The sequence below is a fragment of the Streptomyces sp. NPDC050121 genome (genome assembly GCF_044460385.1).
GTDB classification, from domain to species: Bacteria; Actinomycetota; Actinomycetes; order Streptomycetales; family Streptomycetaceae; genus Streptomyces; species Streptomyces soliscabiei.
Map to the genome: position 1 here is coordinate 1 of NZ_JBITJV010000054.1, position 52,201 is coordinate 52,201.

A 52,201-nucleotide genomic window follows, 5' to 3' on the forward strand; every position below is an offset into this window, starting at 1 on the left:
ATCAGACGAAGGCCGCCCCCACGTCCGGCGAACCCCCAGGTGAGCGACTCAGTACGAGACACCGTTCGAGGCCGGAAGAAAAAGAACAAGCTCAGATCTCGTCTCGGATCTCGTCGCCTCAGATCTCGTCTCAGATCCGCACTTCCACCGTGCGGGCCAGTCGGTCGTGCAGGCCACGGCCGTCGCGGTCCCAGACCAGGGCGGGGACGGCCAGGCAGAGCAGGACCGTGCGCACCACGGAGCGCAGGGGGCTGACGGCGCCGGTGTCGGCGGAGACCACGCGCAGACCGAAGAGGCGCTTGCCCGGGGTGAAGCCGACCGTGCCGACCGTCAGGACGCTCATCACGAGGAAGAGGAGCAGGGCCCAGTTGCTGGTGGCGGGCCGATAGCCGTCCGTGATCAAGCTGTATGCGATCAAGACACTGAGGCCCCAGTCCACGGCCAGGGCGCCGAGCCGCCGCCCGGGGCGGGCGATCGAGCCCGGCCCCTCCTCCGGCAGACCGAGCTGCTCGCCCCGGTATCCGAAGTCGGCACCGGCGTCTTCCATGGCCGCGCGGGGTCCGGAGAGCCACGAGCCGATTGCGTCCCTGTTGTCCACGCGTCCACGGTACTGCGCCCGTTTCGCGATACGGACAGGTGGGGTACACCGGGCACGGTCCGGTTAACTTGTGCGAAACAAATGGGTCACGCCCGAGAAATCACGCGTCCCTAGGGTCGACGACAGCGTGTGCCACCGCACTGGCCGCACGAACGAACTACCACCCCGGCTCGACGGCCGGGAGTAGGAGGAGCTGGATGTTCCAGAACGCCGACGAGGCCAAGAAGTTCATCGCGGACGAGGACGTCAAGTTCGTCGACGTCCGCTTCTGCGACCTGCCGGGCGTCATGCAGCACTTCACGCTGCCCGTCGAGGCGTTCGACCCGGACGAGGAGCTCGCGTTCGACGGCTCGTCGATCCGTGGTTTCCAGGCCATCCACGAGTCCGACATGGCGCTGCGCGCCGACCTGTCGACCGCGCGCGTCGACTCGTTCCGCCGTGACAAGACGCTGAACATCAACTTCTTCATCCACGACCCGATCACGGGCGAGCAGTACTCCCGTGACCCGCGCAACGTGGCGAAGAAGGCGGAGGCCTACCTGGCGTCGACCGGCATCGCCGACACCGCGTACTTCGGTCCCGAGGCCGAGTTCTACGTCTTCGACTCCGTGCGCTTCGCGACCGGCGCGAACGAGTCCTTTTACCACATCGACTCCGAGGCCGGCGCCTGGAACACCGGCGCCCTGGAGAACAACCGCGGCTACAAGGTCCGCTACAAGGGCGGCTACTTCCCGACCCCGCCGGTCGACCACTTCGCCGACCTGCGCGCGGAGATCTCCCTGGAGCTGGCCGCGTCCGGCCTCCAGGTCGAGCGCCAGCACCACGAGGTGGGCACCGCCGGCCAGGCCGAGATCAACTACAAGTTCAACACGCTGCTCGCCGCGGCCGACGACCTCCAGCTCTTCAAGTACATCGTGAAGAACGTCGCCTGGCGCAACGGCAAGACCGCGACCTTCATGCCGAAGCCGATCTTCGGCGACAACGGCTCGGGCATGCACGTCCACCAGTCGCTGTGGAGCAACGGCACCCCGCTGTTCTACGACGAGGCCGGTTACGCGGGCCTGTCGGACACCGCCCGCTACTACATCGGCGGCATCCTCAAGCACGCCCCGTCGCTGCTGGCCTTCACCAACCCGACGGTGAACTCCTACCACCGTCTGGTCCCGGGCTTCGAGGCGCCGATCAACCTGGTCTACTCGCAGCGCAACCGCTCCGCGGCCATGCGTATCCCGATCACGGGCTCCAACCCGAAGGCCAAGCGCGTCGAGTTCCGCGCGCCCGACTCCTCCGGCAACCCCTACCTCGCCTTCTCGGCCCTGCTGCTCGCGGGTCTCGACGGCATCAAGAACAAGATCGAGCCGGCCGAGCCGATCGACAAGGACCTCTACGAGCTGGCTCCCGAGGAGCACGCGAACGTCGCGCAGGTTCCGACCTCGCTCCCGGCCGTCCTCGACTCCCTCGAGCGCGACCACGAGTTCCTGCTCGCCGGTGACGTCTTCACGTCCGACCTGATCGAGACGTGGATCGACTTCAAGCGCGCGAACGAGATCGCCCCGCTGCAGCTGCGTCCGCACCCGCACGAGTTCGAGCTCTACTTCGACGTGTGATCGGACCGCGCGTGCACCACGCGTGAGCCGTCCGGCGCCCCCGCTCTGTTTCACAGGGCGGGGGCGCCGTCGTATGGTTTCTGGCACTGCTGTTCGAGAACGGGGTACGGGGAGATACGGGGATGCCCGAACACGACGACGCGGAGCGGGAGTTCGACCTCCGGTGGGCGGACGACGCGACGCACAAGGAACCTTCGGCGCGGGCCCGGATGCTGGCCGCCCGCTGGAAGGAGAACCCGCCCGAGCCGGTCCCGTTCCGCGGCGACCCCGGGCCGGTCACACCGCGCCGGTCCTCCTGGGCGTCGACGGCGCTCGTGCTGGGCTGCGTGATCGCGGCGATCCTGCTGCTCGGGTACCTGCGGTTCCGGGCGCCGTATTAGAACGGGGGCGTGTACGGGAGCAGGGGCAATTGGTCTTACTGCCAGGGCTGTTGGGCCGCGCGGTGCTAGTTTTGTATCTCTTGGCTCACCGTCGGTATTCAGGTCGGCATCAAGAACGGTTGGTCCGGTGACAACAGCCCGCCCTTCGCGTACCGCCGTCGTCGTGACAGCGCTTCCCGTCGAGTTCTCCCCGTTGCTGGACTGTCTGCGGTCCGAGCACGCCCGGCCCAAGGGGCAGCGGAGAGTCAACGCCACGGTCGTACAGACGTTCGAGCTCGACGGCGTCTACGCCTCATGGACCGTGCACCTGGCCCAGGTGGGCGTGACGAACGTGGTCGCCGCGCTGGGCACGCACGGTCTGCTGGAGGTGCTGCGGCCGGACGTCGCGCTCCTGGTCGGGATCGCGGGCGGCCTCAAGGACGACATCCCGCCGGGGGACGTCGTGGTCGCCACCAAGGTGTACGAGATCCACGGGGCCAAGGTGTCGGCCCAGGGGCGCGGCGCCCGTCCCGACGCCGTGGACACCTCGCTCTCCCTGTGGCAGACGGCGCTGTACGCGGACGTCCGCATCAAGTGCCACTTCAAGCCGATCGCCTCCGGCGACGTCGTGCTCGACGCCAAGTCCGGCGACATCCGGCGCCGGCTCAGCAGCACCTACCAGGATGCGGCCGCCCTGGAGATGGAGGGCTTCGGCTTCTGCAAGGCGGCGCAGCGCCACCGTACGGAAGCCCTTGTCGTGCGCGGGATCAGCGACCGCGCGGACGGCGGGAAGGGCGCGGCCGAGGCCGAAGGCGGCCAGCAGCGGGCGGCCGCCAACGCGGCGGAGGTCGCCGTCGCCGTGCTCCTGCAACACCAGCCCGAAAGCACCGGCCCCGACACGCCGACACCGGGAACTTCCGGAACATCGGGGGCTTGGGAAACGCCGGGGTCCGCGGGGACGGCAGGCGCTTCGGGGCCCGCAGGGGCTTCGGAGACCTCGGGGCCAGTGGGGACGTGGGGGTCGGCGGGGGCTTCGGGGATCTCGGGGTTGGCGGGCGCTCCAGGAGCTCCGGGGTCGGCGGGGTCCTCAGGGGCTTCAGAGACGTTGGCGTCCGCTGGAGCGTCGGGGACAGCGGGGGCCCCGCAGTCGTCGGAGTCGGCGGGGATCACTGGGGCTCCGGGATCCGCGGGGGCCGCAGGAACTCCGGGGACAACAGGGACCGCAGGAACCCCGGGGTCGTCGGTGTCCGCAGGGGCTTCGCGGACAACGGGGGCGTCGGAAACGGCAGGGATCATGGGGGCTCTGGGGTCGGCGGGGACCGTAGGAGCTCCGGGGGCGGCGGGGGCCGCAGAGACGTCGGGGGCCGCAGGCGCGTCGGGGACGGCGGGGGCACCGCAGTCGTCGGAGACGGCGGGGACCGCAGAGGCTTCGGGGGCGGCGGGGGCCGCAGGAACTCCGGGGGCGGCTGAGACGTCGCAGGTCTCGGGGGTGACCTCTGTGGGGGCTGCGGGGGGATCGGGGTCGCCAGGGGGGTCGGGCGGCCGCCCCCCGCGTCGGTCGTTCGCGGCGCAGCTGCGTTCGGGCCGTGGGAAGGGCACCGGGACAGGTACCGGGAAGAACGGCGGGAAGCGTGGCTGGAAGGGCCGGGTGGTGGTCTGGGTGCCGCTCACCGCGACGGCGGTCGCCCTCGGGGTCGTTCTGCAGTCGTGCGGGAGCGGGGAGACCGAAGGCAAGGACGCCAAGCCGCTCTCCGGCTCCGTCTCCCCCAGCCTGGCGGCCTGTGAGCAGGCGAACGCCGCACCCCTGACCATCGCCGCCTCCGTGGACAAGTCGGAGCCCCTGCGTCTGGCGGCCGAGGCCTACGGCACCCGGGCCGCGGGCGGGAAGTGCCTGGCGATCAAGGTCGAGGACAAGAACTCGGGTGACGGGATGCGCGCCCTGGTCGCGGGCTGGGGCGAGTCCGACGGGGCGAAGCCGGACGTGTGGGCCCCGGCCGGCAGCACCTGGCTCTCGCTGGCCAGGGCCGAGGCCAAGGGGGCGAACGCGCAGCAGTTCCCCGAGCAGGCAGAATCGATCGTACAGAGCCCGCTGACCATCGCCATGCCGAAACCGATGGCCGAGGCTCTGAACTGGCCCGAGCGACGGTTCACCTGGAAACAGCTGGCCGAATGGGCGAAGAACGCGAACGGCTTCTGGGCGGATCACAAGAAGCCCGAGTGGGGCGCCTTCAAACTCGGCAAGACCAACCCGCGCTACTCCACGTCCGGGCTGAACGCGACCGTCGCCGCCTTCTACGCCAAGACGGGTACCAGCGGTGAGCTGGGCATCCCGCACATCGACAATCCCGACAACCGCGCGTTCGTCAAGAGCATCGAACAGGCCGCGGTCCACTACGGCGACACCACCCTGACCTTCCTCTCGAACCTCCGCGAGGCGGACCGGAGCAGCCCCCAGAAGGCCATGTCGTACATCTCCGCGGTCACGCTGGAGGAGAGCAGCGTGGTGGCCTACAACGCGGGCTACCCGTGCGGCGCGCTCAGCTCGGACCCCGACTGCAAGAAGACCGCCCTGCCGGACACCCCGCTGGTGTCGTTCTATCCGAAGGACGGCGTCCCGTTCTCCGACCACCCCTACATCGAGCTGAACGGGATGAGCTCCGCCAAGAAGGCGGTGGCCGACGACTTCCTCCGATACCTGCAGAGCCCCCAGGTCTACGGCAAGCAGTTCGCCCCTTACGGCTTCCGCACCCACGAGGGCAAGATCCCCAAGGGGTCCACACAGCTCGTGCAGGCCGCCGGAGTCCTGCCCGAGGCACAGTTCACCCGCATGCCGATGCCCAGGGGCGACGTCCTCGGCCATCTGCTGGAGATCTGGCCCGCGCTGCGCCGACGCGCCAACGTGCGCATCGTCATCGACACGTCGGAGTCGATGAACGACGTGATCCCCGGCGTCGGCGACACCAAGATGGAGCGGCTGAAGCAGGCCGAGTCCAAGCTGTTCGGCGAGTTCGTCGGCACCGACCGGGTCGGTCTGTGGAAGTTCTCCGACGCCTCCACCCTCCAGAGCGAACACGACTACAAGGAACTCGTGCCGCTCGGCCCGTACGACCAGAAGCTGGCCGGGGGCACCCGGGCCGGCCTGCTGGCCGACAACGTGAAGAACCTGGTGGCGGAGGGCGCGACCGGGCTGAACGACACCCTGGACGCCGCGACCGAGTCCATGCGGCACGACTACGACCCCCAGGCGATCAACGCGATCGTGCTGCTCACCGACGGCCACAACGAGGACAGCGGGAGCATCACGGACGCGGAGCTGCTGAAACGGATCGGGGACCCGGGCCGGCCCCAGATCCGGGTCTTCACCATCGCCTACGGGAGCGAGGCCGACCCGGACGACGCGCACGGCAGGAGCGCGCTCGAGGGCATCGCGGACGCCAGCGGCGGCAAGGACTACGACGCCAAGAAGGCCGAGACGATCGAACAGGTCATCACCAGCGTGATCTCCAACTTCTGACCGTTCCTGGAGACTGAGCGGGAGTGAGTCCTGTTGCCAGGGCTCGTTGCTCAGCCGGACGCCCCGAACGGTGTTGGGCGTCCTGGTCTGCCGCGTTCGCTCCGCGTCCGGCGCGCATGGATCGTGTCCGTGGTCCGGGGATGCGGGTGCGGCCCGCGGCCGGAGGCCGCTGTTGGGCAGCGCCTCACGCCCCGGGGCCTCCGGTCGGGCCTGGACGCTCCGATGCCCCACAGCATCGCTGCGGTGTTGTGGGGACGGTGTCGTCCTCCCCCAGTGCCTTAAAGGCCTGGGAGGTACCCCCATCCGGATCGGGTGTCCCAGGGCGCGTCTTATCGCCACGGCGGCCGCCTCGTGACACACCCGTGCGCACTCCATCGCCAGCAGCTCACAACCCTCTTGTTCCCCGTTCCTTTACTCTCCGCAGGGCCGATCTCGATCTGTCCATGGGCGGGGCGGGCGCACAATGGGCAGTGGGACGAGTGCCTGACTGCGGGGTGATGCAGATGCAGAGCCGTTTCCGGAGCGATCGGCAGCTGACCGTGCGGATGACGGTCACGATGTTCCTGCTCGGGTTGCTGTACGTGGCGTTCGTCGCCGCGCTGATCGTGTTGTTGAAGTCATGGCTGCTGGTCGTCGTGCTGGTGGCGGCGATGTTCGTCGCACAGTTCTGGTTCTCCGACCGGATCGCGATGTTCGCGATGCGCGGGCGGGTCGTGGAGCGCGAGGAGTATCCCGAGCTGCATGCCGTGATCGACCGGCTGTGTGCGATCGCCGACATGCCGAAGCCGGTGGTCGCCGTCTCCGAGATGGGCATGCCGAACGCGTTCGCGACCGGGCGCGACCCCGGCCACGCGGTGGTGTGCGTGACGACGGGCCTGCTGGGGCGGCTAAAGCCGGCCGAGCTGGAGGGTGTGCTCGCGCACGAGCTGTCGCACGTGGCGCACAAGGACGTGGCCGTGATCACGATCGCGTCGTTCCTCGGTGTGATCGCGGGGCTGATCGTGCGGTTCGCGTTCTACTCGCAGCTGTTCGGCGGCGGGCGCAGGGACCAGAACACCGCCGCCGTCTTCGCCGTCGTGATGGGTGTCTCCGCGGCCGTGTACGCGCTCAGCTTCCTGCTCATCCGGGCGCTGTCCCGGTACCGGGAACTCGCGGCGGACCGGGCGGCGGCGCAGCTGACCGGCCGTCCCTCGGCACTGGCCTCCGCGCTGACGAAGGTCTCCGGCGACATCGCCCGGATCCCGACGAAGGACCTGCGGACGGCCCAGGCCTTCAACGCCTTCTACTTCACCCCGGCGACGGGGCGGGAGCCCGGCATCGAGCGGTACTTCTCCACCCACCCGAGCCTGGAGCAGCGGCTCGAACAGCTCGGGCGGATCTCCGCCGAGCTGGGCGAGGCGGCCACTCCTGGGAAGGCGGGCTGAGGCGCATGGGGCTGCTGGACATCCTGCTCGGCAGGACGAAGCCGGTCGTGCCCGACCTCGATCAGCTGTTCGCGCTGCCGTCCGCGGCGGTGACGCTGGAGGCGGCGACCGGTTTCACCCCGACCGGGCAGGGTGCCGTGTGCTTCGCGACCGTCGAGGGCTCGGCCTTCGAGCAGACGCACCGCGAGGTACAGGCGCTCCTCGACGCGGACACCGAGCGCACCGGCCCCCCGGTGCGGCTGGTGCGCGACGACTACGGCTACTCCTGGCTGGTCTCACAGCGCTCCCCCGACGAGCTGTCGCTCCTGGTCAACGACCTGCACGCGGTGAACAGCGCGATGGAGGTCAACGGCTTCGGCCCACAACTGCTGTGCTCCCTAGCCGGGTTCGAGGAACGGACGGAGGGGACGGACGGGACGGGCGGGACGGCGGCCGGGGGCGGGCGTCGGCTGGCGCTCGTGTATCTGTACAAACGGGGTTCGTTCTACCCGTTCGCGCCGCTGCCCGGTGGTGGGCGGCGGCGCGACAACCCGTTGGAGCTTCAGGTGAAGGCCGCCCTCGCGAACGACCTGCGGATCGAGCAGGACCTGAGCCGCTGGTTCCCGGTGTGGGGAGCCCCCGGTCTCTGAGCCGGCCGTGCCGCTTCTTCTCTACCGGTCCGTGCCGAAGTACCGGGCGCCGAAGTCTCCGATGCCGGGGACCATGTACGCGTTCTCGTTGAGGCGCTCCTCGATCGCGGAGGTCACGATCCGCACCACGGGGTAGCGCTCGCACACGGCGGTGATGCCCTCCGGCACGGTGATGAAGTTGACCAAGACGATGTGCTCCTCCGGCACGCCGAGTTCCCGCAGGACCTCGATGGCGGCGAGCGCGGTGCCGCCCGTCGCGAGCATCGGGTCGAGCAGGAGGACGTGGCGGTCGGCGATGTCGTCGGGGAGCGCCGTGTAGTGCAGGTGGGGCTGCTTGGTCGTCTTGTCCCGCTGGATGAGGATCTTGCCGATCCTGATGCCGGGGACCACCGCGCGCAGTTCGGCCTCCATGCTCTCGCCGGCGCGGATGATCGGCACGCCGCACAGTTTCCGCGTGAAGCGCAGGCCCCGGTAGGTGCTGCCGACGGGGGTGGTGACGTCGTACGGCTCGAAGGGCAGGAGGTCCAGGGCCGCCTCGGTCAGCAGGCGGATGATGCGGCCGGCGTGGAAGACGAAGTCGTCGCGGCGGGCGTTCCGGTCGCGGACGACGGTGTGCAGGGCGCGGAGCTGGTCGGTCTGCGGGAGCAGGTGGACGTTGCGGTCGAGGTACGTCGCGAGCGTCGGCGCGGTCGTCGGTGCGGTGGTGGTCGCGGTGGTGGTCGCGGTGGTGGTCGCGGTGGTGGGCGCGGTGGTCATGCGGGGCTCCTCGTGTCAGGTGGGGGTGGTCAGTCGACGGGGGGCTGTTCGAACGTGGAGGGGAGTTCCGGCGTCGCGGTGAACTGGCCGGCGGCGACGCGGTAGATCGACCTGCCTCCCGTGCGGCGCCACATCTCACGCATGACGTAGACGAGCTTGGGGTTGTGCTCTTCTTCCTCCTCCACGGCCCGGGCGACGAGCCACTCCCACTCCCGGGCCCAGCGCGGATCGGCGACGTCGTCCAGGGCGGTGTCGAAGAGGCGGTGGAGCGCGGTCAGCTTCGCGGGCCGGGAGAAGTGGCCGCGGGAGAACAGCACGCCGAGGATGCCGGTCCAATAGCACCGGACCGCTTCGGGGCGCTGTTCGGCGGGGAGGGCGTCCGCGATGTGCCGCATCGCGTGCAGCGCGGTCATCAGGTGCAGCAGCAGGAAGTCGCCCGGTTCCGCCAGGTACAGCAGGGTGACCAGGTAGGTGAGCTGGTCCCAACTGGCGTCCGGGTCCTGCTCGGTGACCCAGGCGGGGGTGTCGTGGATCAGCGGGTGGCCCTCGCCGAGCATCCGGGCGATCCGGTACTGCAGTCCGGACCTGAGGAGCTCGGGGTGGATGTCGGCCGTCGTGTCGTCGACCAGGTTCTCCACCCAGGCGCCGAGTTGGCGCCGGTTGTCCTCCCAGAAGCCGGCGATGCGCAGCAGCGAGTCCATCGGCAGCTCGGCGCCGTGCGCGCCGGAGGGGACACCGCGCTCGGGGTGGCAGTCGACGTAGGCGAAGGCCAGGTAGGAGATGCCCTCGGCAGTCCGCAGTCGGTGAGGATCCGGTTGAGCCGCTTGGCCGAGGGCAGGTCGTTGCCGGTCCGGGAGCTGTAGCCGGAGGACATGAAGCCGAGGTTCAGGTCGTTCATCTGCAGGCGTTGCAGGGTGCGGCCCAGGTCGAGGTAGCGCCGCCAGGCGTCGGGGCTGGTCGCGACGAGGCTGACGGCGAAGCCGGAGCGCTCGTAGACCCGCTGGTTGATGGCGATGACGTGCTTCTTGAGGACGACGTCGTCGCTGATGCGGACGAGAGAGCCGTCGGCGTACTGGTACTGGCCGGCCGGGAGGCCGTCGACGCGGCCGGAGTGGGCCTGCACGTAGATGTCGAAGGCGTCCGGGTCGCCGACGGCGTCCCCGGACCGGAGCTCGAACGTGCCCAGGTAGTGGTCCTCCTCGGCGCAGTCGAGGCGGTCCTTGACGGCCGTACGGTACTCCGCGGCCCTGAGGCCGAGGCCGTGGGCCGGCAGTACCTGGTCGAACAGGCCGACCATGTGCCCGGCCTCGATCTCGAGGACCTCGCGGATGTTGTTGCGGTAGACCGGTTCGATCGCCCGGTGCTTGCCGAGGAAGTGGATCCGCGCCCCGGGCTCCGGCGAGGCCGGCCCGACGAGCACCAGGTGGTGGTGGAGGGGGTGGTAGTAGTACAGCCCCGGGGGCACCTCGCCCACGACGCCGTCGAGTTCGAGGTACAGCTGGGTGGCGTAGAGGGAGCCGGGTGAGGCGTAGGCGTACTTGGGCAGCAGCCGCTCGTCGCTGAGGTGCCGGCCGAAGTTGCGCAGGACGGCGCCGAGTTCGGCCCGGGTCAGGTCGGCGGGGGTGCGCGCCGGGGGCTGCGGCCGGGTGCGCGGGGCCAGCAGTCGCAGGATGTCGTCCCGGCCGACGGGTCCGCCCTCGTAGAAGCGGTACGTCTTGCGGGCGAAGGCCAGGGCGCGCTGTTCGGGGGTGGCTTCGGCGCCGGGGAGTTCGACCACGGGCCGGCCGTCGAGTTCGGCGGTGTCGCGGCAGCCGGGGTGCGACAGCTGGGCCCTGACCTGGAGCCTGCTGCGCTTGGACTGGTGGTGGGAGCCGTGGTTGCCCTGGTCCATCAGGGCGGCTTCCTTGGGGTTGAGTTCCACGAAGGCGACGAGGTTCTGGAAGCCGGTGGTGGTGTCGTCCCGGAGCAGGACGGCGGAGCTGCGGACCCAGTCGTGCGTCTCGATCGTCTGACGGATCTCGTCCAGCTCGACCCGGTAGCCGCGCAGTTTGACCTGGTTGTCCGCGCGTCCGACGAACTGCACGGTGCCGTCGGCGTTGAAGTGGGCCAGGTCGCCGGTCCGGTACAGGCGGGAGCCGACGGCGGCCGAGAAGGGGTCGTCCACGAACCGGTCGGCCGTGAGGTCGGGGCGTCCGAGGTAGCCCCGGGCCACCTGGGTTCCGCCGATGTGCAGTTCGCCGACCTCGCCGATCGCGGCGGGCTGCCCGAGCGGGTCCAGCACGTGGAAGGAGGTCCCGTCGACGGGGGTGCCGATCGGCATGGTCCGGGGCCCGTCCGCGACGGCCGCACGGTCCACCGCGAAGGCCGAGGCGTTGATGGTGCACTCGGTGGGGCCGTAGAGGTTGACGAGTGTGCAGGACGGCATAGTGTCCAGGCACTGCTGGGCGAGGCTGCGGGAGAGCGCCTCACCGCCGCTGAAGATCTGGCGCAGGGAGCGGCCGGCGGGCAGGTTCTCGGTGTCGAGGAGCGCCTGCAGGAGGGTGGGCACGCACTGCAGGGTCGTCACCTCGTGTCGTACGACGGTGGCGATGATGGCCTCGGGGTCGCGGTAGATCCCGGGGGCGCCCATCACCACCTTGCTGCCGCAGGCGGGGGCGAGGATCTCCCATTGTGCGGCGTCGAAACTCATCGGGGTCTTCTGAAGAATCGTTTTGCTGTCGTCGATCCCGCAGGCCTCGCGCAGCCAGCGCATCTGGTTCACGATGCTGCGATGCTCGATCATCACCCCCTTCGGCTTTCCCGTGCTGCCGGAGGTGTATATGACGTAGGCGAGGTCTTCGGGCCGTATATCGGGGTCGGAATCCGGTTCCGCGGCCGGATCACCGGCCTTCGTCGAATGCAAGGCCTCTTCGAGGGTGACGGCGCGGACGCCGGCCGGTGACAGTTCATGGAGCCGGGGCCGGAGTAATTCCTGAGTGAGGACGATGTCCACGCCGGCGTCCGCCATCATGTAGGCGATGCGTTCTTCGGGGTATTCCGGGGAGAGCGGCACATAGGATCCGCCGGCCCAGAGGATTCCCCAGATGTTCGTCACCAGGTCGAGCGAGGGCTCCATGAACACGCCGACCCTGCTGTCCCCGGTCACCCCGGCGTCTCTCAGAAAGCGGCCCAGTGCCTGGCTGTGGTGCAGCAGTTGGGCGAAGGTCAGGCTCTGGTCCTCGTGGACGACGGCGGTCCGGTGGGGCGCGATCCGCGCCTGTTCGACGAGCAGGTCGGTCATCACGTGAGTGCTCATGGACCTCTCTTTTCCGCATGACAGGAGAACGGTGGTATTTCCTCGTCCGATGTTCGGAATTCCTCGCCGGCCGGTGCGGGTGGCGGCTGCAGCAGCAGTGCCGGGTTCCTGCCGTTCGTCGATATTTGCGTGACGAACTCATGTGCTGGTGGCGCCTTCTGCTACTTGCTGATCAAAAGCCTAGGACGATCTTCACCGTGCGGTCAATGGGGCCCATGAACATTTCCGAGGAATGCGAATTCCGGGCATGACGGAATTCAATAGGGCCGGATGGTGTGAATTTCGCCGCAAAAGGGAAGCGAAATGTGAAGTCGACGCGAAGGCACGAAGAACGAAGGCACGAAGGCACGAAGGCACGAAGGCACGAAGGCACGAGGGGGGCGGGAAGGGTGGGAGTACGGGAGAGCCGGAGAGAAGAGAAGGGTGCCGGGTCAGCCGATCTGGCGGTTGCGGCCCGCGAGCAGGCCGGCGCCGATCTGGACCAGGGTCAGCACCATGATGAAGACCAGCGGCACCCGCCAGCCGTCGCTGCGGTCGTAGAGGACGCCCACGACGACGGGTCCCGGCATCGACAGCAGATAGCCGAAGCTCTGCACGAACCCGGAGAGCCGGACCACGGTGGCGCTGTCCCGGCCGCGCATGCTGATCATCGTCAGGGCCAGCGGGAAGGAACAGTTGGCGACGCCCAGCAGGAACGCCCACAGCCAGGGCGCGTCGGCGGGCGCGGCCCACAGTCCCGCGTAGCCGGCCAGTCCGCACAGACCGATGGCCGCCGCGATCCCGCTCTGGTCGCGCAGTTTCCCGGCCGCGGCGGACAGCGCGAAGGACAGCGGCACCCCGAGCAGTGAAGTCCCGGAGAACAGCAGGCCCGCGGTCCCGGCGGACAGTCCGGCGTCCCGGAACATCTGGGGCAGCCAGCCGATGATGATGTAGGCGGAGCTCGCCTGGAGCCCGAAGTAGGCCGTGAGCGCCCAGGCGGTGGGGTCACGCGAGATCCGGCTTCCGGGGCGCGGCGGCGACTCGCCACCGCCGGCGGCCGCGCCCACGGCCGCCGCCGCACTCCCCGCCGCGCCCCTCGCCCCGGCCGCCTCCGCGGACCGCCGCGCCGCGTCCCCTGCCGGTCCGTGGTGGCGGGCGAGGGCTGTGCGGGCGACCAGCGAACTCGCCGGCATGATGCGGACGCGGTTCGCGAAGGCCGACACCGATGACGTCGCCGAGGTGCGCGGTGCCCTGGAGATCCGGGCGGCGCGGCTGGCCTCCGCGCGCCGGACGCCGGAGGACCTGGAGCGGCTCGACGCGCTGCTGGTCCAGCGGGAACAGGCCTGGTCGGCCGGTGACCGGGTCGGCTTCGTCAACGCGGACGTGGCGTTCCACCTGGCCGTCGTCTCGGCGTCCCACAACACGGTCCTGGCCGAGTTGCACGCGGACCTCGGCGAGGTGATCCGGGACTCGCTCCTGGACCACTTCGGCGACGCGTTGCGCCCCGAGCAGTTCCAGGACCACGCCCGTCTCGTCGACGCCATCCGCGCCCGCGACAGCGACAAGGCGGCGTACGAGTCCGGCTCCTACATGGACTGCGCTCCCACCCAGGCCGGCGAATAGACGCGGCCTACCCTCGGCACATGAGCGAACTGACCCATTTCACACACGAGTTCGACGGTGAACGGCTCAGCGGCGTCCACGGCGGAGGTCGCGGTGACGGAAAGGCCGATGGCGGTGAGGCCGACGGCGGTGGTCCGCACGGCGCCACCGCCGTTGTGCTGCACGGCGCGGGCAACGGCAGCAAGGAGCGACTGCTGCCGCTGCTCCGGGAGTTCACGGCCCAGGGCTGCCGCGTCCTCGCCTTCGACTTCTCCGGGCACGGCGAAAGCACCGGCCAACTCGGGGAGTTGAGCCTGCGCCGACGCTTCGAGCAGGCGTCCTCCGTGATCGACGCCCACGTTCCGGCACACGCGCCGCTGGCGCTCGTCGGGTTCAGCATGAGCGGACAGACGGTGGCCGACCTCGCCGCCGAGTACGGCCCCCGGGTGACGGCCCTGGGACTGTGCTCGCCCGCCGTCTACTCGGCGCAGGCGTGGGAGGTGCCGTTCGGGGAGGGCGACGGGGAGTTCAGCGCGATCATCCGGCGGCCCGGGAGCTGGCGGGAGGCGCCCGCCCTCGACGTGCTGCGGGCGTACGAGGGCCGGGCGGTGCTCGCCGTGCCGGGCACGGACGCGGTGATCCCGCCGGAGGTGACCGCGGCCGTCCAGGACGCGCTGGCCGCCCGCGCCCGGTACACGAGGTTCGAACTCCCCGATGCGGGACACCGTCTGGGGCTCTGGTTCCACGACCACGCCGACGACCGACGGGAGTTCGTGACGTCCCTGCTGAACCCGCCTCTGCTGAACTCCCCGCATTCGTTGCGGAGTTGACCTCAGACCCCTGGCGTGGCCGTCACCACCCGCGCGTCGATCGCCGCGGCCAGCGCGGCCTGGTCGGCGGCGGTCTGGATGGCGTAGGCGAGGGCGAAGTCGGCGACGGCGCGTTCGAAGGTGTCGGAGCCGCCCAGGTAGCCGGCGATGGCGAGACGGTCACCGGAGCGGGCGTGCGCGCGGGCCAGGGCGGTGCCGCACAGCCGGGCGTAGCCCAGGAGGTCGGCCGGGGACATCCCGGCGACGGCGGCGGAGCCCTTCATGTCGCGCAGTTGGCGCCAGTAGAAGGCGCGGCCCTGCGGCCCGGTCATCCAGCCGAGGAAGATGTCGCCGGCGGCCTGCAGCAGCCGCTGCCCGGCGACGACCCGGTGGCCGGGATGGACGTAGGGGCCGGTCGGCAGGTGTTCCTCCAGGACGGACGCGCGGGCCTCCTTGACCTGCAGGAACAGCGGATCGTCGGTGTCGCGGCCGGTGAGCAGCACGATGAAGCAGCGCATGCCGACGCTGCCGACCCCGACGACCTTGCGGGCGGCGTCGACGAAGTGGTAGCGGTCCAGCAGCGCGCGGCGCTCCCCGGCGAGGGTGGAGCGGTAGTCGCTGAAGATCTTCCGCAGGGAGGCGCCGTCGGAGGCGCCGGCGGGTTCGAGCAGCGGCGGGTCCTGGATGATGCGGCGGTGTCCGTCGACGACCTCGGTGAGCTTGTCGAGGGCCTGCAGGCCGGTGCGGCGGCGGGCCCTGGTGAGGCTCGCCTCGACCCGTTTGCGCCGTCGGGCGGAGCGCAGCAGGGGCACCAGCTGGTCGGCCTCGATGTGTTCGTACCAGACGGCGAGTTCGCCGAGCCGGGACAGCCGCCGTATGCCGGTGCGGTAGGCGGCCACGGACTCCAGGGCGGCGCGGTGCACCTTGGTCTCGGGGTGGCCGTTCTCGCGGGCGGCCACGGCGACGGAGACGGCGAGCCGTTTGACGTCCCACTCGAAGGGGCCGGGGAACGTCTCGTCGAAGTCGTTGAGGTCGAAGAGCAGGGCCCGTTCCGGGGAGGCGTACACCCCGAAGTTGAGCAGGTGCGCGTCCCCGCACAGCTGGACGGTCAGGCCGGTGTGCGGCTGTGCCGCGAGATCGGCGGCCATGACGGCGGCCGAGCCGCGCAGGAAGGCGAAGGGCGAGTCGGCCATCCGCCCGTAGCGGACCGGCAGCAGCTCGGGCAGCCGGTCCCGGCCCTGCCGCTCCAGCACGGCTACCGGGTCGGGCCGGTCGACGGGCGGGAGCCAGGCGGCGTGGGCGGAGCGGGAGACGCGTCTGCGGGCGTCCCTGCCGCGCCGGGCACGCTCGTCGGGGGCGGTCATCCGTGTCTCCTGCACATCACGCCTGCCTCCCGGTCGTCACAGTGCCTGCGGCTTCCTGTTCGCAGTGAAGGCCGGGAGCGGGGCCCCCGCATGCCGGGTACGGCGAACGGGTGACGACGGCGCCGGGCCCGACTGTCAGTGGCGTCGGGCAGGATGCGGACAGGGACGAGTGCCGGAAGCGGACAGCGACGAGGGGTGGAGGCCGGATGGGTGACGGGCTGCGGTACATCGGGGTGGCGGAGCGGCGGGCCAGACTGGCTCTACGGCACCGGCTGGCCCCCGGGGCGCGGGTCGCGACCCCCGAGGCGGTGGCCGACGCGCTCGTCGCCCTGCACGGTTCGGACCCGGCGACGGTGTATCTGGCGGTCGGCGCCCGCCTCGCCGACGCGGCGGCGACCGTGCCGGACACCGACCGGGCGCTGTACGTGGACCGGAGCCTGGTGCGCATGCACGGGATGCGGCACACGGTCTTCGTGTTCCCGACGGAGTTGACGGCCGTCGTGCACGCCTCGACGGGTCTCGCGGTCGCGGCCCGGGAGCGGGCCGCCCTGGTGAAGGACATGGCGAAGGCGGGCGCGCCGGACGCGGCCTGGCTGAAGGAGGTCGAGGAGTCGGCGCTGGCCGCCCTGGCCCGGCTCGGCCAGGCGACGGCGGCCGAGCTGTCCCGTGAGGAGCCGCGCCTGCGCGAGCAGTTCGTGTACGCGGCGGGGAAGAGCTACGAGGGCGTCCACACCGTGGTGACACGGCTGCTGAGGGTGCTGGGCGTCGAGGGCAAGGTGGTCAGGGGCCGCCCCCTGGGCTCGTGGACGTCGAGCCAGTTCCGCTGGGCCGTGGCCCCCGAGCACCCCGAACTCCCGGTGGCGGACGCCCAGTCGGAGCTGCTCAGACACTGGCTGACGGCGTGCGGCCCGGCCACCGAGGCGGACCTCAAGTGGTGGACGGGCTGGCGGGTCACGGACGTCCGCCGGGCGCTGACGGCGATCGGGGCGCGGGCGGTGACGTTGGACGAGGGCACGGGGTACGTCGTCGAGGGGGACGAGGAGCCGGTGACCGGCGCCGGGGAACCGTGGGCGGCCCTGCTGCCCGCCCTCGACCCGACCGCGATGGGCTGGCAGGGCCGGGACTGGTACCTCGCCCCGGAGCTGCGCCCCGCCCTGTTCGACTACAGCGGGAACGTCGGGCCGACGGTGTGGTGGAACGGCCGGGTGGTGGGGGCTTGGGCCCAGCGCTCCGACGGGCAGATCGTGTGGCGGATCCTGGACGAGGAGGGCGTGGGCGGCGAGGCGAAGGCGGCGATCGGGACAGAGGCGGAGCGGTTGGGGGCGTGGCTGGGGGCGACCCGGGTGACGCCGAGGTTCCGGACGCCGGTGGAGAAGGAGTTGGCGGGGCAGTCGGCGGGGCAGGTGGCGAGGTAGGTCCGGGTCGGCTCACTGGGCCGCGCCGGGACCGGGCGCCGATGGGGGTCCCCCCGGTTCGAGCGAAGCCGAGAACCGGGGGAGAGCGGCGGCGCCCGGCGCCCGTCTCACCGCGAGTAACGCAACAACGCCCGCACCATGTGGCACGTCGTGTCCGACGGCGGGTGAACGCCGATCAGCTGCGCCGTGCTGCGGATCTTCTCGTTGCGGGCCTGGTTGGGCAGGTAGACGCCGAGGTCGAGCAGGGCGATGGCGAGGCGCATCGCCTTGAGGCGGCGGTTGTGCATGACGTACCAGTCGCGCGGACGCCCCGGCGGCAACGGCCGCTTCTCGACGGGCACATAGGGCAGATCGAGCTGGACGGGACGCTTCGCGGTGGACTGGGTCGGCAACGGCTTCGGCTTCAGTGCGGCAGCGGGCACAGGCATCCTCCTGTCGCGGTCAGGGTCCGGCCGGCACCTCCGGCGAACCCTCGAACACTGCTTCTATTCTACTGCCCACCACTGACAAACGCCCCTGATCACAAGGGCTTTCGGTGACCTGGACCGCTACCGTGTGACTCATGGAAATCTGGATCAACCCCGCCTGTTCCAAGTGCCGCAGCGCCCTCACGCTCCTCGACGCCGAGGGCGCCGACTACACCGTCCGCCGCTACCTGGAGGACGTGCCGAGCGAGGACGAGATCAGGGACGTGCTCGACCGCCTCGGCCTGGAACCCTGGGACATCACCCGCACCCAGGAGGCCGCCGCCGAGGAACTCGGCCTGAAGGACTGGCCGCGGGACGCGAGCGCACGCGGACGCTGGATCAGTGCGCTCGCCACACACCCCAAGCTCATCCAGCGCCCGATCATCACGGCCGACGACGGCACCGCGCTGGTGGCCCGCACGGACGAGGCCGTTCGGGACGCCCTGTCCCGTTAGCCGGTCAGGCAACGGTGCGCCTGTTGGTCGGCGGATCGTCGGATAGCCAACGGTTTGTCGGTTGGTCAACGGTTTGTCGTGCGGCGGGAGTCGAGGCCGTACACGCTGTTACTCTCCGCCGCCATGACCTTCGGTGATCAAGGATTCCCGTACGGGCCGCCGGACCCGTACGCCCAGTTCATGGCCGAGCAGGAGCGGATACGCAGGCGTCGGCGGACCCGGCGCACGGCGGTCGCGGGGACCGGCGTCGTCCTCGTCGCCGCCATCGCCGCCGGCGCCGCACTGATCGCGGACGAAGACGGCCGCGGGGGCAGGGACGGGGACCGCAACGACGTGAGCCGGGCCGTTTCCGCTCCCCCGGCGGCCGGCGCCCCTTCCGTGGACGTCACCCTTCCCTCCGACGCCCCGAGCTCGCTCCCCTCCCTGCTCGCCCGCCCGATCATCCGGCCGGAGCAGGCGTTCCCCTCGACGGGCGTCCGGCTGAAGGACGGCTCCCGGTTCACGCGCGTCGATCTGGCCACCACCACCGACTGCGCCCGGGGCATGTCGCCCGAGCTGGCCCAGCTGATCGAACAGGGCAAGCCCTGCTCCCGGCTGACGGCGGCCCTGTTCACGGACGCCGGCCGGCGCTCACAGGTGACGGTCACCGTGCTCAGCTTCGCGCGGGTCGAGGACGCCTCGCGGGTGTTCGCGATGGCCTCGATGGACCCGGTGACGTACCAGGTCGTCTCGCTCGATCCGCCCCCGGAGGCCGGTCTGCCGACGGTGCCGCCGGGCTCGGCGGGGGTCTTCCGACGGGTGATGACCGTTCGCTCGGTGATCTTCGCGAACGGACAGTGGGGCGACGGCGCGGAGAGCGGGGAGGCCGAACTCACCGCACAGACCGAGGGGTTGCTCCGGCACGTCAACGACACGGTCGTGGCATACGAGGAGGGCAAGGGCGGCCGGGGCGACATCGGCGGGACGGGCGGCCAGGGGTGACCATGGCACGTGACGCACGTCACTTCCGCTGACTCCTGTAACCGCTGAGTCACCGCGTTCGGTATCTCGTACATAGCGGCGTACGCTCCCCAACCTCTCAGGAGGCGCGCATGCCGCGTAGGAGAAGTCTCGGTACGAAGAAGAAGATCGCGCTGCTGGTGAGCGCGGCGGCGGTGGCGGGAGGCGGCGCCTTCGTCATGGCGAGCACCTCGAACGCCGCGCAGACACCGCAGAACGCCAAGCCCCTGGCCGCCGCGGACTCCAACGTCTGCCAGGGGCTCGCCACCGCCCTCGGCAACAACCAGAGGTTCATCGACGGGCAACGGGCCGATCCCGACGCCCAGTCGACGGCCCGGATCGCCAACCGCGAGGCGGTCATCGCACAGATCAAGGTCCAGCAGCAGGCGTCCGGTTGCACGGTTGGGGAGTCGGCTCAGGACTCCCAGACGACGCAGCCTTCGCAGGCAGCCTCCACCCCCGCGGGAAACACCGGAAACACCGGCACTGCCGGTAACACCGGAAACACCGGTAACGCGGGAAACGGCGGTGCCGCCGCCTCGGGCCGGCAGGTCTGCAACGGGTCCACGGTCACCCTCTCCGGAGAGGGCGGTGCCCCGGCCGCGTCGAGTAACCAGTTCCCGGCGGGGACCAGGCTGAAGGTCACCAACCTGGACAACAACAAGTCCACGACCGTCGAGGTGACCTCGGTCTCCGGCAGCTGCGCCCTGCTCAACAACGCGGCCTTCGAACAGGTCCGTGAGCCCGGCAAGTTCCTCATCCGCCGGGCCGTGATCGAGAAGGTGGGGTGAGCCTCAGGAGCGAAGAATCCCGCTGAGGCGCCGACCCCTACCGGAGGGCCCCGCACCGGAGGGCCCGCCCGGGCCGTCGCCTCGTACGTGTCACCGGTCCTGCTGTTCGCGGCCACGAGCAGCAGGACCTGCACGTGCGGGGGCCGAGAGGTGAGCCGCACCACAGAACCATCCAGGTAACACGGGGTTCACATTCGAGCAATGATCGGGAAATCGCCTGTTGACAAGCTGCCGGTCAAACAGGCGGCGCCTCAGTGCCGCAGCGCCGCAGCACCCGCAAGTGCGTCAGACACACCCCCGAAGGAAGTGGCCCGTGACCTTCAAGGCTGAGTACATCTGGATCGACGGCACCCAGCCGACCGCCAAGCTCCGCTCCAAGACCAAGATCATCGCGGGTGAGCCCGCCGGTCTGGACGCGCTGCCGATCTGGGGCTTCGACGGGTCCTCCACGAACCAGGCCGAGGGCCACTCCTCGGACCGTGTCCTCAAGCCGGTCTTCACCTGCCCCGACCCGATCCGCGGCGGCGACGACGTCCTCGTCCTGTGCGAGGTCCTCAACATCGACATGACGCCGCACGAGTCCAACACCCGTGCCGCGCTGGTCGAGGTCGCCGAGAAGTTCGGCTCCCAGGAGCCGATCTTCGGCATCGAGCAGGAGTACACGTTCTTCCAGGACGGCTACCCGCTCGGCTTCCCCAAGGGCGGCTTCCCGGCCCCGCAGGGCGGCTACTACTGCGGCGTCGGCGCCGACGAGATCTTCGGCCGTGAGGTCGTCGAGGCGCACCTGGACAACTGCCTCGCCGCCGGTCTCGCGATCTCCGGCATCAACGCCGAGGTCATGCCCGGCCAGTGGGAGTTCCAGGTCGGTCCGGTCTCCCCGCTGGAGGTCTCCGACCACCTGTGGGTGGCCCGCTGGCTGCTCTACCGCACCGCCGAGGACTTCGGCATCTCCGCCACCCTCGACCCCAAGCCGGTCAAGGGCGACTGGAACGGCGCCGGCGCGCACACCAACTTCTCCACGAAGGCGATGCGCGAGGGCTACGACGCGATCATCACCGCGTGCGAGTCGCTCGGCGAGGGCTCCAAGCCGCTCGACCACGTCAAGAACTACGGCGCCGGCATCGACGACCGTCTGACGGGTCTGCACGAGACCGCCCCGTGGAACGAGTACTCCTACGGTGTCTCCAACCGTGGCGCCTCGGTCCGTATCCCGTGGCAGGTCGAGAAGGACGGCAAGGGCTACATCGAGGACCGCCGTCCGAACGCCAACGTCGACCCGTACCTGGTGACGCGTCTGATCGTCGACACCTGCTGCTCGGCGCTGGAGAAGGCCGGCCAGGTCTGATCCCCGGTTTTTCCCTGACAGGGGCGCCCACCCTCACGGTGGGCGCCCCTTCTGCGTATCGTGCGCTGTCATGGGGAGCGACGCGGCGGACCGACGGAGATCGGCGCGGGCGTGCGGACTGGCGAGGGACGTGCCCGGCCTGATGCGTGCTGCCGTACCTGGCCGCCGACGGTTCGGCGCTGCGGGCGGCGGCGGTCACCGCGCTCGCCCGGACGCTGGCCCCGGCAGCCGTCGAGGAGGCCGTACGGCTCGTCGAGGAGGAGCCCCGCCCGTACGAGACCTTCCGCGCCGCCATCGCGGTGGCCGAGGAGTTCGGGGCGGAGGCTCTGCCCGTGGCCCGGGCCGTGGTCCGGCGCCTCGGCGAGGCTCCGCCCCGTCTACTGGAGGTCCTCGCACGGTTCCCCGAGGTGGCGGTGGACGGCTTCGAGGAGCTCACCCGGCTGCTCGCCCGCACCGGCACCGGATACCCGGCGGCCGCGGTCGCCGTACTGGGCCGGCTGGGGCCCGCCGCCGGTGACGCCGCCGAGCGGGCGCTGCGGGCCTGCGTGCTCGACCGCCAGCACTCGTCGGTCTCGGGGGCCGCCGCCGTCGCCCACCACCGGGTGAGCGGGGACCCCGGTCTCGCCCTGTCCTTCGTCCGGCAGGAGACGAGCGCTGGGTTCCTGGGCCCGGTGATCGACTGCGCGCGTGAACTCGGCCCCGCCGCCGCCCCGTTGCTGCCCTGTCTCGAGCAGGAGCTCGCGGCCGGATCGCCCCTCGCAGCCCTGGCCGTCTGGCGCGTCACGGGCCGCACCGAGGACACCGTCGGCCCCTTGGCGCGGCAGGCCGCCGAGTGGACGAGGTTCTACTCCGGCACACCCCACCCCTTGGTGACGCTGACGGAGATGGGCCTCCTCCCCCGCTTCGCCGTGGACCCGCTGCGGCAGGGAGCCGAATCCCCGCGACGGATGATCCGTGACCTCATGTACGGCGACGCCCTGCACCCGGACTACGTGGTCCGCGACGCCGTCCGGAACCTGCTGGCGACGGCCCGCATCGTCGACTGACGCCGACGCCACGTCAAGGAAGCGTCCAAGCTGTGAGAGGAGGCTCCTGTAACGGGCGGGTGTCTGCTTCAATGGGGCCATGGCCAGCTTCCAGAAGTACACCGCGACGGGTCGCCATGACCTCGAGCCGTTCTGGCCTTCCCGTCAGCACCACGACTTCGACCGGGTGTGTTGCCGCGCGACGAACGCGTCGGCCCTCTAAAGCCGTACACCCCGGCCTTCGGCCGACGCGAGACGACGTACGTCCCTCCCGACGAACCTCTCGCGCGAAAGAGCTGACCTCTCATGGCGACCACTCGTTCTCTCTCCTCCGCCGCTCTCCCCTCCCCCGTCGCTTCCGTCTCTCCTGTCTCCCCCGTCCAGAACGTCTCCCGGCACCGACTGCGGGCCGTCGATCCGGACGACGTGGTGCAGGTCGCGGATCTCCTGCCGCCCGGCGCCACCTGGCTGCCGGCGCCGCAGCACACCCTGCCCAGCCTGCCGGGCCGGCCGGCGATGGTCGGCTACCTGGTGCTGATCCCGGCGGACCAGCAGCAGCCGTTCCAGCCGGTCCCGGTCCCGGTCCCGTCACCGGAAACGGCGACCGGGACGGCAACGGCAACGCAGCCGGGCGCCGGTGCCCCGCTCGTGCGGATCGACGCCGTGCAGCGCACCGCCGAGGTGGACGGGCGGCAACTCGACCTGACCTACCTGGAGTTCGAGCTGCTCGCGCATCTGGTGGCGCACCCGAACCGGGTGCACACCCGCGACCAGCTCGTCACCACGGTGTGGGGCTACGGCCATGTCGGCGACGGCCGCACGGTCGACGTCCATGTCGCCCGGCTGCGCCGCAAGCTGGGCGCGCAGCACCGCCAGTCGATCCAGACGGTGCGCCGGGTCGGCTACAAGTACACGCCGCCGACCGGCCGCTGACCCTCTCTGCCCTCAGCTAAGCAAGGTACCGTCCCGCGTCGCGGCCGGGCAGAGTCACCGGCATGAGACTTCTGGTGCTGGGTGGTACGGAGTTCGCGGGACGGGCCGTCGTCGAGGCGGCCCTCGGGCGCGGCTGGGAGGTGACGGTCCTCAACCGGGGACGGCACGCCCCCGTCCCCGGAACACGGTCGCTCACCGGCGACCGCACCGCCCCCGACGGCCTCGACGCCCTCACCGAAGGGGAAGCCGGCGCAGCGGGGACCTGGGACGCCGTCGTCGACACCTGGTCTGCGGCGCCCCGCGCGGTGCACGAGGCGGCGCGGCTGCTGCGGGGCCGCGCCCGCCGGTATGTGTACGTGTCGAGCTGCTCGGTGTACACATGGGCCCCGCCCGCCGGCTACACCGAGGACGCGATCCTCGTCGAGGGCGCGGAGCCCGACGCCGAGCACACCGACTACGTCCGGGACAAGCGCGGCGGCGAACTGGCCGTCCTCGACGCCTTCGGCGCGCAGGACTCCGTCCTCGTGCGGGCCGGGCTGATCCTCGGCCCGCACGAGAACGTCGGCCGGCTGCCCTGGTGGCTGACCCGGATCGCCCGCGGCGGCCCGGTCCTCGCGCCCGGCCCGCACGACCTGCCCCTGCAGTACGTCGACGTCCGCGATCTCGCCGAGTGGATCCTCGGGGCGGTCGAGCGGGAGCTGAGCGGACCGTACAACCTGATGAGTCGTCAAGGACACGCCACCATGGGTGAGTTGCTGGAGGCCTGTGTCAAGGCCACCGGGTCATCGGCCGAACTGCGCTGGACCGCCCCAAAGATCGTCCTCGACGCGGGCATCGCGCCGTGGACCGAGCTGCCCGTGTGGGTGCCGCCGGGCACCGACATGCACGACGCCATGCACGCCGCCGACGTCTCCCGGGCGGTGGCCACCGGGCTCGTCTGCCGTCCGGTCCAGGAGACCGTCGCCGACACCTGGACCTGGCTGACGTCGATCGGTGGCACGGCGCCCCGGCGGCCGGACCGGCCGCCGCTGGGCCTGGACCCGGAGGTGGAGGCGAAGGCGCTGGGGACTGTCCGGGGGATCCGGTCGCAGGAGGAGAGCGGCAGCGCCTGATCAAGGCAGGTGAGCGGGGTTCGCCCCGGCGGCCGGGGCGGGTGCGGCCGGCCGTGAAGGTGTATCTGGCACCACCTCCCGACCGGGGGCTTCGGGCCAGTGACCGGCGGCCCGAGGCTCGGACAGACTGACGTCATGAACACCAACACGAAGAGCGACGGCAGGGATTCGAGGGCGCGCGGCATGGCCCTCGCCGCCGCACGGGGACTCGTGCTGGCCGTCGTGGCGCTTCCGTCGGCCGTCCTGTGCTTCACCCTCTCCCTGGTCTCGCTGGCGCTGATACCGATCGGGGTCGGGCTCGTCACCACGCCGTGGGTGGTGAAGGGGGTGCGGGCCTACGCCGACCGGCGGCGCTCGCTCGCCGGACAGTGGGGCGGGGTGCGCATCGCGTCGGCGTACCGGCCGCTGCCCGACACCGCCAACCCGTGGACGCGCACCGCCGCGTTGTTGCGGGACCCGGCGACCTGGCGGGACCTGCGGTGGCTGCCGGTGGACATGACGGCCGGGTTCCTGACCGCGCTCGCGCCCACCGTTCTGGTCCTCTATCCGCTGGAGGGGTTCGCGCTGGCGGCCGGGCTGTGGCGGGTCCAGGGCGCCTCCGACGGCCCGTACTGGTACACCTTCGTGCCGGTCAGCGGGCAGGTCTCCGCGTTCGCCGCCGCCGCTCTGGGCGCGGTCATCCTCGTCTTCGCGTACCGGTACGCCGTGAGCGCGTTCCAGGGACACTTCCGTCTCACCCGGGCCATGCTCACCCCCAGTCAGGCCGAACTGGCCGAGCGGGTGCGGGTGTTGACCGAGACGCGGCGGGACGCCGTGGACACCTCCGCCGCCGAGCTACGGCGCATCGAGCGGGACCTGCACGACGGCGCCCAGGCCCGGCTGGTCGCGATGGGCATGGACCTCGGCACCGTCGAGATGCTCCTCGACAAGAACCCGGGGAAAGCCAAGGAGCTGCTCGCGCAGGCCCGTCAGTCGTCCGCCGAGGCGCTCGCCGAACTGCGCGACCTGGTGCGCGGCATCCACCCGCCGGTGCTGGCGGAACGTGGACTGGGCGACGCCGTACGGGCGTTGGCGCTGCGGCTGCCCCTCGCGACGGAGGTGACCGTGGAACTCCCGGGCCGGGCCGAGGCGCCCGTGGAGTCGGCGGCCTACTTCGCGGTGAGCGAGGTGCTCACCAACGCGGTCAAGCACTCCGGCGCCGACCGGATCTGGATCGACCTGCACCACACGGACGGCCATCTGCGGATCTCCGTCACCGACAACGGCAAGGGCGGTGCGGTCATCGGGTCCGGGTCGGGCCTGCCCGGCATCGAGCGGCGACTGGGTACATTCGACGGCGTCCTGGCCGTCAGCTCCCCTGCCGGCGGTCCCACCATGGTGACCATGGAGATCCCTTGCGTGTTGTCCTAGCCGAGGACCTCTTCCTGCTGCGGGACGGTCTCGTCCGGCTGCTGGAGGCCTACGACTTCGAGATCGCCGCCGCCGTGGAGAGCGGGCCGGAACTGGAGCGGGCCCTCGCCGAACTGGAGCCGGACGTCGCCGTCGTCGATGTCCGGCTCCCGCCCACGCACACCGACGAGGGCCTGCAGTGCGCCCTTCAGGCCCGCCGCGAGAAGCCGGGGCTGCCGGTGCTGGTCCTCTCCCAGCACGTCGAACAGCTGTACGCGCGAGAGCTGCTCGCCGACGGCAGCGGCGGGGTCGGCTATCTGCTGAAGGACCGGGTGTTCGACGCGGAGCAGTTCGTGGACGCCGTACGCCGGGTCGCGGCGGGCGGTACCGCGATGGACCCGCAGGTGATCCAGCAGCTGCTGGCCCGGCGCTCGGGCGACGGCCAGGGGCCGGTGGACCGGCTCACTCCACGCGAACGGGAGGTCATGGAACTGATGGCGCAGGGCCGGTCGAACGCGGCGATCGCCGCCAAACTGGTCGTCACCGAGCGAGCCGTCGCCAAGCACACCGCCAATATTTTTCTGAAGCTGGGTTTGGAGGTCTCCGACGACGACAACCGCAGGGTACTGGCGGTGCTGGCCTATCTGGACCGGGACCGGTGAGCACCGCAACTGGTGTGCGCTGTGGGGGCGTTGGGGCCGGTTTGTCGTACGGACCTCTCATCAATTTCTGAGAAGGCTGAACACCTCTGGGGCGACGTTCGTAAGTGAGGGGGCAGCTTCACTCCTGTCGGGCGCCTCGATGCTGCCCCGCAAGGAAGTCAGAGGAGTTCAGATGGGACGCAACACACGTAAACGCCGTTCGTCGATGGGCACGAAGGCCCTGGCAGCATCGGCGGCCCTTGCGCTCGGCGGGGGCGGGCTGATCTGGGCGAACTTCTACGCCTCGGCGGACGATTCGAACAACTCGGGTCAGAACTCGACCTATGCCGCCACCGCGGCCGCGCAGGTCGCCACCATCTCCTGCCCCGATGTCGGGCAGAAGTTGACGAACGTTCCTGACCGGGCCAAGCAGGGTGTCGCGACCGAGCTCGCGAACCTCGACAAGCAGATCACCGAGGCCTACGCCCGGCTCGCCTCCACGCGCCAGGCACAGGCGAACGACCCCGGGTTCGTGCAGAACGCGATCGTCGGCCCCCTCAAGGAGAAGCGGGGCGCCACGATCGACCGGATCCGGATCGACATCCAGCGTGTCGGCGGCCAGTTCGACAACCAGCTGAGCCAGCTCGCGGCCTGCACCACGCAGGGGGCGAACAACACCAACGCCGGCCAGGCCGGCGGCCAGCAGCAGAACGGCGGCCAGAACAACGGCGGCCAGAACAACGGCGGCCAGAACAACGGCGGCCAGCAGAACGGCGGTCAGCAGAACGGCGGCCAGAACAACGGCGGCCAGCAGAACGGCGGCCAGAACAACGGCGGCCAGCAGCAGAACGGCGGCAACGGCGGTCAGGCCGGCAACGGCCCCGTCGCGTCGGACTTCGTCGACATCACGAAGGTCCAGGCGAACGTCAAGGCCAAGCCCCGCAAGAACGGCCAGGCCTCGAACGGCACGTTCAGCGTGTCCTGCGGCGTGAACGCGAACAAGAACTTCAACACCGACAACGTGATCGTGGCGCCCGGCGTGACCAACGGCGCGCACCACACGCACGACTACGTCGGCAACCAGAAGATCAACGCCTTCTCCAGCAACAACACGTTCCTGCAGGGCGGGACCAGCTGCCAGAACAAGAGCGACCTGTCGTCCTACTACTGGCCGGTGCTCCGTCTGCAGAACGGCACCCAGGAGTTCGACCAGAACAAGGACGGCGGCGGCAAGGAGGGCAACGTCGGCAAGATCCTGACCGCCAAGCAGGCAGAGATCAAGTACGTCGGCAGCCCCACCAGCAAGGTCGTCGCGATGCCGCAGTTCCTGCGGATCATCACCGGTGACGCCAAGACCACCACCAACGGTCTGGCGAACGCCAACGCGCACTGGAGCTGCACCGGCTTCGAGAACAAGGTGCAGCTGACCGAGCAGTACCCGATCTGCCCGCAGGGCAGCAGCGTGGTCCGCTCGTTCGCCTTCCAGAGCTGCTGGGACGGAAAGAACATCGACAGCGCCAACCACCGTTCGCACGTGGCCTTCGCCGACGCCAACGGCAACTGCCAGAACGGCTTCAAGGCGATCCCGCAGCTGACGATGCGTCTCATCTACGACGTTCCCGCGCCGGTCATCCAGAACGGCCAGGTGAAGAACGCCTACGCGGTCGACGGCTTCCCGGAACAGCTCCACAAGCCGTCCACCGACCACGACGACTTCATCAGCATCACGAAGAACAACCTGGCGAACAAGATCGCCAACTGCGTCAACAGCGGCCAGCGCTGCCAGTGACACAGTGACGGAATGAGAGAGCCGGCGGTGGGAGATCCCACCGCCGGCTCTCTGCTGTCCGGAGAAGAACCAGAGTTCAGTGACCCGCGTGCGCGGAGTGATCGGTCCCCTCCTCGATGTCCCCGCCGAGCGTGGTGCGCAGCGCGGCGACCGTGTCGTCCTCGCCGACGGCCACCCACTTGCGGCCGACGAGGTAGTGGCCGCCGTAGTCCTTGGCCGTGTTGATCCACTCGCGCAGTCCGCGGTCCGTGGCGAACGTGGCGAGAACGAATTTGCCGTCGGCGTTCTTGCAGATGGCCTGGCGGATCTCGTCCGCGTCGGTCTGCATGTCCGGTGCGCACTTCACGTCGGCGGCCAGTTGCTCCAGGCTGCCGGTCGCCACCTTGGGGATGGACGCCTCGGCCTTCCCGGAGCCGCCGGTCGCACATCCCGTCAGCAGCAGCGCCGCCGCGGCGGCCGCCGCGGCGAGCGTCGGTCGGGTCATCTTCATCTGTTCCTCCAAGCGAGAGCCTCGTCCTGGATACGGCTCCGGCGCACGGTCCGCTCAAAATACCGGCGCCCCACCGGGCACGCCTGTGCGAAGGTGTACCGGTGCACCAAGACTGGGAAGATCGCGTGACCGCCGCCTGGGCCACCTTCGACGACTATCCCGAGGAGCGGGCGGCCGAGTTCCGGGCCGTCGTCGACGCCCTCGTCGCCGAACTCCCCGAGGACAGCCCGCTGGGCCTCTTCGAGCGGGCCTGCGCCTGGGACTCGACCGGCCACAGCGACAGGGCGGCGCCCCTGTACCGGGAGGCGATCGCCCGCGGGCTGAGCGACGTGAGCGGCTACAAAGGCCGCCGGGCGAAGATCCAGCTTTCCAGCTCCCTGCGCAACATCGGACAGGCCGAGGAGGGCGTCAAACTCCTCACCCCCGAACTGGACGGCCCATCCGACGAGTTGGACGACGCCGTGCGCGCCACCCTGGCGCTGTGCCTGTCGAGCCTGGGCCGCGACCGGGAGGGCCTGTCCCTGGTCCTCGGCGCGCTCGCGCCCCATCTGCCGCGCTACCAGCGCTCGATGGCGAACTACGCGAAGGCGCTCGTTCAGGGCTGAGCCGCCCGGCGGTGACCATCCATGGCGTCACTCGTTCTGCTGGACGTGCAGTCACAGGATGTCGCCCCGCGCCCCGCACCCGGTTCCGCCACCGACCTGAGCGTCGACGTCGAGCAGGCCGAGGCCGCGCTCGTCGAGCACTACCCGCGTCTGGTCCGGCTCGCCTATCTGGTACTGCCGCCCGGCCTCGGCCGCGGTCGCCGCGTTCTGACCGCCCACGCCCTCGCCCAACGCGCCCTGCCCCGGCGCCGCGCCTGCGCCCCCGTCATCCCGGCCCAGTCCACCGGCCGGGACGGCGACCCCGGATACGCCTACGTCCGCCTCCAGGTGGTGCGTACGGCGCTGGAGGCGGGGCTGCCGCTGACGCTGCGGGCGTGGCCCAAGCGCGCGCAACTTCCGCCGCTGCTCCCCCAGGTGTGGGGACTGCGGCTCTTTCCGCGCTCCGGCGGCGCCGACGAACTCGCCCTGGACCAGCGCCTGTCCGCCCTGTCGGGGCCCGCCCGGGCCGCCTATGCCCTGCGTGGCCTGGAGAAACTCCCCGACGGCGATGTGCGCGAGGTCCTGGCCGAGGCCGGCGTCGAGGATGTGGAGGCGGCCCTGCGCGAGGCCGGCCGGCTCCCCGCCGCGCAGTACGCGCTACTCGACTCCCCCGAGTTCGACGCCTGCTCGCTGCAGGCCCGCCCCACCGATCTGATGCGCCGCCGCCAGCACAGCAGGGCGGCGCTCGCCGCCGTGGCGGCCCTCGCGGTGTGCGGTGCCCTGGTCGCGCTGCCCGGCGGCGGCTGGGGACCCGACGGGGCGGCCGCGCCGGTGTACGCGCAGAACCCGGCCGCCGAGGCCGCACTCGACCCCGGGCGGCTGGTGAAGGTCTCCCCCGCCGCCTGGAAGACCTCGGCGCGCACCGACTTCTCGGCCTGGCCCGCGCGCGGGCCGCTCACCGGCGACGCCGCGCTGCTGCGCCGCGCCCTCGCGGTCTGGGCCCGCCCCGGCGAGAAGGTCCGCGTCTCCGCCACCCCGGAAACCCCCTTCGGCGGCCCCGCCGGACCGCCGCAGCTCCTCTACGCGGGCGACGTCGACAACGCGCGCGTGGTGATCCTCTACGACGGTCTGCGCATCGCCCGCTACGCCGAGCCGAGGGACGGCACGGCCGGGGCGGCCCTGGACTTCGCGCGGGTCGACGGCGCGACCGGCGCCGAGGCGAGCGCGCTGGTGCTGGAGCGGGCCGACGGCAACGTCCGCTATCTGACGGCCCCCTGGGTGACGAAGGCCGGCGAGCGGGACCTGTCGAAGCCGGGCGCCGGGGTGATGGAGCTGGCGCTGACGGACGGGATCACCTCGCCGCTGGCCAGTCCGGCCACCCAGACCGGCGCGTGCACGACATGGAACGTGCTCCAGCTGACGGACGCCTCCGGCGCCCACCTCCTCAGCGACCTCGGCGAACTCGTCCCCGCCCGCCTCACCGCCGGCCGCCCGACCGCACCGAAGGAGGCGACCGGTACGGAGGCGCTGCGGACCTGGGCGCCGTTCGCCTGCTCGCTGGCCGACGCGCGCGGACAGGGCGTACGGACGGTCAACGCGTGGGCGTACACCCGCCAGCAACTGCCCGACACGTGGGGGTCGGCGGCCTGGGTGTGCACCCGCGCCGAGACCTGGCGGGGCGACGGCAGCCGGGTGCTGGCCCAGTTCCACACGCCGGGCGGGCTGTTCGGGGCGGCCGTGGCGAAGGCCGGGGATGTACCGGCGTGCGGGCCGCGCGACCCGCATGTGCTGGCCGGGGTGCTGTGGAAGTCGAAGGGCGGCGACTGGTACCTGCTCGCGGCCGGCGACAAGGACACGGCATCCATCCGGTCCACCGGCGGGGTGCGGGGGTCAGGGCAGGGCAACCACCTGACGGTCCCCGCGAAGCAGGGCGCTCAGGCCGGCCTGAAGGGCAGGCTGACGGACGGACGGTCGATCAGCGGCCTGCGCTGACGCGGAGCGCGAAAAGTGACGGATCAGGGTGAACACCAGGGCCGGTCCCGTCCATTCGGGGCCGGATTCGATCGGTAAGGTGTTCGCATGACTACCGGGGTTCGTCGCAGAATGGGAGTCGAGGAGCGTCGGCAGCAGCTGATCGGCGTCGCCCTCGAACTGTTCGCCCAGCGTTCGCCCGACGAGGTCTCCATCGACGAGATAGCCGCGGCCGCGGGCATCTCGCGCCCCCTTGTCTACCACTACTTCCCCGGCAAACTCAGCCTGTACGAGGCCGCGTTGAAGCGGGCGTCGGAGGATCTGGCGGGCCGGTTCGCCGAGCCGCACGAAGGACCGCTCGGCGCCCGGCTGCTGCGGGTGATGCGCCGGTTCTTCGACTTCGTCGACGCGCACGGCCCCGGCTTCTCCGCCCTGATGCGAGGCGGCCCGGCGGTCGGCTCCTCGACGACGAACGCCCTCATCGACTCCGTACGCCAGATCGCCTACGAGCAGATCCTGTCGCATCTGGCCATCACCGATCCGCCGCCGCGACTCGAACTGATCGTCCGCTCGTGGATCTCGCTCGCCGAGTCGACCGCGCTGATCTGGCTGGACGGGCGGCGCATCCCGCGCGAGGAGCTGGAGATCCAGCTCGTGCGCGACTTCGCCGCGCTGACCGCCGTCAGCGCCGCCTACGACGACGAGGTGCGCGCGCTGCTGCGCCCCGTGCTGGGCGGCGAGCCGGCCGACGGCCCCTTCGGCGACCTGGTCACCCGGCTCATCGCCCTCGCCTCATGAGCCACCTGATTCAGCTGAATCAGCTGGGTCAGCTGGGTCAGCTGGGTCAGCTGGGTCAGCTGGGTCAGCTTTCGTACTTGCGGTAGGACGGGTCGAGGTCGCGGACCTCGGCGGAGGCGTGCAGCACGAAACCGTCGCCCGTCACGTGCTCGCGCAGCAGTTCCAGCACGGTCTCGGTCAGCTTCGTCTTCGTCTCGTCGGTGCGGCCGGCCAGAAGCCCGAGCGTCACGTGGACGACCGCGTGTCCCAGCTCCTCGGGCTCGTCGTAGCCGAACGCGGTGAAGGGGGCGGGACGGAACAGGGTCTTGCAGGCCTCCGGCTTGGCGGCCGCGATCTCGACCACCGAGGTGTGCAGGGCCCGCGCGAATCCGGCCAGGTCGAAGGCGGACGCCATCGTGGCCGAGTAGTCGACGGTGATCTGCGGCATGAACACTCCCCTGCTAGGACGAAAACTGGGCTCAGCCTAGTTCGTCAGCCTCAGGGCCAGCATGGCGATGTCGTCGTCACGGTCGTGTCCGAAGTGGGTGAGGAGGGTGTCGCAGAGGGCGTCCAGGCCCGGCATGGCGCCGGTGGCGGCCGCGCGGAGGTGCTCCATGGACACCGCGAGATCGGTGCCCCGGGTCTCTATCAGACCGTCGGTGACCATGAGGAGCCGGTCGGTGGGCTCCAGGAACAGTTCGGTGGGCGGGGGGTGGGGCACGCCCAGGCCGAGCAGCGGGCCGGCCGCCTTGGCGTAGTCGGCGCTGCGGTTGTCCCGGACGATCAGCGGCGGGAGGTGGCCCGCGTTGGCGATGCGGGCCCGCCCGGTGCCGGGGTCGAGCAGCACCAGGCAGACGGTCGCCGTGACCTCGGGGTGGTAGCGCTGGAGCATCCGGTCGAGGCGCTCGGCGAGCACCGCCGGGTCGCTCTCGTCGACGGAGTAGGCGCGCAGCGCGTGCCGGATCTCGACCATCACGGTGGCCGCCTCCAGCGAGTGCCCGACGACGTCGCCGACCGCGGTCAGTACCCCGTCCTCGGTGCGCAGGGCGGCGTAGAAGTCGCCGCCGATCTCGGTCTCCCGCGACGCGGGCACATAGCGGACGACGACGTCGACGCCCGGCAGCTCGGGCAGCCGGTGCGGCTGGGGCAGGAAGCTGTGCTGCAGGGTGAGGGCGACATGCCGCTCGACCTGGTACATGAGCAGCGGCTCTGCGGCGAGGACGGCGGCCTGCGCGAGCCGCGCCAGCAGGGACTCCTGCTCGGGGTCCACCCGGCGGACCTCGCGGGTGGGCGTGGCCAGGCACACCGCGGCCCGGCCGTCCTGGGTGGGGATCAGCACCAGCCGGGCGTCGTGCTGCACCCCCGGCCGGAAGAACCCGGCGGGCCACAGCGGCGCGGCCACCGTGGTGATCCGCACCCCCGCCTGCCCATGGGCGAGGCGGCGCAGCAGGGCGGTCACGGCCCGGTGGGCGCCCGCGTCCGGCAACGCGAGCGAGGTGCGGTTCCGGGAAACCCCGCGGTACAGGTCGTCGTCCGGGCCGAGGACGAACGCGGCGGCGGGCGTGCCGGTGAGCCGCGCGGCGCCCTCGGCGGCGGCGTCGGCGAGTTCCTGCGGGGACCGCGCCGCCTGGATGGTGACGACCGTCTCGGACAGCGAGGCCAGCCGCCGCGCGGCCGCCTGGTCGTCGGCCCGCAGCCGGGCGGCCCGCACCGCGGCCCGGACCACCGCGTCGATCTCCTCGGGCGCGGCGGGCATCGCCAGATGGGCCTCGCCGCCCGCCTCCAGTCCCTCGGCGCGGTCGCCCGGGGCCGCCTCGCCGGCCGAGAAGTGCACGACGGGCAGAGAGGCCATGTGCGGCCGGGCCTTGAGCCGACGGCACAGTTCGAAGCCGCTCATGTCGGGCAGGCCGACGTCGACGAGGGCCACGTCCGGCAGAGTGCCCTTGCGCAGCCGTACGTCCAGCTCGACGAGCGCCTCGGCGCCGGTGCCGACCGCGACGACCTGGTGGCCTGCCCGGCGCAGCACGGCGCCCAGGGCGAACCGTCCCGCCGCCGTCGGGTCCACGACGAGCACGGTCGCGTCGGTCCGTCTGCCGCTGACGTCCATGTGCCAACTCTCGGACTCGCCGATGGAGCAGGCCTGGTTCAAGGCCTGCTCCACCAAGGTAATGCCCTTGTCCAGGGCGTGCTCCCAGGTCGTGCTTCTAGGGCTTCGTGCGCGAGAACACCGCCACGGTCCGGGCCGGCACGGCGAAGGTGCCCGATTCTGCCTCGTACGACGAGGACTTGACGGTGGTGTCCGTGCCGGACGCCTGCGCGGGGTGCAGCCGGTATCCCGTGCCGGCGAGCGTGCCGACCGTCTGCTTCTGTGCGGTCGGCGTCGCGTTGAACACGACGACCAGGTCACCGAGTTCCATGGTGATGACGCCGGGCGTCTCGTCCTTTCCGGACAGCGGGAAGGACAGCGCCGACTGCACCTGCGGGGCCGTCCGGAGGGAGAACGCCGGCTCTGTGGTGCGGATCCGCAGCAGGTCCTGGTAGGCGGCGGAGGTCGCGGTGATCTGCGGGCAGCCCACGCCGACGGTGGTCAACAGGGGCTTGGCGTAAGGCCACTTGGACGCGTTGTCGGCGGCCGGCGGCAGCCCGCGCCCGAAGCCGTTGCCGGCGGCGCAGTTCCAGTGGATCGCGTTGAACCAGTCACCGCTGTCGAAGGAGTTGCGGTCCAGGGACTTGGAGCGCAGCAGGTCGGTGCCCGCCTGGGACAGCGCGGGCCCCTGGGAGAGGGCGGCGGTGGCCAGGGCGAGGACCTGCATACGGGAGCGGTCGGACGCGGCGGTGCCGGCCGGCAGTTTGTAGGCGAGGGCGTCGAACAGGGACTCGTTGTCGTGCGCGTCGACATAGGCGAGGGCGTCGCCGGGCGCGTCCGCGTAGCCGGCCGGGGCGCCGTTGTAGTCGACCTCGGCGCCGGTGACGTCATGGCCGTCGGTGTCGGTGAAACGGTAGGCGGCGAGGTTTCCGGAAAGGCCGACCTTGATGAGGTCCTGGTAGTGCAGCAGTCGCGCCTTCTGCTGCGCCGAAGTGCCGTTCACGGTGGAGGAGTTGGGGTCGGTGTAGAGACCGGACGCGAAGCCCTGGACGCCCGGGTCCTCGTCGAAGGGGCCGCCGCCGCGCACGGCGTCACGGGCGCGGTCGGAGAAGGTCGCGATACCGGTTTTGGCCATGTTCTTCTGCGTCGCCTGCACGAACCGGGCGTCGTCGGCGACCTCGCCGAAGTTCCAGCCCTCGCCGTACAGGATGATCTTCTTCCCGTCGACGCCGTCCTTGGCGAGGGTCAGCGCGTCGAGCGCGCGCCGCACCGCGAGGATGTTGGCCTTCGGGTGGTGTCCCATGAGGTCGAAGCGGAACCCGTCGACCTTGTACTCCTTGGCCCAGGTGACGACCGAGTCGACGACCAGTTTGCCCATCATGGCGTTCTCGGTCGCCGTGTTCGCACAGCAGGTGCTGTTGGCGACGGACCCGTCGGCGAGCAGCCGCTGGTAGTAGCCGGGCACGACCTTGTCCAGGACGCTGGTCGCCGCCTGGCCGCTCGCCGCGGTGTGGTTGTAGACGACGTCCATGACGACCCGCAGGCCGTCCTCGTTCAGCGACTTGACCATCGTGCGGAACTCGGCCGTACGGGCCGTGCCGTCCGGGTCCCTCGCGTACGAGCCCTCGGGGACCGTGTAGTGGTACGGGTCGTATCCCCAGTTGTAGGCGTCCTTCGCGGCGGTCTTCGCCACGCACTCCTGCTGCTTGTCGGAGTCGGCCGGATAGGAGGCGAGGTCGCAGTCGGGGGTCGCCCGGTCGGCCTTCTTCTCGGGGACCGTGGCCATGTCGAAGGCGGGCAGCAGGTGGACGTACGACGTGCCCGCCTTGGCGAGCTCCCGCAGGTGCTGCGAGCCGTCGCTGTTCTTGTCGGCGAAGGCGCGATAGGTGCCCTGGTCCTTGGCCGGCACGCTGGTGTCCGCGACGGAGAAGTCCCGGATGTGCAGTTCCTGGATCTGGGCGTCCCTCAGCGGTACGGCCTTGGGCTTGGCCAGGCCCGACCAGCCGCTGGGCGCGAGGGATCTGTCGTCGAGGTCGACGACCAGGCTGCGCGCGGAGTCGGCGGTGAGGGCCACCGAGTAGGGGTCGGTGACCTTGTTGACGACGACCTTGCCGACGCTGGGCGCCCACACGGTCACGACGTACCGATAGGGCTTGTTCTTCCAGGACGCGGGGCCGGTGACGGACCAGACGCCGGTGGTGTCGTCGCGCCGCATGGCGACGGTGGAGCCGTCGAGCTCCAGTGCCATTTTCTGTGCTGTGGGGGCCCAAACGGCCAGCGTGGGACGGTCGTTGTGGAAGGTCGGGCCGAGGCGTGCTCGGGTCGCGCCGGCGTAGAGGTCGTCGAGCACGCCCGCGATCTGCACGCCCGTCGCCGCCGGCACCGCGCCGTTCACGGCCCGTTGGGAGGCGACGAGCTGACCGCTCAGGGCCTCACGCACCCGGTCCCGGTCCCGAGGGTCGACGGACCAGGCGGTGTAGGCCTTGAGGTGCGGGTACTTGGCCTTCTGGGCGTCGGTGAGGGCGGTCTTCGTCAGCCGCAGCCACCTCGCGGCCCCGGTGAGCCTGCCGTCCGCGACGGCGATCGAGCCGTCCCGGCTGTACAGCAGCTGGGTGGAGGCGGCGGCGTCGGAGCCGTTCCAGGCGACCGTGTTCCGGTCGATCCAGACCGCCTTGGACGTCGTCAGGTCGAGGGCCGCCGCCGAACCGGCCGGCTGCGGCAGCAGGTGCTTCTCCTGGCCGTTCAGCAGCCACACCTCGTGGCCGCTCGCGGTGAGGTCCAGCGACCGGTCGGTGGGAAGGTCCTTGTCGTCGCCCTTGTGGAGGATGTAGCTGAGGCTCGTGGCACCGGCGGTGAGCGGCACTTCGAAGACGGCGCCGTAGGCGTCGGTCCGCACCGGCTTCAGCGGGTTCGACCACTCGGTGGGGTTCGCGGCGCCGGTCCAGACGTGCAGACCCCAGCCGTCGTAGTTCCCGTCGGCGCGGTGGTAGTGCAGGACGGCCTTCGTGGCGTCCTGCGCCGGAAGGTCGTCCGGCTTCTGTGTCCGTACGGTGTCCTTGCCCTGCTCGATCCAGACCTCGCCGGTCTTCGTGACGTCGATCGTGCGGTCGGTGGAGACGTCCTTGTCGCCCTGCTTGTCGATGACGAGGAAACCGACGTTCGACGCACCCGGCTTCAGCTTGACGTAGGCGAAGGCGCCGTACGCGTCACGGCCGACGAAGGGATGACTGTCCGGCCAGGTGGTCGCCTCGCCGTCGGCCAGGTCGCCCCAGGCGTACAGGCCCCAGTCGCTGTAGTCGCCGTCGGTGCGCTTGTAGTGGACGATCGCGTAGTCGCGGGAGGAGGCGGTGGGGGTCTCCTCGGCGGGCGGGGTACCGGTGGCGGAGCCGGCGGTGGCACTCGCCGTGCGTCCGGCCGCGTCGACGACAACTGCCTTGTAGCGAAGGGCGGTTCCGGCCGGCACGTGCTTGTCGATGGTCTGTGTGACCTTGTAGGGGGCGTGGTCGGCGGAGCCGAGGGTCTGCCACCTGCCGTCGCCGACCTGGGCGGCGAAGACGACCCGGTTGAGCTGCCCTCCTCCCCCGACCTCGGCGCTCAGCTCGACCGTTGCGGTGGCGCCGGCGGCGGGGGCGTGGAGGGCGAGGGTCGGCTCGGCGGTGGGGGCGGGCGGCTTACGGGCGGCCTTGAGGACGATGGCCGAGTCCGCCGGAACGGTTACCGTGATTTTCTTGTCGGCGCCGGCAGTGACTGTTGCCCGTGTGCCGTAGATCCCGCGGAACGCCGTGTTCGCGGTACCGGTTTCGAAGGTCGCTTGCGTCGTCGTGGCCGCGTTGTTGAAGGCGACGACGTACTCGGTGGTGTCCTTGCCGACGCCGTTGCGGGAGAAGGCGTAGACGCCGGGGCCGTCGGCCGCGTAGCGCTCGGTCTGGACGCCGTCGGTGAGGGCGGGGTTCGCCTTGCGCAGCCCCGCGAGGGCGCTGATGTGCCGGTAGAGCGGGGCGCCGGTGTCGTAGGCGTCGCTCGCGTGGGTGCGGTCGGTGCCGATCTCGTCGTCGTCGAGGTAGTCGGCCGTCCTGGACGCGAACATCGTCTGGCGGGCGTCCTTGTCGCCGCCGGAGCCGGTGAAGCCCTGCTCGTCGCCGTAGTAGACGACCGGGTTGCCGCGGCTGAGGAACATCAGCTCGACTGCGAGCTTGTCCTTGGCGAGGAGCTGGGCGTCCGTGGCCCTGGGGTTGTCCTGCTTCAGGAAGTACCCGATGCGACCCATGTCGTGGTTGCCGAGGAACGTGACCTGCTCGTACGCGTTGGCCTTGTCGGTCGTGTACTTGTAGTCGTCGGCGAAGACCGAGGCCAGCCTGCGCGCGCTGCCGCCCTGGGAGGCGTAACTGCGCGCCGCGTCCTGGAACGGGAAGTCGAGCGTGGCGTCGAGGCGGCCCTGTGTGACGTACGGGGACGTGATCGAGGTGTCGGCGGAGTAGACCTCGCCGAACATGAAGAAGTCGTCCCGGCCCTGCTTGGCCGCGTAGGCGTCGAGAGCCGTCGCCCACTGGGTCCAGAACTCCATGTTCACGTGCTTCACGGTGTCGATCCGGAAGCCGTCGATCCGGAAGTCCCGCACCCACCGCTGGTAGATCTTCTCCATCCCGCTGACGACCTCGGGACGCTCGGTCCACAGGTCGTCGAGCCCGGAGAAGTCCCCGTACGTCGTCGACTCACCGGCGTAGGTCGAGTCGCCGCGGTTGTGGTACATCGTCGGGTCGTTGAGCCAGGACGGGACCTTGGCGTTCCTCTTCGCGGCAGGGACCGTCGGGGTGCGCGGGAAGGAGTCGGCGTCGACGGCCGGAAACTTGCTGCCGCCGTTCGCGCCGGCGGCGCCACCCGCGTAGTCGGCGTCGTCGAAGGGCTCCCCGTCCTTCGTCAGATACGGGAACGCCCCCTTGGAGAGGTAGTCGTAGGACTTCTGCTCGTAGTCGACGACGTCGGCGGTGTGGTTGGTGATGACGTCGAAGAAGACCTTCATGCCCTTGGCGTGCGCCTTGGAGATGAGGGTTGCCAGGTCCTTGTTGGTGCCGAAGTGCGGGTCGACCTGGGTGAAGTCGGTGATCCAGTAACCGTGGTAACCGGCGGAGGCGTTGTTTCCCGTCCCCTGCACGGGCTGGTTCTTGAAGATCGGGGCCATCCAGATGGCGGTGGTGCCGAGGCCCTTGATGTAGTCGAGGCGCTGGGTCAGGCCCTTGAGGTCGCCGCCCTGGTAGAAGCCCTTGTCGGTGGGGTCGTAACCGGTGGTGAGCCGGGATCCGGTGAGACCGCCGGTGTCGTTGGAGGAGTCCCCGTTGGCGAAACGGTCCGGCATGACGAAGTAGAACTGGTCGCGTGTGTCGTCGTGCCGGGCGGGGGCCGCGGCCAGCTTCGCGTCGGAGGGCGGTGGGGGCGGGCTGTCCGCGTGGGCCGCGAGGGGCTGCACGAGGGCTGCGGCGAGCGCGGCGACGGTGACGGCCGCGACCCGTCCGGCTGGTGGTGCGGTGCGGCGCGTCGGGGGCGCCGGCCAACTCGGTATCACAGGCGGGAACTCCTTGCGATGACGGCTCTCTTGGGTCCGACCCCGACGCCGCGGGACGGCTTCTTCCCCGGGCGCCCGCGTGACCGTATCGCCGACGAAAGGTTTACAGCAAGAGGCTTGCAATGCACGGCAAGAACTTTCACGAGGCCCCTTGAGGGGCCCTTCTCGGATTCTCAGCAGGTGCTCTTGCCCGCGTAGATCGCGAGGGCCGTGTTGGCGCCGAGGGTGGCGCTGAACTGCCCGACGGAGTTCACCGTGATCGTCGTGTTGCTCTGTACGTTGCAGTACGTTCCCGCGGGCAGGGAGGTCTGGTACGTGCGCGTCAGACCGCTCGACTCGTGGTTGATGGCGACGTACCCCTTGGCGCCCCGGCCGAAGGCGATCGCGTCGCCCCCGTTGTCCCACCAGTCGCTCATCGCCGCGCCCCGGGTGGCGTTGCGGAAGGCGACCATGCGCAGGATCTCCGGCCAGGCGTGCTGGCACTTCCACCCGTCCCGCCAACAGGCGCTCACCGCACCGCCGTTGGGCGGTCCGGCGTCCGCGTCCGACCACTCGTATCCGGAGTTGACGTCCGGGGCGCCGTAGGGATACGCGAGCATGAAGACGTTGGCGAGCGTGTAGTTCGCCCCGTCCTTGTAGTTGAGGGTCGACCCGTTGCGCTCGGTGTCGTGGTTGTCCACGAACACACCGGCGACGGAGCTGCTCAGGTAGCCCCATCCCTCGCCGTAGTTCTTCAGGTAGGCGAGGTTCTCGTTGTTGAAGACGCGCTTGAGGTCATAGGCGTAACGGAACTCCTGGACGTCCCCGTTCCCGGTGTACTCGGTGGGCTGGACGGCCTCTCCGCTGCCGTAGATGACTTCCTGTTTCAGGTACGCGTTCGGGTTCGTCAGCCGCGACTTGATGTTGGCGAGGTCGGCGGCGTCGATGTGCTTGGCCGCGTCGATGCGGAAGCCGTCGACGCCGAGGGTGAGCAGGTCGTTCAGGTACCCGGCGATGGTCTTGCGGACGTACTCCTCGCCGGTGTCCAGGTCGGCGAGGCCGACGAGTTCGCAGTGCTGGACGTTCCAGCGGTCGGCGTAGTTGGTGACCTGGCTCGTGCAGTCGTCGAAGTCGTAGGAGGAGTACAGCCCGGGGTAGTCGTACTTCGTGTACGAGGACCCCCCGGTCCCGGTGCCGCTGCCCGCCGACATGTGGTTGATCACCGTGTCGACGACGACCTTCACACCGGCCGCGTGGCAGGTGTTCACCATGTTCCAAAACGCCGTACGGTCGCCCAGCCGACCCGCGATCTTGTAGCTGACGGGCTGGTACGACGTCCACCACTGCGAGCCCTGTATGTGCTCGGCGGGCGGGGAGACCTGGACGTATCCGTAGCCGGCCGGGCCGAGCGTGTTGGTGCACTCCTTGGCGACCGAGGCGAAGTTCCTCTCGAAGAGGACGGCGGTGACGTCCTTGACGCCGGGCGGGGTGGCGTACGCCGTGGAGGCGCCGGGGGCGAGGACTGCGGCCGCGGCCGCGGCGAGGGCGAGGGCGCCCGAAAGCGATCTGCTGCTTGCCATGTGGGGAGTTCCTTCTCCATTGAAGGCTCTTGCTGAAATCTTTCAGAAACCTTGCGGTGGCGTGATGTTAAGGGCCCGGTGGCCAAAAGGGCAGCGGTGTGCGTGAAAGATCTGCAAGAAAGTCAGGGAGTGACGTCCCGGGCGCGCGCTACTGGCACCGCGGGCACCACACCGTTGCGCGCCCCGCCGTGCGGGTCCGGCGCAGGGGGCCGCCGCAGCGCGGGCAGACGGGGTGCGGGTCGTCGCGGTGGCCGGTGAGCCAGGAGTCCCGGGGCGGGACGCGGCCGGCGGTGACCGCGGAGCGCAGGGTGCGGCGCATGTGGGTGTACAGGTGGCCGAGGTCGGCCTCGTCGAGTTCGCTCGCCCGGCTGGTGGGGCGCAGTCTCGCGCGCCACAGGATCTCGTCCGCCAGCAGATTGCCGAGGCCGGCCAGGACGCTCTGGTCGGTGAGGACGGTCTTGACGCCGCCGCGGTGTGCGGTGAGCGCGGCGTCGAAGTCGTCGCAGTCCACCGTCAGCGCGTCCGGGCCCAGGCCGCCCAGCAGCCGTGCGACCCCGCACTCGTCGTCGGCCAGCCACAGGCCCCGGAGTTTGCGCTGGTCGCGGTAGCGCAGCTGCCGGTCGCGGGCCACGGTGAACAGGACGCGGTCGTGTGCCTCGGCCGGGTCGTCGGGGTCGGCGCAGAGCAGTTGCCCGGTCATGCCGAAGTGCAGCATGAGGGTGGGGCCGCCGGTGCGGGCGAGCAGCCACTTCCCGTGCCGCTCCGGTTCGGTGAAGCGCCGGCCCTCCAGCGCGTCGCGCAGCCGCCGCACGCTCACTTCGTGCAGCACGCCCGTGTCCAGCACCTCGACGTGCTGGATCGTCCTGCCCTTCGCACAGTCCCGGAGCACCCTCCGGAATCCCTCGACGTCCGGCAGCTCGGGCATGGCGCACGTCCTCCCTCGCACCAGGGTCCACCGGCCCGGCGAACGGGCCGCGGCCCCCTCAGTCCATGGTGGCTTCTGGCCGCCCGCGGTGCAGTACGAAGGCCCGCCGTTCCCAGGAGAGCGCGAGGGCAACGGCGGGCCCGGACCGGGTCCGGCCGTGAAAGTGTCGTCAGGCCGTGGTCCACCACACCGTCGTGTCGGCCGGCACCTTCGCCTCGTCGTCCGTCAGGGCCACCTCGCCGCTGGCGAGCAGGACACGGCCGTACCCGGGGACGCGGACCGACTCCCCCGTCGTGTTCGCGACGCACACGAACTCCCCGCGGCGGAAGGCGAGGACGCCCTCCGGGGCCTTCAGCCACTCCACCGCCTCGCCCGCGCCCAGGTCGGGCTCGGAGCGGCGCAGGCGCAGGGCCGAGCGGTACAGCTCCAGGGTCGAACCGGCCACGCCGTCCTGGGCCTGGACGCTCAGCTCGCCCCACCCGGCCGGCTGGGGCAGCCAGCTGCCTCCGTCGCCGAAGCCGTACGACGTGCCCTCGCGGGTCCACGGGATCGGGACGCGGCAGCCGTCGCGGAAGCCGTCCTGGCCGGCGCCGCGGAAGTAGGCGGGGTCCTGGCGGACCTCGTCGGGCAGGTCGACGACGTCCGGGAGGCCGAGTTCCTCGCCCTGGTAGACGTAGGCCGAGCCGGGGAGCGCCAGCATCAGCAGCGTGGCCGCCCGGGCGCGGCGCAGGCCGAGCTCGCGGTCGCCCGCCGTGCGGATCTGGGTGCCGAGGCCGGGCGGGTTGGCGAAGCGGGTGGAGTGGCGGGTGACGTCGTGGTTGGACAGGACCCAGGTGGCCGGGGCGCCGACCGGACGCATCGCCTCCAGGGTGCGGTCGATGACCGTCCGCAGTTCCTTGGCGTCCCAGTCGGTGCTCAGGTACTGGAAGTTGAAGGCCTGGTGGAGTTCGTCGGGGCGGACGTAGTTCGCCGTGCGCTCCACGGTCGGCGTCCAGGCCTCCGCGACGAAAATCCGCCCGCCCGTCTCCCGCCCCCGCCCTTCCAAGGAAGGCCCTTCGGGCCCTTTTCGATTTCCGGCGTACTCGTCGAGGATCAGCCGCCACTGACGGTAGATCTCGTGGACGCCGTCCTGGTCGAAGAACGGCATGACATCGTTGCCCAGCAGCTTGAGCTGTTCGTGGGTGCCGAGGTCCGGGAGGCCCGCCGCCTTGACCAGGCCGTGGGCGACGTCGATGCGGAAGCCGTCGACGCCCATGTCGAGCCAGAAGCGCAGGATGGAGCGGAACTCGTCGCCGACGGCCGGGTGTTCCCAGTTGAAGTCGGGCTGCTCGGGGGCGAAGAGGTGGAGGTACCACTCGCCGGGTGTGCCGTCCGGCTCGGTGATCCGGGTCCAGGCCGGGCCGCCGAAGATGGACTCCCAGTCGTTGGGCGGGAGTTCGCCGTTCTTCCCCTTCCCCGGGCGGAAGTGGTAGCGGTCACGCAGCGGCGAGCCGGGGCCCTCCGCGACCGCCCGCCTGAACCACTCGTGCTGGTCGGAGGAGTGGTTGGGGACCAGGTCGACGATGATCCTCAGGCCCAGGTCGTGGGCGTCGCGGATGAGGGCGTCGGCGTCCAGGAGGTTGCCGAACATGGGGTCGACCTCCCGGTAGTCGGCGACGTCGTAGCCGGCGTCGGCCTGCGGGGAGGCGTAGAAGGGGCTGAGCCACACGGCGTCCACGCCGAGGTCGTGCAGGTACGGGAGGCGGGAGCGTACGCCTTCCAGATCGCCCATGCCGTCGCCGTCGCTGTCGGCGAAGCTGCGCGGGTACACCTGGTAGATCACCGCGTCCCGCCACCAGTCGCTGCGCTGGGCTTTGGCGGGGTTCGGTGCCGGGGCGATGGCGGTGTGATGCTGGCTCATGGCGTCCTTGGTACGTAACGGGGTCATGGGGTCAGGTGTGCGTACAGCGGTGCTGACGAGACGGCCGCGGTGACAGCGGGGCCGGATGGACACCGCGGCCGTCTCGGGTAGGGGGTATGGGGGGCGTAGCCCCCCCATAGGGGCGCGGGGAACTGCGCGACCAGCCACGACGAAGCCGTCGGACAACAGCCGGCCGTGGTGGCTCGACCGGCGGTCAGCCCTTCGTGCCGCCCGCCGTGAGGCCGGTCACCAGGTTCTTCTGCACGAGGTAGAAGAACACGGCGGCGGGTATCGCGATCAGCACGGCGGTGGCGGCCATGAGGTTGCGCTGGGCGTCGTGCTCGCTGACGAAGGACTGCAACCCGACGGCAAGCGTGTACTTGTCGTCGCTGAGCATGAACGTCGAGGCGAAGGCGACCTCGCTGAACGCGGTGAGGAAGTTGTAGAAGGCGGCCACCGCGAGGCCGGGTTTGGCCAGCGGGAGGATCAGCCGGAAGAAGGTGCCGAAGGGGGTGAGCCCGTCGACGCGTCCGGCCTCGTCGATCTCGAAGGGGATGGTGTCGAAGTACCCCTTGAGCAGCCAGGCGCTGTACGGGATGACCGTCGTGCAGTAGACGAGGATCAGGCCGAGGTAGTTGTCGATGAGCTTCAGGTCGGACAGGATCTGGTACATCGGGACCATCAGCACGGCGACCGGGAACATCTGGGTGACCAGCAGGACCCACATGAACTTCTTGTAGCCGGGGAAACGCATGCGGGAGACGGCGTAGCCGGTGGTGGCGGCGATGAGCACGCCGATGGCCGTGGTGCCGAGCGTGACGATGAGGGAGCTCTTCAACCAGTCGAAGAACTTGGTGTGTTCGAGGACGAACGTGTAGTTGTCGAACGTCATCTTGTCCCAGATGCCGCCCGGGTGCAGGTAGTCGTCCTTGTCCGGGCCGAGGGACAGATAGACGAGCCAGCCGATCGGGAAGAGCGCGATCAGGCTCGCGACGATCAGGACGGCGTGTGAGGCGAGGGAGCCGGCGAGGCTGTTCTCGCCGCGGCGCCGGGCCGGGCGGGGGGTCTTCGCGGAGCGCTGCTCGCTCAGGGGGGCGGAGGTCTCGGCTGTGGTGGTACTCATGGGAACTCCTGCCTCAGATCGCGAGCTGCTGCTCGTTGCGGTTCAGCCAGCGGCGGTAGAACGAGGTGAAGACGATCAGGATGGCCAGCAGCAGGATGCCGTAGGCGGCAGACTGCGCGAAGTCACGCGGCTGCTGTCCGAAGCCGAGGTAGTACGCCCAGGTGACGAGGATCTGCGCGTCCGGCGCGGTGGTGCCGAACAGCAGGAAGATCACGGCGAACTGGTTGAACGTCCAGATGACGCCGAGCAGGACGACGGTGGAGCTGACGGACCTCAGACCCGGCAGGGTGACGTACCGGAAGCGCTGCCAGGCGCCGGCGCCGTCCATCTCGGCGGCCTCGTAGAGGGAGGCGTCGATGGCCTGCAGGCCGCCGAGCAGCGAGATCATCATGAACGGCACTCCGCACCAGGTGTTGACCATGATCGCGGCGAAGCGCTGCCAGAAGGTGTCCTCCAGCCACTGCGGTGACGGCAGGTGCAGGGCGTCGAGCACGCTGTTGATGACGCCGCCGTCGGCGAGCATGAAACGCCAGCCGAAAACGGTGACGAACGTGGGCACGGCCCACGGCAGCACCAGGATCAGCCGGTACAGGGTGCGTCCGCGCAGTTTCTGGTTGAGCACAAGCGCCAGGCCGAGTCCGATGGTGTAGTGCAGGGTGACACAGGCCACCGTCCACACGATCGTCCAGATGAAGTGCGACCAGAAGCGGTCGTAGGCCGTCGGGCCCCACAGGATGTCGGCGTAGTTGTCGAGGCCGATGAACTTGTAGGTGGCGTCGATGTGGTTGACGCCGATGGTGCGCGCGGTGTTGAGACTGTTGGCGTCGGTGAGCGTCAGGTAGAGGCCGTACACCAGGGGGTACAGGACGAGGACGCCGAGGACGATCGCCACCGGCGCGATCATCGCGTACGCGTACCAGTGCTTGTGGTAGCCGTGCTTCAGGCGGGTGCCCAGCCCGGGCCTCGGCTCACGGTCACCGCGGCGCTTGCCGGTCGCGCGGTCGATGGCGACTGTCATGGTTCGACACCTTCTGGATCTTCACGCTGAATCTTCGAGGGGGGCGTACGGCTCACAGGCCGGTGGCCGCCGGATCCCTCCCCCCACCGTCAAGCGGGAGATCCGACGGCCACGCGGGGCTCACTTGCTGAAGTCCGGCACCAGCTTGGCGATGGCGAGTTCAGCGTTGCTCAGGCCCTTGTCGAGGCTTTCCTTGCCGCCCGCGATCTTGGGCAGTTCGGTGTCGAGCGGACCCCACAGGGAGCTGTACTCCGGCAGCGCGGGGCGCGGCTGGGCGGAGGCGAGGACGGCGCCGTAGCCGGCGATGCCCGGGTCGGCCTTGACGGCGGCGGTGTAGGCGTCGTCGCGCGTGGGCAGCGTGGAGTTCTTCTGGGCGATGGTCGCCTGGGCCGACGCGGAGGTCATGAAGTTGATGAACTTCAGCGCGGCGGCCTGGTGGGCCTTGTCGGAGCCGGCGTAGACCGAGAGGTTGTGGCCGCCGGTCGGGGCGCCCGCCTTGCCGGTTCCGCCGGCCGGGACGGTGGCGATGCCGAGGTTGGCCTTGTCCTTGAACGCGCTGCCCTTGTAGAAGTTCGTGATCTCCCAGGGGCCCTGGATGATCGCGGCGACCTTGCCGCCCACGAACGCGTCCTGGATGTGGGCGTAGGCGTCGGCGGTGGTGTCGGCCTTGTGCAGGCCCTTGCCGTCGAACAGGCCGAGCCAGGTGCCGTACGCCTTCTTCGCCGCCGCCGAGTCGACGGTGATCTTCTTGGCGTCGGCGTCGACGGTGTCGGTGCCCTCGCCGTAGAGGAAGGGCTGGGCGTAGTAGCCCGCGGTGGCGGAGCCCCAGTAGCCGTCGACGCCCGTCTTCGCCTTGATCGTGGCGGCGGCGGTCTTCAGCTCGTCCCAGGTCTTCGGGGCGGCGGTAAGGCCGGCCTTCGCGAAGAGGTCCTTGTTGTAGACCAGCGCGAGCGTGTCGGTGACGATCGGCACGCCGTACGTCTTGCCCTCGTACTTGGCCTGCTCGATCAGGTTCGGCTTGAACTTGGCCTGGTCCTTGAGGGCGTCGGTGCCGTCCAGCGGCAGGAAGTAGCCCTTCTTGGCGAAGGCGGGGGTCCAGCCGACCTCGGAGCGCAGCACGTCGGGCGCGCCGGAGGCGCCGGCGGCGGTGTCGAACTTGTTCTGGGCCTGGTCGAAGGGCACGTTGACGTACTTGACCTTGACGTCCTTGTTGGCGGCCTCGAACTGCTTGACCAGGGCCTGGTACGTGGGCGCCTCATTGGTGGCGTTGGAGGTGTCCCACCAGGTGATGGTGACCGGCCCGGACGAGTTGTCGCTGTCGCTGTCGTCCCCGCCGCAGGCCGTCGCCGCGAGGGCGAAGGACGCCACCAGCGCGGTGGCCGCTATGCCACGCCGCATGAGTTTCTCCTTGAGGGTGAAAGCCCGTATAGCTACAGGAAGCGGTCCCGTCCGCCGTCCTGCCGACTCCGACTGTGCCGATGGGGGCCCCGCCCGCTCGAGTGCATTCGAGAGTGGAGGATGCCGCCGGGCGACGTGAACGTAACAGCGATGTAAGCGGCACGAAAGACCTTGCAGAAAAAAAGTGCAAGAGATCTCCGAAGTTATCCGCATGTGACTCGTGCGTGACCTCCCCTCGACCGCCATGAGACCGTAGTTGTCGCGGTTGAGCGGCCTCACAGCGGGGCACGCGACTGCTGTGCAAGACTCTGCAAGCTCTTGCCATCACTTTCATGAGGGAGCGCGATGACGCAGCAGCCCGACGCGGGCCGTTCACCAGGTCGCCCACGGCGCCCGGTCGGTGTGCAAGGCAGCACCCGACCGGTACAGTCCACCCCTGTGACCACACGGCTTGCCGACATCGCTGCGCAGGCGGGGGTGAGCGAAGCGACCGTCAGCCGCGTCCTCAACGGCAAGCCTGGCGTCGCCGCCACCACCCGCCAGTCCGTGCTCGCCGCTCTGGACGTCCTGGGCTACGAGCGCCCGGTCCGGCTGCGCCAGCGCAGCGCGGGCCTGGTCGGCCTCATCACGCCGGAGCTGGAGAACCCGATATTCCCGGCCCTGGCCCAGGTCATCGGCCAGGCGCTGACCCGCCAGGGCTACACCCCGGTCCTCGCCACCCAGACCCCGGGCGGTTCCACGGAGGACGAGCTGACCGAGATGCTGGTCGACCGCGGCGTCGCCGGCATCATCTACGTCTCCGGCCTGCACGCGGACACCACGGCCGACATGCAGCGCTACGAGCAGCTGCGCGCACAGGGCGTCCCCTTCGTGCTGGTGGACGGTTTCTCCCCCAAGGTGCAGGCCCCTTTCATCTCGCCCGACGACCGGGCGGCGATGACCCTGGCGGTCACCCATCTCGTCTCGCTCGGCCACACCCGGGTGGGCCTGGCCCTGGGCCCCAAGCGCTTCGTCCCGGTCCAGCGCAAGATCGAGGGCTTCGTACGGGCCATGCAGGACCAACTGCACCTGAGCGCGGAGACGATCGAAACCGATCTCGTCCAGCACTCCCTCTACACCCTGGAGGGCGGCCAGGCGGCGACCACGGCCCTGATCGACCGAGGCTGCACGGCGATCGTCTGCGCGAGCGACATGATGGCGCTGGGCGCGATACGGGCGGCCCGGCAACGCGGCCTCGCGGTCCCGCGGGACATCTCGGTGGTCGGCTTCGACGACTCCCCCCTGATCGCCTTCACCGACCCGCCCCTCACCACGGTCCGCAAGCCGGTCCCCGCGATGGGCCAGGCCGCCGTCCGCACCCTTCTGGAGGAGATCGGCGGGACCCCCGCGCCGCACAGCGAGTTCGTGTTCATGCCGGAGCTGGTGGTGCGCGGTTCGACCGCTTCGGCGCCCGGTGACCGGAATCGTCCGTAGGGCGGAGAAACCAGGGGTTTCCCCCGTGCGCCGGTAGTAGACGCGGCAGTCCGCCCGCTGTACAACGTGCGGGGCGAACCCGACCGAGGGATGATCGGGCCGAGAGGGCTCTTCTGGCAGACTTCATGTCCATGGGTGAATCGACTGTGACACCGTTGGAAGGCCGTGACCAGGCCATTCCGTACCCTGTCACGGCCGAGCCCCGGCCGCGTCGACTCGACCGGCTGCGCACCCCCCGCCGCCCTCGCCTCTGGTTCGAGATCCTCCTCATCGGCGTCAGTTACTGGACGTACTCACTGGTGCGCAACGCCGTCCCGGAACAGCGCGCCGAGGCACTGCGCAACACGGACTGGATCTGGCGCGCGGAGCACAACCTCGGCATCGCCGTGGAGGAGTCGGTCAACCACGCGGTGAACTCGGTGACCTGGCTCATCGTGGGCATGAACTACTACTACGCGACGCTGCACTTCATCGTCACGCTGACCGTCCTGGTCTGGCTCTACCGCAGCCACCCCGGCCGCTACGCGGCAACGCGCCTGGTCCTGTTCGCCACCACGGCGGTCGCCCTGGTCGGCTACTACCTGTACCCGCTGGCGCCCCCGCGCCTGATGCCTGGCGGCGACTTCATCGACACGGTGATGGTTCACCAGACGTGGGGCTCGATGGCGTCCGGCGACCTGAAGAACATGTCGAACCAGTACGCCGCGATGCCGTCGATGCACATCGGCTGGTCCCTGTGGTGCGGCCTGACGATCTTCGCCCTGGCCAGACTCCCCTGGGTCCGCGTCCTGGGCCTGCTCTACCCGGTGGCGACGCTGGTGGTCATCGTCGCCACGGCCAACCACTTCTGGCTGGACGCGGTGGGCGGCATCCTCTGCCTGGCCTTCGGCTTCGCCATCGCCCGCCTCTGGTACGGCGCCCTGCCGTATGCGCTACCGCGGGTTCCGCAATCGCGAGCGCCACGTAGGCCGTCCCGCGAGTACGGCGAGCCGCAGGACCGCAGGGCCGACCGGACCAGGCCTTCGACACAGGCCTCGCCGCCCTCATGAACCAGGCAAGGACGACGCACCCGATGAACCGACCCGGCCGGCGGCGCCCGCATCTCTCAGCGCCTCGATGAAGGCATCCAGCGCGGGCTGTGCGGGCGCGGTCTCCCGAACCACGGCATGGATGACCCGCACCGGCACCGGATCACGCACCTCCCGCACCACCACCCCCGGATGCCGGCTCCCCAGCCCCAGCCGGGGCACCAGACTCACCCCCAGCCCAGCGGCGACAAACCCCTGGGCCGTGACATAGTCCCCGCTCTCGACCACGAACCGAGGCCGAAACCCGGCCATCGCGCACGCGTCGAGCTGAGCATCAAGACAGGGCCCCGGCCACTCGCTCCCCACGAACCCCTCCTCGGCCAGCTCTCCCAGCCGCACGGTCCGCCGCCCGGCAAGCCGATGCCCAGGAGGCAGAACGGCAAGATAGGGATCGTCCAGCAGGTGCAGCACCCGTACACCGCTCTGCGACCCCCCGCCTGCCTTCACCACCAGAGCAAGATCGGCCCGCCCTTCCCGCACCTCGGCCACAGGGTCCTCGGAATCGACGGTCAGCTTCAAGTCGACCCCCACTCCGGGATGCGCCTCCCGCAGCCGAGCCACCGCGGGCGCCACCAGCCCGGCCCCCGCGGTGGCGAAGTACCGCACACCCAGCCGCCCCGTGCGCCCGGCCAACAGATCGGCGAGCGCGGTCTCGGCCTCGGCGACCTGCCGCCCGATGGCATCCGCGTACTCACTGAGCAGCAGCCCGGCAGCGGTGGGCCGAACCCCCCGCCCCACCCGCTCCAGCAGCTCAGCCCCCACCTCCTTCTCCAGGGCGGCAATCTGCTGACTCACCGCGGACGGCGTGTACCCCAGAGCCCCGGCAGCCCCCGTGACGGACCCACTGCCCACCACAGCCCGCAACACCTGCATCCGCCGCACATCAATCATGCAGCCCATCTTAATGAACCATCCAAAACATTTCACTTGTCCTCAACCATCAATCGGACGACCGTAGACCCATGTCCTCCACCCTCCGCATGGCGGCACTGGCCCTCTTCTGGGGCTCCGGCTTCCTCTGGATCAAGCTGTCCCTCACCCACGGCCTGACCCCCACCCAGATCACCGTCACCCGCTGCGCCCTGGGGACGGCCGTGCTCCTCCTCCTGGCCCGCAGGGCGGGCCAACGCCTGCCCCGCTCCAAGTCGACCTGGCGCCACCTCGCCATCGCCGCCCTCTTCTGCAACGCCCTCCCCTTCGCTCTCTTCGCCCTGGGCGAGCAGCACGTCGACTCCGGCATCGCAGGCGTCCTCAACGCCACCACCCCCCTCTGGTCCCTCCTCATAGGCATCGTCCTGGGCACGGACCGCCCCCTTCCCGCCGCCCGCCTGACCGGGCTCCTCCTGGGCTTCGCCGGCACGCTGGTGATCTTCGCCCCCTGGCGCCAGGAGGGCCTCCTCACCTGGCCCGCCCTGGCCCTCCTCGCGGCAGCGGCCAGCTACGCGGTCGCCTTCGCCTACATGTCCCGCCACCTCACGACCAACGACACCCCCCTGGCCATGTCGGCGGCCCAGCTCCTGGCCGCCACAGCCTGGACCACCCTGGCACTCCCCGCAGCGTCCCCCTCCCACCCGGACGCCACCGCGCTCCTCGCCGTCATCACACTCGGCGTCCTCGGCACAGGCATGACCTTCTACCTCAACTACCGCCTCATAGCGGACGAGGGCCCCACAGCGGCGGCAACAGTCGGCTACCTGCTCCCCGTGGTCTCGGTAGCCCTCGGCGCAACGGTCCTGGACGAAGACCTGAACCCACGCGTCCTGGCAGGCATGGCGGTAGTACTCCTGGCCGTAGCCCTGACCCGCAGACACCAGGGACACACGGCGACCGACGGACCATCCCGCACCCGCGAGACGGCGGGAGCGGGGGGGGGGGGGGGGGGGGGGGGGGGGGGGGGGGGGGGGGGGGGGGGGGGGGGGGGGGGGGGGGGGGGGGGGGGGGGGGGGGGGGGG

At 70.5% G+C, this 52,201-nt stretch carries 42 protein-coding genes and 1 pseudogene; 24 read left to right on the forward strand and 19 right to left on the reverse strand.

What is annotated here, in order from left to right; all coding sequences use genetic code 11:
• Positions 1–130: 130 nt before the first annotated feature.
• Positions 131–598, reverse strand: coding sequence for an RDD family protein (locus tag ACIBTS_RS44090; RefSeq protein ID WP_319340479.1), 468 nt, complete (start codon positions 596–598; stop codon positions 131–133).
• 197 nt (positions 599–795) lie between these two features.
• Here ACIBTS_RS44090 and glnA point away from each other — a divergent pair, with 197 nt between their 5' ends.
• The 3 genes from glnA (at position 796) to ACIBTS_RS44105 (ending at position 6,078) form a co-directional block, all read left to right on the forward strand.
• Positions 796–2,205 (forward strand): type I glutamate--ammonia ligase, encoded by a 1,410-nt coding sequence (gene glnA, locus ACIBTS_RS44095; RefSeq protein ID WP_079662804.1) that lies wholly within the window; start codon positions 796–798, stop codon positions 2,203–2,205.
• A gap of 122 nt (positions 2,206–2,327) precedes the next feature.
• Positions 2,328–2,585 carry a hypothetical protein gene (locus ACIBTS_RS44100; protein WP_079662803.1) on the forward strand — a complete coding sequence of 86 codons (258 nt, stop codon included), beginning with the start codon at positions 2,328–2,330 and terminating at the stop codon, positions 2,583–2,585.
• 163 nt (positions 2,586–2,748) lie between these two features.
• The gene (locus tag ACIBTS_RS44105; protein ID WP_399326874.1) at positions 2,749–6,078 is read left to right on the forward strand and encodes a substrate-binding domain-containing protein; all 3,330 of its coding nucleotides are present in this window, start codon (positions 2,749–2,751) and stop codon (positions 6,076–6,078) included.
• A 9-nt stretch (positions 6,079–6,087) separates the two neighbouring features.
• On the opposite strand, the pseudogene ACIBTS_RS44110 reads toward ACIBTS_RS44105, so the two are convergent.
• Positions 6,088–6,432, reverse strand: a pseudogene (locus ACIBTS_RS44110) (hypothetical protein); the annotation flags it as partial.
• 149 nt (positions 6,433–6,581) lie between these two features.
• Between ACIBTS_RS44110 and htpX the strand changes: the two are divergent.
• Both htpX and ACIBTS_RS44120 read left to right on the forward strand, forming a co-directional pair.
• Entirely contained in the window at positions 6,582–7,502 is a 921-nt protein-coding gene (gene htpX / locus ACIBTS_RS44115; protein ID WP_399326876.1) for a zinc metalloprotease HtpX, read from the forward strand.
• Between the two features lie 5 nt (positions 7,503–7,507).
• Positions 7,508–8,131: a hypothetical protein gene (locus ACIBTS_RS44120; RefSeq protein ID WP_399326878.1), complete on the forward strand. Its 624-nt coding sequence runs from the start codon at positions 7,508–7,510 to the stop codon at positions 8,129–8,131.
• A gap of 21 nt (positions 8,132–8,152) precedes the next feature.
• Here the strand turns inward: ACIBTS_RS44120 and upp are convergent, their stop codons facing one another.
• The 4 genes from upp to ACIBTS_RS44140 all read right to left on the reverse strand — a co-directional run bounded on the left by upp (position 8,153) and on the right by ACIBTS_RS44140 (position 13,354).
• On the reverse strand, positions 8,153–8,887 hold the full coding sequence (gene upp / locus ACIBTS_RS44125; RefSeq protein WP_399326880.1) for a uracil phosphoribosyltransferase: 735 nt from the start codon (positions 8,885–8,887) through the stop codon (positions 8,153–8,155).
• Between the two features lie 29 nt (positions 8,888–8,916).
• On the reverse strand, positions 8,917–9,525 hold the full coding sequence (locus ACIBTS_RS44130; RefSeq protein WP_399326882.1) for a questin oxidase family protein: 609 nt from the start codon (positions 9,523–9,525) through the stop codon (positions 8,917–8,919).
• Positions 9,420–12,182: an amino acid adenylation domain-containing protein gene (locus ACIBTS_RS44135; protein ID WP_399326884.1), complete on the reverse strand. Its 2,763-nt coding sequence runs from the start codon at positions 12,180–12,182 to the stop codon at positions 9,420–9,422. The genes ACIBTS_RS44130 and ACIBTS_RS44135 overlap by 106 nt, the downstream gene beginning before the upstream one ends.
• A gap of 431 nt (positions 12,183–12,613) precedes the next feature.
• A complete protein-coding gene (locus ACIBTS_RS44140) occupies positions 12,614–13,354 on the reverse strand; it encodes a hypothetical protein (RefSeq protein WP_399326886.1) in 741 nt (246 codons plus the stop codon).
• Here ACIBTS_RS44140 and ACIBTS_RS44145 point away from each other — a divergent pair.
• Entirely contained in the window at positions 13,353–13,784 is a 432-nt protein-coding gene (locus ACIBTS_RS44145) for a FadR/GntR family transcriptional regulator (RefSeq protein WP_399326888.1), read from the forward strand. The two genes, ACIBTS_RS44140 and ACIBTS_RS44145, sit on opposite strands and share 2 nt — an antisense overlap.
• Before the next feature lie 20 nt (positions 13,785–13,804).
• A complete protein-coding gene (locus ACIBTS_RS44150; protein ID WP_399326890.1) occupies positions 13,805–14,593 on the forward strand; it encodes an alpha/beta hydrolase in 789 nt (262 codons plus the stop codon).
• Between the two features lie 2 nt (positions 14,594–14,595).
• Here the strand turns inward: ACIBTS_RS44150 and ACIBTS_RS44155 are convergent, their stop codons facing one another.
• Positions 14,596–15,936 carry a DUF2252 domain-containing protein gene (locus ACIBTS_RS44155; protein ID WP_399326892.1) on the reverse strand — a complete coding sequence of 447 codons (1,341 nt, stop codon included), beginning with the start codon at positions 15,934–15,936 and terminating at the stop codon, positions 14,596–14,598.
• A 206-nt stretch (positions 15,937–16,142) separates the two neighbouring features.
• On the opposite strand from ACIBTS_RS44155, the gene ACIBTS_RS44160 reads away from it, so the two are divergent.
• Positions 16,143–17,351 (forward strand): winged helix DNA-binding domain-containing protein, encoded by a 1,209-nt coding sequence (locus ACIBTS_RS44160; RefSeq protein WP_399326894.1) that lies wholly within the window; start codon positions 16,143–16,145, stop codon positions 17,349–17,351.
• A 107-nt stretch (positions 17,352–17,458) separates the two neighbouring features.
• On the opposite strand, the gene ACIBTS_RS44165 is transcribed toward ACIBTS_RS44160, so the two are convergent.
• A complete protein-coding gene (locus ACIBTS_RS44165; protein ID WP_319672891.1) occupies positions 17,459–17,773 on the reverse strand; it encodes a hypothetical protein in 315 nt (104 codons plus the stop codon).
• Between the two features lie 140 nt (positions 17,774–17,913).
• On the opposite strand from ACIBTS_RS44165, the gene ACIBTS_RS44170 reads away from it, so the two are divergent.
• The 10 genes from ACIBTS_RS44170 to ACIBTS_RS44215 all read left to right on the forward strand — a co-directional run bounded on the left by ACIBTS_RS44170 (position 17,914) and on the right by ACIBTS_RS44215 (position 28,297).
• On the forward strand, positions 17,914–18,273 hold the full coding sequence (locus ACIBTS_RS44170) for an arsenate reductase family protein (RefSeq protein ID WP_399326897.1): 360 nt from the start codon (positions 17,914–17,916) through the stop codon (positions 18,271–18,273).
• 123 nt (positions 18,274–18,396) lie between these two features.
• Positions 18,397–19,254, forward strand: a complete 858-nt coding sequence (locus tag ACIBTS_RS44175) for a hypothetical protein (RefSeq protein ID WP_399326898.1) — start codon at positions 18,397–18,399, stop codon at positions 19,252–19,254.
• 110 nt (positions 19,255–19,364) lie between these two features.
• Positions 19,365–20,063 carry a hypothetical protein gene (locus ACIBTS_RS44180; protein ID WP_399326900.1) on the forward strand — a complete coding sequence of 233 codons (699 nt, stop codon included), beginning with the start codon at positions 19,365–19,367 and terminating at the stop codon, positions 20,061–20,063.
• 313 nt (positions 20,064–20,376) lie between these two features.
• Positions 20,377–21,408 (forward strand): glutamine synthetase, encoded by a 1,032-nt coding sequence (glnII, locus tag ACIBTS_RS44185; protein ID WP_319672895.1) that lies wholly within the window; start codon positions 20,377–20,379, stop codon positions 21,406–21,408.
• Between the two features lie 146 nt (positions 21,409–21,554).
• Entirely contained in the window at positions 21,555–22,454 is a 900-nt protein-coding gene (locus tag ACIBTS_RS44190) for a hypothetical protein (protein ID WP_399326902.1), read from the forward strand.
• A 285-nt stretch (positions 22,455–22,739) separates the two neighbouring features.
• Positions 22,740–23,366, forward strand: a complete 627-nt coding sequence (locus ACIBTS_RS44195) for a winged helix-turn-helix domain-containing protein (protein ID WP_399326904.1) — start codon at positions 22,740–22,742, stop codon at positions 23,364–23,366.
• Positions 23,367–23,428: 62 nt separating this feature from the next.
• Positions 23,429–24,478, forward strand: coding sequence for an NAD-dependent epimerase/dehydratase family protein (locus ACIBTS_RS44200; protein WP_399326906.1), 1,050 nt, complete (start codon positions 23,429–23,431; stop codon positions 24,476–24,478).
• A gap of 135 nt (positions 24,479–24,613) precedes the next feature.
• Entirely contained in the window at positions 24,614–25,888 is a 1,275-nt protein-coding gene (locus ACIBTS_RS44205; RefSeq protein WP_399326908.1) for a sensor histidine kinase, read from the forward strand.
• Complete coding sequence (locus ACIBTS_RS44210) at positions 25,873–26,529, forward strand: LuxR C-terminal-related transcriptional regulator (RefSeq protein WP_399326910.1); 657 nt, start codon at positions 25,873–25,875, stop codon at positions 26,527–26,529. The genes ACIBTS_RS44205 and ACIBTS_RS44210 overlap by 16 nt, the downstream gene beginning before the upstream one ends.
• 172 nt (positions 26,530–26,701) lie before the next feature.
• Complete coding sequence (locus ACIBTS_RS44215; protein ID WP_399326912.1) at positions 26,702–28,297, forward strand: DUF1996 domain-containing protein; 1,596 nt, start codon at positions 26,702–26,704, stop codon at positions 28,295–28,297.
• 76 nt (positions 28,298–28,373) lie between these two features.
• On the opposite strand, the gene ACIBTS_RS44220 is transcribed toward ACIBTS_RS44215, so the two are convergent.
• A complete protein-coding gene (locus ACIBTS_RS44220) occupies positions 28,374–28,787 on the reverse strand; it encodes a hypothetical protein (protein WP_319340435.1) in 414 nt (137 codons plus the stop codon).
• Between the two features lie 83 nt (positions 28,788–28,870).
• On the opposite strand from ACIBTS_RS44220, the gene ACIBTS_RS44225 reads away from it, so the two are divergent.
• The 3 genes from ACIBTS_RS44225 to ACIBTS_RS44235 all read left to right on the forward strand — a co-directional run bounded on the left by ACIBTS_RS44225 (position 28,871) and on the right by ACIBTS_RS44235 (position 32,140).
• The gene (locus ACIBTS_RS44225) at positions 28,871–29,392 is read left to right on the forward strand and encodes a tetratricopeptide repeat protein (RefSeq protein WP_399326935.1); all 522 of its coding nucleotides are present in this window, start codon (positions 28,871–28,873) and stop codon (positions 29,390–29,392) included.
• A 45-nt stretch (positions 29,393–29,437) separates the two neighbouring features.
• The gene (locus tag ACIBTS_RS44230) at positions 29,438–31,363 is read left to right on the forward strand and encodes a hypothetical protein (protein WP_399326937.1); all 1,926 of its coding nucleotides are present in this window, start codon (positions 29,438–29,440) and stop codon (positions 31,361–31,363) included.
• An 87-nt stretch (positions 31,364–31,450) separates the two neighbouring features.
• On the forward strand, positions 31,451–32,140 hold the full coding sequence (locus ACIBTS_RS44235) for a TetR/AcrR family transcriptional regulator (protein ID WP_399326914.1): 690 nt from the start codon (positions 31,451–31,453) through the stop codon (positions 32,138–32,140).
• Between the two features lie 64 nt (positions 32,141–32,204).
• On the opposite strand, the gene ACIBTS_RS44240 is transcribed toward ACIBTS_RS44235, so the two are convergent.
• The 9 genes from ACIBTS_RS44240 to ACIBTS_RS44280 form a co-directional block, all read right to left on the reverse strand.
• Positions 32,205–32,567, reverse strand: a complete 363-nt coding sequence (locus tag ACIBTS_RS44240) for an isomerase (RefSeq protein WP_319672906.1) — start codon at positions 32,565–32,567, stop codon at positions 32,205–32,207.
• A gap of 36 nt (positions 32,568–32,603) precedes the next feature.
• Positions 32,604–34,226 (reverse strand): SpoIIE family protein phosphatase, encoded by a 1,623-nt coding sequence (locus ACIBTS_RS44245; RefSeq protein ID WP_399326939.1) that lies wholly within the window; start codon positions 34,224–34,226, stop codon positions 32,604–32,606.
• Between the two features lie 97 nt (positions 34,227–34,323).
• On the reverse strand, positions 34,324–39,765 hold the full coding sequence (gene pulA / locus ACIBTS_RS44250; protein ID WP_399326916.1) for a pullulanase-type alpha-1,6-glucosidase: 5,442 nt from the start codon (positions 39,763–39,765) through the stop codon (positions 34,324–34,326).
• 173 nt (positions 39,766–39,938) lie between these two features.
• Positions 39,939–41,324 carry an alpha-amylase family protein gene (locus ACIBTS_RS44255; RefSeq protein ID WP_399326918.1) on the reverse strand — a complete coding sequence of 462 codons (1,386 nt, stop codon included), beginning with the start codon at positions 41,322–41,324 and terminating at the stop codon, positions 39,939–39,941.
• 148 nt (positions 41,325–41,472) lie between these two features.
• Positions 41,473–42,249: an Fpg/Nei family DNA glycosylase gene (locus ACIBTS_RS44260; RefSeq protein ID WP_399326920.1), complete on the reverse strand. Its 777-nt coding sequence runs from the start codon at positions 42,247–42,249 to the stop codon at positions 41,473–41,475.
• A gap of 169 nt (positions 42,250–42,418) precedes the next feature.
• A complete protein-coding gene (locus tag ACIBTS_RS44265; RefSeq protein ID WP_399326922.1) occupies positions 42,419–44,149 on the reverse strand; it encodes a glycoside hydrolase family 13 protein in 1,731 nt (576 codons plus the stop codon).
• A 214-nt stretch (positions 44,150–44,363) separates the two neighbouring features.
• Positions 44,364–45,272 carry an ABC transporter permease subunit gene (locus ACIBTS_RS44270; protein WP_319675965.1) on the reverse strand — a complete coding sequence of 303 codons (909 nt, stop codon included), beginning with the start codon at positions 45,270–45,272 and terminating at the stop codon, positions 44,364–44,366.
• A gap of 13 nt (positions 45,273–45,285) precedes the next feature.
• Positions 45,286–46,290 carry a sugar ABC transporter permease gene (locus ACIBTS_RS44275; protein WP_319675964.1) on the reverse strand — a complete coding sequence of 335 codons (1,005 nt, stop codon included), beginning with the start codon at positions 46,288–46,290 and terminating at the stop codon, positions 45,286–45,288.
• Between the two features lie 120 nt (positions 46,291–46,410).
• Positions 46,411–47,688, reverse strand: a complete 1,278-nt coding sequence (locus ACIBTS_RS44280; RefSeq protein WP_399326925.1) for an extracellular solute-binding protein — start codon at positions 47,686–47,688, stop codon at positions 46,411–46,413.
• 438 nt (positions 47,689–48,126) lie between these two features.
• Between ACIBTS_RS44280 and ACIBTS_RS44285 the strand changes: the two genes are divergently transcribed.
• Positions 48,127–49,161, forward strand: a complete 1,035-nt coding sequence (locus ACIBTS_RS44285; RefSeq protein WP_319675962.1) for a LacI family DNA-binding transcriptional regulator — start codon at positions 48,127–48,129, stop codon at positions 49,159–49,161.
• Positions 49,162–49,292: 131 nt separating this feature from the next.
• Positions 49,293–50,210: a phosphatase PAP2 family protein gene (locus ACIBTS_RS44290; RefSeq protein WP_399326928.1), complete on the forward strand. Its 918-nt coding sequence runs from the start codon at positions 49,293–49,295 to the stop codon at positions 50,208–50,210.
• Here ACIBTS_RS44290 and ACIBTS_RS44295 read toward each other — a convergent pair.
• Positions 50,205–51,140 carry a LysR family transcriptional regulator gene (locus ACIBTS_RS44295; protein WP_399326930.1) on the reverse strand — a complete coding sequence of 312 codons (936 nt, stop codon included), beginning with the start codon at positions 51,138–51,140 and terminating at the stop codon, positions 50,205–50,207. The genes ACIBTS_RS44290 and ACIBTS_RS44295 overlap by 6 nt on opposite strands.
• Before the next feature lie 71 nt (positions 51,141–51,211).
• Between ACIBTS_RS44295 and ACIBTS_RS44300 the strand changes: the two genes are divergently transcribed.
• Positions 51,212–52,201: EamA family transporter (locus ACIBTS_RS44300; protein ID WP_399326932.1), on the forward strand; the 990-nt coding region annotated here is incomplete at its 3' end.

Excerpts from the sequence above, each read along its gene's own strand:
- ACIBTS_RS44195 (WP_399326904.1), top strand. The coding sequence starts at position 22,740 with ATGGCGACCACTCGTTCTCTCTCCTCCGCCGCTCTCCCCTCCCCCGTC.
- htpX (WP_399326876.1), top strand. The coding sequence starts at position 6,582 with ATGCAGAGCCGTTTCCGGAGCGATCGGCAGCTGACCGTGCGGATGACG.
- ACIBTS_RS44155 (WP_399326892.1), bottom strand. The coding sequence starts at position 15,936 with ATGACCGCCCCCGACGAGCGTGCCCGGCGCGGCAGGGACGCCCGCAGA.
- ACIBTS_RS44160 (WP_399326894.1), top strand. The coding sequence starts at position 16,143 with ATGGGTGACGGGCTGCGGTACATCGGGGTGGCGGAGCGGCGGGCCAGA.
- ACIBTS_RS44295 (WP_399326930.1), bottom strand. The coding sequence starts at position 51,140 with ATGATTGATGTGCGGCGGATGCAGGTGTTGCGGGCTGTGGTGGGCAGT.
- ACIBTS_RS44275 (WP_319675964.1), bottom strand. The coding sequence starts at position 46,290 with ATGACAGTCGCCATCGACCGCGCGACCGGCAAGCGCCGCGGTGACCGT.
- ACIBTS_RS44260 (WP_399326920.1), bottom strand. The coding sequence starts at position 42,249 with ATGCCCGAGCTGCCGGACGTCGAGGGATTCCGGAGGGTGCTCCGGGAC.
- ACIBTS_RS44290 (WP_399326928.1), top strand. The coding sequence starts at position 49,293 with ATGGGTGAATCGACTGTGACACCGTTGGAAGGCCGTGACCAGGCCATT.
- ACIBTS_RS44280 (WP_399326925.1), bottom strand. The coding sequence starts at position 47,688 with ATGCGGCGTGGCATAGCGGCCACCGCGCTGGTGGCGTCCTTCGCCCTC.
- ACIBTS_RS44150 (WP_399326890.1), top strand. The coding sequence starts at position 13,805 with ATGAGCGAACTGACCCATTTCACACACGAGTTCGACGGTGAACGGCTC.
- ACIBTS_RS44135 (WP_399326884.1), bottom strand. The coding sequence starts at position 12,182 with ATGAGCACTCACGTGATGACCGACCTGCTCGTCGAACAGGCGCGGATC.
- ACIBTS_RS44220 (WP_319340435.1), bottom strand. The coding sequence starts at position 28,787 with ATGAAGATGACCCGACCGACGCTCGCCGCGGCGGCCGCCGCGGCGGCG.
- ACIBTS_RS44205 (WP_399326908.1), top strand. The coding sequence starts at position 24,614 with ATGAACACCAACACGAAGAGCGACGGCAGGGATTCGAGGGCGCGCGGC.
- ACIBTS_RS44140 (WP_399326886.1), bottom strand. The coding sequence starts at position 13,354 with ATGCCGGCGAGTTCGCTGGTCGCCCGCACAGCCCTCGCCCGCCACCAC.
- ACIBTS_RS44100 (WP_079662803.1), top strand. The coding sequence starts at position 2,328 with ATGCCCGAACACGACGACGCGGAGCGGGAGTTCGACCTCCGGTGGGCG.
- ACIBTS_RS44240 (WP_319672906.1), bottom strand. The coding sequence starts at position 32,567 with ATGCCGCAGATCACCGTCGACTACTCGGCCACGATGGCGTCCGCCTTC.
- upp (WP_399326880.1), bottom strand. The coding sequence starts at position 8,887 with ATGACCACCGCGCCCACCACCGCGACCACCACCGCGACCACCACCGCG.
- ACIBTS_RS44255 (WP_399326918.1), bottom strand. The coding sequence starts at position 41,324 with ATGGCAAGCAGCAGATCGCTTTCGGGCGCCCTCGCCCTCGCCGCGGCC.
- ACIBTS_RS44170 (WP_399326897.1), top strand. The coding sequence starts at position 17,914 with ATGGAAATCTGGATCAACCCCGCCTGTTCCAAGTGCCGCAGCGCCCTC.
- ACIBTS_RS44215 (WP_399326912.1), top strand. The coding sequence starts at position 26,702 with ATGGGACGCAACACACGTAAACGCCGTTCGTCGATGGGCACGAAGGCC.
- ACIBTS_RS44145 (WP_399326888.1), top strand. The coding sequence starts at position 13,353 with ATGATGCGGACGCGGTTCGCGAAGGCCGACACCGATGACGTCGCCGAG.
- ACIBTS_RS44120 (WP_399326878.1), top strand. The coding sequence starts at position 7,508 with ATGGGGCTGCTGGACATCCTGCTCGGCAGGACGAAGCCGGTCGTGCCC.
- ACIBTS_RS44270 (WP_319675965.1), bottom strand. The coding sequence starts at position 45,272 with ATGAGTACCACCACAGCCGAGACCTCCGCCCCCCTGAGCGAGCAGCGC.
- ACIBTS_RS44265 (WP_399326922.1), bottom strand. The coding sequence starts at position 44,149 with ATGAGCCAGCATCACACCGCCATCGCCCCGGCACCGAACCCCGCCAAA.
- ACIBTS_RS44235 (WP_399326914.1), top strand. The coding sequence starts at position 31,451 with ATGACTACCGGGGTTCGTCGCAGAATGGGAGTCGAGGAGCGTCGGCAG.
- ACIBTS_RS44180 (WP_399326900.1), top strand. The coding sequence starts at position 19,365 with ATGCCGCGTAGGAGAAGTCTCGGTACGAAGAAGAAGATCGCGCTGCTG.
- ACIBTS_RS44200 (WP_399326906.1), top strand. The coding sequence starts at position 23,429 with ATGAGACTTCTGGTGCTGGGTGGTACGGAGTTCGCGGGACGGGCCGTC.
- glnA (WP_079662804.1), top strand. The coding sequence starts at position 796 with ATGTTCCAGAACGCCGACGAGGCCAAGAAGTTCATCGCGGACGAGGAC.
- ACIBTS_RS44245 (WP_399326939.1), bottom strand. The coding sequence starts at position 34,226 with ATGGACGTCAGCGGCAGACGGACCGACGCGACCGTGCTCGTCGTGGAC.
- ACIBTS_RS44175 (WP_399326898.1), top strand. The coding sequence starts at position 18,397 with ATGACCTTCGGTGATCAAGGATTCCCGTACGGGCCGCCGGACCCGTAC.